At 41.7% G+C, this 57,671-nt stretch carries 48 protein-coding genes and 1 pseudogene (2 of these 49 cut by a window edge); 20 read left to right on the forward strand and 29 right to left on the reverse strand.

The features are described from left to right. The 6 genes from benE to catA all read right to left on the reverse strand — a co-directional run. Nucleotides 1–774, reverse strand: the 5' portion of a protein-coding gene (gene benE / locus FTU36_RS05065; protein WP_180116919.1) for a benzoate/H(+) symporter BenE. Its footprint begins 450 nt before the window's first position; the window shows 774 of its 1,224 coding nt (coding positions 1–774); it begins with the start codon at nucleotides 772–774; its stop codon lies off the left edge, out of view. A 63-nt stretch (nucleotides 775–837) separates the two neighbouring features. Beyond that, nucleotides 838–1,623 (reverse strand): benzoate diol dehydrogenase BenD, encoded by a 786-nt coding sequence (gene benD / locus FTU36_RS05070; protein WP_180027182.1) that lies wholly within the window; start codon nucleotides 1,621–1,623, stop codon nucleotides 838–840. A gap of 14 nt (nucleotides 1,624–1,637) precedes the next feature. After that, complete coding sequence (benC, locus tag FTU36_RS05075; RefSeq protein WP_078190731.1) at nucleotides 1,638–2,654, reverse strand: benzoate 1,2-dioxygenase electron transfer component BenC; 1,017 nt, start codon at nucleotides 2,652–2,654, stop codon at nucleotides 1,638–1,640. Nucleotides 2,655–2,748: 94 nt separating this feature from the next. Continuing rightward, a complete protein-coding gene (gene benB / locus FTU36_RS05080) occupies nucleotides 2,749–3,258 on the reverse strand; it encodes a benzoate 1,2-dioxygenase small subunit (RefSeq protein ID WP_180116920.1) in 510 nt (169 codons plus the stop codon). Then, a complete protein-coding gene (gene benA, locus FTU36_RS05085) occupies nucleotides 3,255–4,652 on the reverse strand; it encodes a benzoate 1,2-dioxygenase large subunit (RefSeq protein WP_180027181.1) in 1,398 nt (465 codons plus the stop codon). The genes benB and benA overlap by 4 nt, the downstream gene beginning before the upstream one ends. Before the next feature lie 85 nt (nucleotides 4,653–4,737). Next, on the reverse strand, nucleotides 4,738–5,658 hold the full coding sequence (gene catA / locus FTU36_RS05090; RefSeq protein ID WP_180041619.1) for a catechol 1,2-dioxygenase: 921 nt from the start codon (nucleotides 5,656–5,658) through the stop codon (nucleotides 4,738–4,740). Between the two features lie 280 nt (nucleotides 5,659–5,938). Between catA and FTU36_RS05095 the strand changes: the two genes are divergently transcribed. The 4 genes from FTU36_RS05095 to FTU36_RS05110 all read left to right on the forward strand — a co-directional run bounded on the left by FTU36_RS05095 (nucleotide 5,939) and on the right by FTU36_RS05110 (nucleotide 12,355). Then, nucleotides 5,939–6,853, forward strand: a complete 915-nt coding sequence (locus tag FTU36_RS05095) for a LysR family transcriptional regulator (protein WP_180116921.1) — start codon at nucleotides 5,939–5,941, stop codon at nucleotides 6,851–6,853. 191 nt (nucleotides 6,854–7,044) lie between these two features. Continuing rightward, nucleotides 7,045–8,418, forward strand: coding sequence for an MFS transporter (locus FTU36_RS05100; RefSeq protein ID WP_180116922.1), 1,374 nt, complete (start codon nucleotides 7,045–7,047; stop codon nucleotides 8,416–8,418). Nucleotides 8,419–8,594: 176 nt separating this feature from the next. Next, the gene (locus FTU36_RS05105) at nucleotides 8,595–9,857 is read left to right on the forward strand and encodes a DcaP family trimeric outer membrane transporter (protein WP_257223057.1); all 1,263 of its coding nucleotides are present in this window, start codon (nucleotides 8,595–8,597) and stop codon (nucleotides 9,855–9,857) included. 368 nt (nucleotides 9,858–10,225) lie between these two features. After that, nucleotides 10,226–12,355 (forward strand): TonB-dependent receptor domain-containing protein, encoded by a 2,130-nt coding sequence (locus FTU36_RS05110; protein WP_180116923.1) that lies wholly within the window; start codon nucleotides 10,226–10,228, stop codon nucleotides 12,353–12,355. 108 nt (nucleotides 12,356–12,463) lie between these two features. On the opposite strand, the gene FTU36_RS05115 is transcribed toward FTU36_RS05110, so the two are convergent. Further along, a complete protein-coding gene (locus tag FTU36_RS05115) occupies nucleotides 12,464–13,900 on the reverse strand; it encodes an amidase (RefSeq protein WP_180116924.1) in 1,437 nt (478 codons plus the stop codon). Between the two features lie 120 nt (nucleotides 13,901–14,020). After that, entirely contained in the window at nucleotides 14,021–15,445 is a 1,425-nt protein-coding gene (locus FTU36_RS05120) for a PLP-dependent aminotransferase family protein (protein WP_180117004.1), read from the reverse strand. 197 nt (nucleotides 15,446–15,642) lie between these two features. Here FTU36_RS05120 and FTU36_RS05125 point away from each other — a divergent pair, with 197 nt between their 5' ends. After that, nucleotides 15,643–16,458, forward strand: coding sequence for a hypothetical protein (locus tag FTU36_RS05125; protein WP_180116925.1), 816 nt, complete (start codon nucleotides 15,643–15,645; stop codon nucleotides 16,456–16,458). A 220-nt stretch (nucleotides 16,459–16,678) separates the two neighbouring features. On the opposite strand, the gene FTU36_RS05130 is transcribed toward FTU36_RS05125, so the two are convergent. Together FTU36_RS05130 and FTU36_RS05135 are read right to left on the reverse strand one after the other, a co-directional pair. Next, complete coding sequence (locus FTU36_RS05130) at nucleotides 16,679–16,837, reverse strand: hypothetical protein (protein ID WP_168379604.1); 159 nt, start codon at nucleotides 16,835–16,837, stop codon at nucleotides 16,679–16,681. A 121-nt stretch (nucleotides 16,838–16,958) separates the two neighbouring features. Beyond that, nucleotides 16,959–17,840: a LysR family transcriptional regulator gene (locus FTU36_RS05135; protein WP_078193328.1), complete on the reverse strand. Its 882-nt coding sequence runs from the start codon at nucleotides 17,838–17,840 to the stop codon at nucleotides 16,959–16,961. Between the two features lie 163 nt (nucleotides 17,841–18,003). On the opposite strand from FTU36_RS05135, the gene FTU36_RS05140 reads away from it, so the two are divergent. From FTU36_RS05140 to FTU36_RS16695, 9 genes and pseudogenes are all read left to right on the forward strand, one after another. Then, entirely contained in the window at nucleotides 18,004–19,521 is a 1,518-nt protein-coding gene (locus FTU36_RS05140; protein ID WP_180116926.1) for a CoA-acylating methylmalonate-semialdehyde dehydrogenase, read from the forward strand. 15 nt (nucleotides 19,522–19,536) lie between these two features. Beyond that, complete coding sequence (gene mmsB, locus FTU36_RS05145) at nucleotides 19,537–20,436, forward strand: 3-hydroxyisobutyrate dehydrogenase (protein ID WP_180116927.1); 900 nt, start codon at nucleotides 19,537–19,539, stop codon at nucleotides 20,434–20,436. Nucleotides 20,437–20,516: 80 nt separating this feature from the next. Next, complete coding sequence (locus FTU36_RS05150; protein ID WP_180116928.1) at nucleotides 20,517–22,172, forward strand: AMP-binding protein; 1,656 nt, start codon at nucleotides 20,517–20,519, stop codon at nucleotides 22,170–22,172. Between the two features lie 120 nt (nucleotides 22,173–22,292). Further along, nucleotides 22,293–23,420: an acyl-CoA dehydrogenase family protein gene (locus FTU36_RS05155; RefSeq protein ID WP_180116929.1), complete on the forward strand. Its 1,128-nt coding sequence runs from the start codon at nucleotides 22,293–22,295 to the stop codon at nucleotides 23,418–23,420. A gap of 81 nt (nucleotides 23,421–23,501) precedes the next feature. Continuing rightward, a complete protein-coding gene (locus FTU36_RS05160; RefSeq protein WP_180109346.1) occupies nucleotides 23,502–24,275 on the forward strand; it encodes an enoyl-CoA hydratase in 774 nt (257 codons plus the stop codon). Nucleotides 24,276–24,298: 23 nt separating this feature from the next. After that, a complete protein-coding gene (locus FTU36_RS05165; RefSeq protein ID WP_180116930.1) occupies nucleotides 24,299–25,324 on the forward strand; it encodes an enoyl-CoA hydratase/isomerase family protein in 1,026 nt (341 codons plus the stop codon). A gap of 203 nt (nucleotides 25,325–25,527) precedes the next feature. Next, the gene (locus FTU36_RS05170; protein WP_180116931.1) at nucleotides 25,528–26,865 is read left to right on the forward strand and encodes an MFS transporter; all 1,338 of its coding nucleotides are present in this window, start codon (nucleotides 25,528–25,530) and stop codon (nucleotides 26,863–26,865) included. Nucleotides 26,866–27,357: 492 nt separating this feature from the next. Next, complete coding sequence (locus FTU36_RS05175; protein ID WP_180008158.1) at nucleotides 27,358–27,594, forward strand: VF530 family DNA-binding protein; 237 nt, start codon at nucleotides 27,358–27,360, stop codon at nucleotides 27,592–27,594. 127 nt (nucleotides 27,595–27,721) lie between these two features. Further along, nucleotides 27,722–27,995, forward strand: a pseudogene (locus tag FTU36_RS16695) (DUF1826 domain-containing protein); the annotation flags it as partial. 84 nt (nucleotides 27,996–28,079) lie between these two features. Here FTU36_RS16695 and FTU36_RS05180 read toward each other — a convergent pair. The 18 genes from FTU36_RS05180 to FTU36_RS05265 all read right to left on the reverse strand — a co-directional run bounded on the left by FTU36_RS05180 (nucleotide 28,080) and on the right by FTU36_RS05265 (nucleotide 52,013). Beyond that, a complete protein-coding gene (locus tag FTU36_RS05180) occupies nucleotides 28,080–31,235 on the reverse strand; it encodes an efflux RND transporter permease subunit (RefSeq protein WP_180116932.1) in 3,156 nt (1,051 codons plus the stop codon). After that, nucleotides 31,225–32,451, reverse strand: a complete 1,227-nt coding sequence (locus FTU36_RS05185) for an efflux RND transporter periplasmic adaptor subunit (protein ID WP_180116933.1) — start codon at nucleotides 32,449–32,451, stop codon at nucleotides 31,225–31,227. The genes FTU36_RS05180 and FTU36_RS05185 overlap by 11 nt, the downstream gene beginning before the upstream one ends. A gap of 13 nt (nucleotides 32,452–32,464) precedes the next feature. Then, on the reverse strand, nucleotides 32,465–33,787 hold the full coding sequence (locus FTU36_RS05190) for a TolC family protein (protein ID WP_180116934.1): 1,323 nt from the start codon (nucleotides 33,785–33,787) through the stop codon (nucleotides 32,465–32,467). 47 nt (nucleotides 33,788–33,834) lie between these two features. After that, nucleotides 33,835–34,263 carry a cation efflux protein, CzcI-like gene (locus FTU36_RS05195; RefSeq protein ID WP_218945786.1) on the reverse strand — a complete coding sequence of 143 codons (429 nt, stop codon included), beginning with the start codon at nucleotides 34,261–34,263 and terminating at the stop codon, nucleotides 33,835–33,837. Nucleotides 34,264–34,460: 197 nt separating this feature from the next. Next, the gene (locus tag FTU36_RS05200) at nucleotides 34,461–35,864 is read right to left on the reverse strand and encodes an amino acid permease (protein WP_180116935.1); all 1,404 of its coding nucleotides are present in this window, start codon (nucleotides 35,862–35,864) and stop codon (nucleotides 34,461–34,463) included. A 213-nt stretch (nucleotides 35,865–36,077) separates the two neighbouring features. Next, a complete protein-coding gene (locus FTU36_RS05205; RefSeq protein WP_180117005.1) occupies nucleotides 36,078–36,716 on the reverse strand; it encodes an ATP-binding cassette domain-containing protein in 639 nt (212 codons plus the stop codon). After that, nucleotides 36,703–37,401 (reverse strand): molybdate ABC transporter permease subunit, encoded by a 699-nt coding sequence (gene modB / locus FTU36_RS05210; protein WP_180114681.1) that lies wholly within the window; start codon nucleotides 37,399–37,401, stop codon nucleotides 36,703–36,705. The genes FTU36_RS05205 and modB overlap by 14 nt, the downstream gene beginning before the upstream one ends. Nucleotides 37,402–37,404: 3 nt before the next feature. After that, nucleotides 37,405–38,166, reverse strand: a complete 762-nt coding sequence (gene modA, locus FTU36_RS05215) for a molybdate ABC transporter substrate-binding protein (RefSeq protein ID WP_180116937.1) — start codon at nucleotides 38,164–38,166, stop codon at nucleotides 37,405–37,407. Between the two features lie 9 nt (nucleotides 38,167–38,175). Then, the gene (locus FTU36_RS05220; RefSeq protein ID WP_180082471.1) at nucleotides 38,176–39,426 is read right to left on the reverse strand and encodes a molybdopterin molybdotransferase MoeA; all 1,251 of its coding nucleotides are present in this window, start codon (nucleotides 39,424–39,426) and stop codon (nucleotides 38,176–38,178) included. Beyond that, entirely contained in the window at nucleotides 39,423–40,346 is a 924-nt protein-coding gene (gene moaCB, locus FTU36_RS05225) for a bifunctional molybdenum cofactor biosynthesis protein MoaC/MoaB (RefSeq protein ID WP_180054741.1), read from the reverse strand. Before moaCB ends, FTU36_RS05220 begins: the two co-directional genes overlap by 4 nt. 60 nt (nucleotides 40,347–40,406) lie before the next feature. Then, entirely contained in the window at nucleotides 40,407–40,970 is a 564-nt protein-coding gene (locus FTU36_RS05230) for a molybdenum cofactor biosynthesis protein MoaE (protein ID WP_180004420.1), read from the reverse strand. A 2-nt stretch (nucleotides 40,971–40,972) separates the two neighbouring features. Then, nucleotides 40,973–41,224: a MoaD/ThiS family protein gene (locus tag FTU36_RS05235; protein ID WP_180116939.1), complete on the reverse strand. Its 252-nt coding sequence runs from the start codon at nucleotides 41,222–41,224 to the stop codon at nucleotides 40,973–40,975. Nucleotides 41,225–41,226: 2 nt separating this feature from the next. Further along, on the reverse strand, nucleotides 41,227–42,264 hold the full coding sequence (gene moaA / locus FTU36_RS05240) for a GTP 3',8-cyclase MoaA (RefSeq protein WP_180088303.1): 1,038 nt from the start codon (nucleotides 42,262–42,264) through the stop codon (nucleotides 41,227–41,229). Between the two features lie 356 nt (nucleotides 42,265–42,620). Further along, nucleotides 42,621–43,244 carry a molybdenum cofactor guanylyltransferase gene (locus tag FTU36_RS05245; RefSeq protein ID WP_373683881.1) on the reverse strand — a complete coding sequence of 208 codons (624 nt, stop codon included), beginning with the start codon at nucleotides 43,242–43,244 and terminating at the stop codon, nucleotides 42,621–42,623. Further along, on the reverse strand, nucleotides 43,244–46,036 hold the full coding sequence (locus tag FTU36_RS05250; RefSeq protein ID WP_180116940.1) for a nitrate reductase: 2,793 nt from the start codon (nucleotides 46,034–46,036) through the stop codon (nucleotides 43,244–43,246). Before FTU36_RS05250 ends, FTU36_RS05245 begins: the two co-directional genes overlap by 1 nt. 291 nt (nucleotides 46,037–46,327) lie before the next feature. Further along, nucleotides 46,328–47,938: a nitrite reductase small subunit NirD gene (gene nirD / locus FTU36_RS05255; RefSeq protein WP_180116942.1), complete on the reverse strand. Its 1,611-nt coding sequence runs from the start codon at nucleotides 47,936–47,938 to the stop codon at nucleotides 46,328–46,330. A gap of 112 nt (nucleotides 47,939–48,050) precedes the next feature. Further along, complete coding sequence (gene nirB / locus FTU36_RS05260) at nucleotides 48,051–50,597, reverse strand: nitrite reductase large subunit NirB (protein WP_218954380.1); 2,547 nt, start codon at nucleotides 50,595–50,597, stop codon at nucleotides 48,051–48,053. Between the two features lie 66 nt (nucleotides 50,598–50,663). Beyond that, complete coding sequence (locus tag FTU36_RS05265) at nucleotides 50,664–52,013, reverse strand: MFS transporter (protein ID WP_180054753.1); 1,350 nt, start codon at nucleotides 52,011–52,013, stop codon at nucleotides 50,664–50,666. 446 nt (nucleotides 52,014–52,459) lie between these two features. On the opposite strand from FTU36_RS05265, the gene FTU36_RS05270 reads away from it, so the two are divergent. Next, nucleotides 52,460–53,047 carry an ANTAR domain-containing protein gene (locus FTU36_RS05270; RefSeq protein ID WP_180116944.1) on the forward strand — a complete coding sequence of 196 codons (588 nt, stop codon included), beginning with the start codon at nucleotides 52,460–52,462 and terminating at the stop codon, nucleotides 53,045–53,047. A gap of 3 nt (nucleotides 53,048–53,050) precedes the next feature. After that, a complete protein-coding gene (locus FTU36_RS05275; protein WP_180116946.1) occupies nucleotides 53,051–54,046 on the forward strand; it encodes an ABC transporter substrate-binding protein in 996 nt (331 codons plus the stop codon). Nucleotides 54,047–54,122: 76 nt separating this feature from the next. Here the strand turns inward: FTU36_RS05275 and catM are convergent, their stop codons facing one another. Further along, a complete protein-coding gene (gene catM, locus FTU36_RS05280) occupies nucleotides 54,123–55,046 on the reverse strand; it encodes a cis,cis-muconate-binding transcription regulator CatM (protein ID WP_078193763.1) in 924 nt (307 codons plus the stop codon). Nucleotides 55,047–55,149: 103 nt separating this feature from the next. Between catM and FTU36_RS05285 the strand changes: the two genes are divergently transcribed. From FTU36_RS05285 to FTU36_RS05300, 4 genes are all read left to right on the forward strand, one after another. After that, the gene (locus tag FTU36_RS05285; RefSeq protein WP_180116948.1) at nucleotides 55,150–56,259 is read left to right on the forward strand and encodes a muconate/chloromuconate family cycloisomerase; all 1,110 of its coding nucleotides are present in this window, start codon (nucleotides 55,150–55,152) and stop codon (nucleotides 56,257–56,259) included. 20 nt (nucleotides 56,260–56,279) lie between these two features. Continuing rightward, nucleotides 56,280–56,570 (forward strand): muconolactone Delta-isomerase, encoded by a 291-nt coding sequence (gene catC, locus FTU36_RS05290; RefSeq protein ID WP_078190886.1) that lies wholly within the window; start codon nucleotides 56,280–56,282, stop codon nucleotides 56,568–56,570. A 154-nt stretch (nucleotides 56,571–56,724) separates the two neighbouring features. Continuing rightward, the gene (locus FTU36_RS05295; RefSeq protein ID WP_180116949.1) at nucleotides 56,725–57,411 is read left to right on the forward strand and encodes a 3-oxoacid CoA-transferase subunit A; all 687 of its coding nucleotides are present in this window, start codon (nucleotides 56,725–56,727) and stop codon (nucleotides 57,409–57,411) included. A gap of 19 nt (nucleotides 57,412–57,430) precedes the next feature. Next, nucleotides 57,431–57,671, forward strand: the 5' portion of a protein-coding gene (locus FTU36_RS05300; RefSeq protein ID WP_180116951.1) for a 3-oxoacid CoA-transferase subunit B. It continues 410 nt past the right edge of the window; only the first 241 of its 651 coding nucleotides appear in the window; the start codon lies at nucleotides 57,431–57,433; its stop codon lies beyond the right edge, outside the window.

A 57,671-nucleotide genomic window follows, 5' to 3' on the forward strand; every position in this document is an offset into this window, starting at 1 on the left:
AATACTGGTCGCAGTGATAATGGGCTTAGCTGGCGTGTCATATCCACTTAGTTTCATGATCGCCATCCCCGGAAGGAATTGACCACTCAGACTGACTAAAATTAAGGGAATCGCCAAATTTAAAGTCGAGTTCCAAGTCCAAACTGGAGCAATAAACTGCGGTATAGCGAGTTGAAAATTCACATCAACAGGATTAATTTTTCCTAATGTAAAACTCAGGATGACACCAGTCAGTAAGACCCAAATCATCGCGTAGCGTGGCGAAAGTCTTTTCGATATGAGAAAGACCAATAACATGCCAAAGACAATGATCGGCATACTATCTGTCGCAGTGAACAGTCCAAGTCCAAACTGAAATAAAATACCTGCCATCATTCCCGCAGCGACATCTTGAGGAATCCATTTTAAGAGTTTGTCAAAATAGCCAGTGATGCCAATCAAGAAAATAACAATAGCGGACGTGATATAAGCTGCTATGGCTTCATTCAGTGAAATATTCGGAAATAGGGTGACTAAAAGGGCTGTACCGGGCGCTGACCACGCGGTAATCACCGGGGTTTTATATTTAATAGAGAGATAAATACCCGCCAGCGCAGCACCAATAGAAATCCCCCAAATCCATGAAATCATCATGGCTGGGGAAACTTGGGCTTTTTGTGCGGCTTGGAAAAAAATAATCAATGGGCCTGAATATGAGATCAGCACGGCTAAAAATCCTGCAACCGTCGCTGAGATCGACCAATCTTCTTTTAATGTTTTTAACAGGGGTGCCATCGCTTTTGCCTCCATGCGACTATGTCAATGAGCCTGTTGAATTTAACCAATGATTTTTAGAGATTAACCTTGATCTCCACCACCAACAGGGACGACTGTTCCTGTCATATAAGATGAATCATCGGATGCCAAAAATAAGATGGCATTCACTTGTTCCTGAATTGTGCCATAGCGTCCTAAGAATGTACGGTCAATGGTTTGATCGACCACGTCTTGCATCCATTGTTTTTCATGATCTGACAATGGATTGGTATTTCTTGGTACTTTTCGTGGTGGGGCTTCTGTGCCACCTGTGGCTACGGCATTGACTCGAATACCATCTTTGGCATGTTCAAAAGCGAGAGCAGCGGTTAAGCCATTAACCCCACCTTTTGACGCTGAATATGGCACACGGTTAATACCACGGGTTGCAATAGAAGATACATTTACAATTGTCCCTTGCTGATTTTGAATCATTTCAGGTAACACGGCTCGGCAGCACCAGAGGGTTGGAAATAATGAACGATTAACTTCCTTAATGATTTCTTCTTCTGAAAATTCTTGGAAGGGCTTCATCCAAATCGCACCGCCAACGTTATTGATTAAAATATCAATTCGGCCATATTTTTCAATGGCTTGAGCAGCAACTGATTGAGCGCCTGCAAATGTTTCAAGATTGGCTTTAACAATAATGGCATCGCCATTGTGGGCTTGAATATCGTTAAGCGTCTCTTCAACAAAATCTGAGAGATCTGCCAATACCACTTGAGCGCCTTCTCGAGCCACTTGTAGTGCGACGCCACGACCGATACCTTGAGCGGCACCGGTAACGATGACAACTTTATTGTTAAATCTGGCTTGTTCTGACATTAAACTATTCTCCCTTAATTCGCTGAGAATTTTTCAAACAAAAAGTTTGCAGGTTTAACGCCTTCGGTATCTAACCAGCCACGTACCGCTTCGACCATCGGTACAGGACCACAGAGGTAAATATCCACATCGCCATTGTTTAACCAATCTTTTTCAACATGACTGGTCACATAGCCTTTACGTTCATGCTGTGACTCAGGGTGAGCGACCACAGTACGGTATTCGAACCACGGGAGTTTGCTTTGTAATTCATCGAGCTTGTCTTTTGCTACGATGTCAAAGTCATTGGTTACGCCAAATACAAGACGAACAGGTTGTTCAGAACCTTTTTCTTCAAGCACTTGTAACATGGACATAAACGGCGCAATACCTGTACCACCTGCAAGCATGACCACAGGGCGGACAACATTACGCAGATAAAAACTACCAAAAGGTCCTTTGAAGGTCATTTTGTCGCCGGCTTTCGCATCGGCACTCAGGAAAGTACTCATTTTGCCTTCAGGGACATTACGAACCACGAAGCCTGTTAAACGATTGCCCGGCTTTGAACTAAACGAATACGAACGAGTTTCTTCAGTCCCCGGAATGCCGACATTGACGTATTGACCTGCCAAGAAGTTAATGTCAGGTTGACCTTCATCCAGTTGAATATCAAAGGTAATCGTAGAATCCGACATATTTTCAACACGAGACAATGTGCCTTGAAACTCATGAATTTCAGTTTTACACACGTCAGATGATGCACTGATTTGGAAAACAGCATCTGAACTTGGACGACATTGGCAAGCTAAAATATAACCTTGCTCAGCTTCTTCGGGGGTTAAAGCATCTTCGATATAAGATTCTTCAGGCATGTCGTAAGTACCCGACTCACAAAATGCACGGCATGTCCCGCATGCGCCATCACGGCAATCTAGAGGGATATTGATTTTTTGACGATAGGCTGCGTCGGATAGGGTTTCACCTTGAGCAACACTAATAAAACGAGTAACGCCATCTTCAAATTGAAGTGCAACATTATGGTTTGACATGGCTGAATATCCTTTTGAAAATCTGGTATAACGTGTCCTTTCAGCCAAATATCCTTCTGGCTGAAAGTAAAACCTTGCTTAGTGAAATAAGCTTTTAGAGGTGATAAATATCAATAACTTGGTTGATATAATCGTTTTTCAGAACAACATATTTGTTGAGGATTTTTGGCTGCTCACCTGAAAAATCAATTTCATAACGTGACATGCCAAAGTAGCTATAGTTGGTTTTGTAGCGGAAACTTAAGGTGTTCCAGTTAAAACGCACCGTCACTTTGTCGCCATCACGTTCAATAATCTCGACATTATTAATGTTATGGCTAGTTCGTGTATCCGGCATCGTGGCAGATGAACGCTCAGTTTTAATGCGGAAGACACGGTCTTCTAAACCTTGGCGGTCTGGATAATAAATCAAAGAAATCTCAGACTGCGGATCTTCCGTTAGGCGGTCATCGTCATCCCAAGCCGGCATCCAAAATGAAGCAGATGGGGCATAGCACGCTAGCCATTCATCCCACTGTTCATCATCTAAAAAACGCGCTTCGCGGTAGAGGAACTGAGATACAGCTTCAATGCTTACGCTGTCTAAATATGCAGTTGCATTCATGCGACATCTCCTTGTTCATTTGCGACTTGTTCTGCCAATTCTTTTTCTTCAGCAATGGCATGTTTCATGGTTTTTAACCAATATTGATGCTGAGCAAGGTAAAGACCTTCATCTTCGGTTTTGATGCCACTTAATAGAGGTTTTAATCCAATTTCATTGGCTGCATCATCCGGTCCATGAATCCAGTGTTTTGAACCACGGCACATGTCGTTCCATTCCAGTTCAATCCCTGCATAACCTGCTTGGCAGGCACGGAATTCTTCTAAATCGTCAGGTGTTGCCATGCCTGAAGCATTAAAGAAGTCTTCATATTGACGAATACGACGTGTACGTGCTTCTGGCTCTTCACCGACAGGGGCGATACAGTAAATGGTGACTTCAGTTTTATTGACAGAAATCGGGCGTAAAACTCGAATTTGTGAACCGAATTGATCCATCAAATAGACGTTTGGATAAAGACATAGGTTACGTGAACGCTCGATCATCCATTTCGACATCGGTGCGCCGAATTTTTCGGTATATTCATCGGCTTTGCTAAAGTTTGGCCGGTCTTCTGGGTTAGCCCATTGTGTCCACAACAACATGTGACCACTGTCAAAACCATAAGAACCACCGCCTTGCTTGCCCCAAGAACCCGCACTCATAGCACGAATATTATCCGCTGCTTGTGCTTCTTTACGGTGCTGTGTGGTGGCTGCATAGTTCCAATGCACGGCTGAAACGTGATAGCCATCTGCGCCATTTTCAGCTGTCAGTTTCCAGTTACCTTCATAGGTATAGGTAGATGAACCACGTAAAACTTCTAAACCATTTTCCGACTGACCTTCGATCATGTCGATAATTTTGGTGGTTTCACCTAAGAATTCTTCAAGGCTTGGCACATCAGGATTTAAGCTGCCAAATAAAAAGCCTTTATAACTTTCAAAGCGTGCGACTTTTTTCAAGTCATGTGAACCATTTTGGTTAAAGCAATCTGAATAACCGGCTTCAGCAGGGTCTTTAACTTTGAGTAATTTACCTGAGTTATTAAAGGTCCAACCATGGAATGGACATGTATACGTCGCTTTGTTGCCTTTTTTATAACGACATAACTGTGCGCCACGATGTGAGCAGGCATTGATCATGGCATTCAGTTCACCATTACGGTTACGTGCAATGATGATCGGCTGGCGACCGATATGAGTCGTGTAATAATCATTGTTATTTGGAATTTGGCTTTCATGTGCCAAATACACCCAGTTACCTTCAAAAATGTATTTCATTTCAAGATCAAATAACGCTTGATCGGTAAATACTGAGCGGTGCAGTTTAAATTCACCAGTGTCAAAATTATCGACAAGAAGTTCATCAATACGATCTAGATGGCTAGTGTTAATTACAGGAATACGTGGCATGTCCATTCTCCGACTGTCCAATGAGGGGATAGTCGCCGAGTTGTCAAACTTGGATGAGACAGCTCGGCTTCCTTTGAGTGAGTAATTAAGCGCTAGCGCGTCGACGATCAACTTCAGTATTTGGTGCTGCAGCTTGTTCTTTGACTAACTCAACATTAAAACTAATGTGTTTAAACGGTTGGTTTTGGCCACGACGCGCAATTTCAGCTTCGTCTGTGATATCAACAGCAGTTGCTACCAGACCATCACGAGTTGCAAAGGCAAAGTCGTCCCAAAGGTATTTATCACCTTCGATGTTGAATTGAGTGGTTAGCTTGCGGTAACCTGGTGCAGAGATAAAATAATGTACATGTGATGGACGGTTACCATGACGGCCTAATTTGTCTAAAACAAATTGAGTTGTACCTTCTGGAGGGCAGCCATAACCAACTGGCATCGTGGTTTGTGCAACATATTTACCGTCTTGGTCAGAAAGAATCGTACGGCGAAGGTTAAAGTCAGATTGTGACTTATCAAAGAAAGAATAGTTACCCAGGCTGTTGGCATGCCAAATTTCAACTTTAGCGCCTTCAATGATGTTGCCTTCGGTATCTGTTACTGTACCTTCAATAAACAGGGTTGGAATTTTATCGGTTTCCGTACCATCATCCATACGAGCAAAGCCAACTGATTCAGGTGCGCCAGCTACATATAAAGGGCCTTCAATGGTACGTGGTGTACCACCTGTAATACCTGCTTTCGCATCAGCTTCATCCGCACGTAAATCAAGATAGTGCTCTAAACCTAAACCAGCGGCTAAAAGACCTAATTCGTTCGCTTGACCCGCATCTGTAAAATACTCTAGACCTTTCCATAGTTCAGTTTGAGTAATATCTAGATCTTCAATCGCTTGGAATAAATCACCCAATAAACGTACCACAACTTGTTGTACACGTTGGTCAACAGGCCCTGTTGCTGTATCTACGTTCATTTGTTTAACCAGAACATCAATCTCTTGACGGTTCATACTATATCTCCTTAAGTATGCATTTAAGTATGGGTGGCTATCACTCGATAAAAGAGGTCTTTGGCTGCCACGTTCCTTGTTTGGTTGTCTAACAATACTTTTTAAGTTGTTTCGTGTAGCAGCTGAAGTTTCTTTCAGGTATGGGCTGCACGATGTTTTTGATCTGTTGGATGGGATTAAATTTGCTTAATCCTGTCTATGTGATATACCTTAAAAGAATAAAATCTTCACGTCGAAGATCAAATTTGCATTTTATTATACTTAATAGGTATTGATAGCCATGGAACTAAGACACTTAAGATACTTTGTCGCGGTGGTTGAAGAGCAGAGTTTTACCAAAGCGGCAGAAAAACTATATATAGCTCAACCACCTTTGAGTCGGCAGATTCAAAATTTGGAACATGAGCTTGGAATTCAGTTATTTGAACGCGGTAGCCGTCCGCTTAAGACTACAGAAGCAGGCCAATTTTTTTATCATCATGCTTTAAAACTTTTGTCTAATGCAGAAGAAATTAAATCAATGACGAAACGAATCGGTTTGACAGAAAGAACAGTGACAATCGGTTTTGTGAGCTCTTTATTGTTTGGTTTACTCTCGAATATTTTGTACTTATTTAAACAACAACATCCACATTTAAAAATAGAAATGGAGGAAATGGCCACCACAGAACAAATCAAAGCATTAAAGGAAGGTCGTATAGATGTCGGCTTTGGGCGTTTGCGTATTTCAGACCCTGCAATTAAACGGGTTTTACTGCGTGAAGAACGCTTAGTAGTTGCCTTACACGCTAGTCATCCTTTGGCACAAAAAAAGGAAGGAGTCTATCTTGCAGATCTGATCGATCAACAATTGATTTTTTACCCAAATCACAATAAACCGAATTTTTCGACCCAAGTGCGTGGCATATTTTCAGAGTATGGTTTGGAACCTAAAAAAGTACGTGAAGTACGTGAATTACAACTGGCCTTGGGCTTTGTTGCAGCGAATGAAGGGGTTTGTATGACCCCAATGAGTGCCCAAAGTGTGCAATTAACACATTTAACATTTGTTCCTATCTTAGATGAAGCTGCGATTAGCCCTGTATTTATGGCTGTGCGTAATATGGATGAAAGCGAAGATATTCGTGGTTTATTTGATAGTGTTTATCAAGTGTATGATTTAGAAGCGATTCCATATGATCGTGCTGTGTTTTGAGTATGCTGTCGCTAGTCGTTCAGATGAACTGCACATATGAAATGATCTATTTAAATAAAGCGGAATCAAGGGATTAATTTGTATTCAACTTTTTAGGTATACAAACATGCCTAATCGGTTTTGGACATTAAGCACCGACTTATTCATTGTGAAAAGCGAATTTTACAAGCTTCACAATTAGGAGGTGGGCTATGCAAAACCAGAAAATTAATATTAATACCTTGGTTGATGAAGCCAAATTTACGCCATTTCATTGGGGTGTTTTAATTTGGTGTCTTTTGATTATTATTTTTGACGGTTATGACTTGGTGATCTATGGCATTGCCTTACCGTTGTTGATGCAAGAGTGGTCATTATCTGCGGTACAAGCCGGCTTACTGGCAAGTACGGCTTTATTTGGCATGATGTTTGGTGCCATGTGTTTTGGCACACTGTCCGATAAAATTGGTCGTAAAAAAACCATTATGATCTGTGTCGGTATTTTTAGTGGTTTTACCTTCTGTGGCGCTTTTGCAAGTACCCCAGTTGAGTTTGGTATTTTACGTTTTCTTGCCGGTCTAGGCATTGGTGGCGTTATGCCGAACGTGGTCGCATTAATGACAGAATACGCGCCAAAACGTATACGAAGCACCTTGGTTGCACTAATGTTTAGTGGATATGCTATTGGTGGTATGGCTTCAGCATTATTGGGTGCTTGGTTAGTGCCTGTATATGGCTGGAAAATCATGTTTTATATTGCAATTATTCCATGTCTAGCACTGCCTTTAATTTGGAAATTCCTCCCTGAGTCATTGATGTATTTAACCTCAAAGCATCAAACAGATACAACTCGAATGATTGTCTCTAAAATTGCCCCTGAACAAGTCCTCACAACAGATACTCAATTTGTACTCAATGAGGTTTCTGAAGAAGACAAAGCTCCGTTAAAAGCATTATTTCAACAAGGCCGTAGTTTCAGTACGTTTATGTTCTGGATTGCATTTTTCATGTGCTTATTGATGGTTTATGCACTTGGAAGTTGGTTACCAAAATTGATGATTCAAGCTGGCTATTCACTTGGTGCAAGTATGATTTTCCTCTTTGCACTGAATATTGGTGGAATGGTAGGTGCTATTGGTGGTGGTGCTTTGGCAGACCGATTCCATATCAAAAAAGTACTGAGCATCATGTTTATGTGTGGCGCGTTGGCTTTAATCTTACTGGGCTTTAACAGTCCGCAAATGGTTCTGTATACCTTAATTGCTGTTGCTGGTGCAGCTACTATTGGTTCGCAAATCCTACTTTATACCTTTGTCGCACAATACTATCCAACTACGGTACGTTCTACAGGTATGGGCTGGGCATCGGGGATTGGACGAATTGGTGCAATCGTTGGACCGGTACTTACTGGTGCGCTGTTAACCATGAATTTGCCGCATCAAATGAACTTCTTGGTGATTGCCATTCCCGGTGTCATAGCTGCATTAGCGATCTTTATGGTGAATTTGCAAGCGTCAGTAGAAGCGTCTACTCAAGGTCAGTCGCCAAAGCTCAATACGCAAGCCATCAAAAATCCAGCGAATTAAGCATTCTTAAATAAATTTAACATTACCCAAAATTTTAAGTTTCCAGGCCCTAATGCACAGCATGAGGGCTAGTGGAAAATTGTGACAAAAAATAAGGAAAGGGCATTGCCCAAATCGAGGTCAGGATGAAAACTCAAAAGCTAAATTTAGTCAAAAAAACCTTTAAAATTAAACCGATGATACTGGCTTGTGCAGCCGTGTTCCCCATGTGGACACATGCGGCAGTCAGCGAAGCTGAAGTTGAGCAGTTGCGTGAAGAAGTCAAAGCGTTAAAAGCCATGATGCAGCAATATGTTCAACAGCAAAACACTTTGTCGAGTGAAATCAAAGACGTAAAACAAGGGTCTGTAGTTGCTGCGCAGAATCAAAAACCGACTCAAACACCGAGCCTGAGTTTAAATACCAAATCGGGCGCTGAGTTTAGCTTGTATGGCAATGTGCGAGCAGATGCATCTTATCAGGCAGAAGGCGGCAGCTTATCTCGCCTGTATAACCAAATGAATAGTGTTCCGATAGAAGGGAATGCTGAAAGTTCAGATCGTTTAAAAGCAACACTTGCTGCCACACGTTTAGGCCTAGACTTTAAAACGCCGACTCAAGTGGGAGATGTAGGCGGTAAAATTGAAGTCGACTTTTTGGGTGCAAATGATGGACTACGTATTCGTCATGCCTATTTAACCTATGGCAATTGGTTGGTGGGGCAAACATGGTCTAACTTTGCTGTACCTGATTATATGCCTGAAACCATTGATGCATTGGGCTATGTCGGTGGTGCTGTTAAACGTACACCGCAAATTCGCTATAGTCACAAATTTAGTCCTGAGACAAATCTCGTGCTCGCAGCTGAAGATTCTAAAGATGACAGCTCAAATATGCGTTTGCCTGCATTAACTGCGCGTTTAAATTATAAAATGATAGATACGCTGACGTTGAGCGCACGTGCGATGGGTGCTGAAAAGAAAACGGATACGGATACAGAAACTGCATGGGGGCTTGGTCTGGGCGCAAAGCTAGATTTGACGGATAAAACAGTGCTCAAAGCGGATTATTACCATGTCAAAGGCGACAGTAGTTTTGTGTCATGGACCAACCAAGGTTTTGTGACCAATGCGGATAAAGACATCATCGCCACCAATGAATTTGACTCGATTACAGTAGGTTTAACTCAACAAATTTCAGCACAATGGCGCGGAACATTGGGCTATGGTTATATGAAAGCAGATAATAATGCAGATTATGTCAACTCATTAGTCGATAAAACCAAGGCCAATAAAAACTTGTGGCAAGCATGGGCAAATGTATTTTACAGCCCTGTTAAGCCGATTAGTTTAGGTCTGGAATATGTCTATGGTGAACGTGAAGCATTTGGTGCTGCACCAAATGGCAGTACTAAGGGTGAAGATAACCGAATCAATGCGGTCGCGATGTACAACTTCTAATGCCGTTACAGAGAATTGTTTAATTTAAATTGCCTTAGAAATTTCAATATCAATTTAACGAGAGCGTGATTGAAAGTATGTTCAGGATTTGACATCTAACTTTCCGAAAATCTTTCAATGCGTACTCTCAATCCATACACGCCCTTGATCTTCACTGATTGAGGGCTTTTATCTTATTTAGAAACTTTTATTTTTGACTAAAAAATATAATTATCTGTTTTATTTCATTTAACAAATCATTTGAATATAAAAATACGAAGAAGGATATTGATAAATATCATGAATTTTGAAATATTTTGATACATACATGATGATAAAACACACTATAATCCTTGCCGTCAATTTCGTTTCACTTAGAAGACGCAATCATGGATGTCCCTCAATTTTCCAAATATAACAACACGTCACTTAAGCTTTTAAGCCTGATGATGCTCACCGCGATGGCACCATATAGTGTTGCAGATAGCAATGTATTACCTGAAATCACCATTAACGTTGAACAAAGTTCAATGGATGATCAAATAAAAAAAGCACTGACTAAAGTAAATGGTGCAACCAATGCGATCGTTGCAGCAGACATTCAAGATGTACCCAAGCGAACAAATGCTGATTTATTTAAAAATCAACCGGGGATATACGCGGCATCTTCAGGAAATGAAGGGGTGAAACTGTCGATACGTGGCTCGGGGATCAATCGTGCACCGGGGGCGCATGCTTCAGGGTTGTATGTGACCTTAGATGATTTGCCATTTACAGGGCCGGGTGGGACACCTTATGAACTGCTTGAGCCGCTGTGGGTAGACCATATAGAGGTTTTACGGGGGGCTAATGGTTTAACACGTGGTGCATTAAGCTTGGGTGGTCTAATTAACTATGATAGCCCAACTGGAAAAAATGCAGCAAAACTGTCAGTGCATCATGAAATGGGTAGCCACGGTTATCAGAAAAGTGAAATCAGCTCAGGACAACAAATCGGCGACTTAGACTATTATCTTTCCTTAACGCAAAGTGATGATGATGGTTTTCAAGATCATTCCTCAAGCCAGAGCAAAGGTTTATCGGCCAATGTGGGATATAAAATAAACCCTAACCTAGATACACGTTTTTATCTGCGTTACCGAGAGACTGAACACCAAACGCCGGGACGTCTAACCCAACAACAGATTGAACAAAATCCAAAACAAGCAGTAGCCCAAAATATCTCGCTGAATAATAATCGTCCGCAGCCGGGAAGTCTTTGGTTGGCGAATAAAACCAATATGACTTTGGACTCGGGCGATCGTTTACAGTTGGGGCTGGCCTATCATCATTATCCGATGGATTTGCAAGAAGGTTTGTATAGTACCGATGTTGACTATGACGATATCATTACCTTATTTAACTACCAATTTGACCGAACGCTATGGGGGCATGAAAGCCAAAATACTTTAGGTTTTCGTAGTACCACGCATTTGCCAGATGGTCAGGTCGTTGAACGCTTGCGTGTAGCGCAAGGCGCCTATGCTGCGGATACAGAAACGCGGCATTATACCTACCAAGGTGGTGACTATGTTTTACATTATGCCAATGCCTTGGCACTACACCCACAGTTTTGGCTCGATAGTCGAGTTGCATTGGCGTACACCCATCGTGAAAGTGAAGTGACATGGCCTGTGCAAAGTCATAAAGAAAATATTCGTGAATGGAATGTCCTGCCATCGCTAGGTTTTCGATATCAAATCCAACCTGAAACACAGCTCTTTGCCAATGTCAGTCGAAGCTTAGAAGCACCACATCCATGGGCTTTAATTTGGGGTTCGGATCAAAAGTTCCCCGACGAAAGTGGCGCAGCGACGGGACGCCAAAGTGCTCCGATTCATTTGAATAGTCAGACAGCGAACACTCTTGAACTAGGTGGGCGTGGTCAACATGCACTAGGTGAGTGGAATATTGCATATTACTATTCGCAGGTTAAAAATGAACTGTTGGCTGTTGAAATCCAACCAGAGCCTAAAAAGATTATTGCCGAATCGAATGCTTCAGACACCATTCATCAAGGGATTGAATTCGGTTTAAACAGTTCACTTTGGCAAAATGATGAATATGGACAAGTTCAACTGAAACAAGCCTATACCTTGAATGATTTTCACTATAAAAATGATGCGGTATTTGGAAAAAATGAGCTTGCAGGTATACCAAAACACATCTATCAGGCTGAACTGAAATACGAACATCCTTTAGGCTTTTATGCTGCGGTTAATACACTTTATGCCGCAAAGGTCGCATCCGACTATGCCAATAGCTTCTACGCAAAAGATTGGCAAATTTGGGGAGCATCATTCGGCTATATGCAACCACAAAAACAGTATTTGGCTTGGTTGGATTTCAGAAATATGGCCAATAAAAAATATGCATCTACCGTGACATCGGGCTATAACGATGCCGGCAAAGATCCTGCTCGTTTAACACCGGGTGAAGGTCGGGCGGTATATGCAGGACTGACGTATCATTTTAATTAAGCATCTTATATTCAAATACAGCGAACAATTGAAAAGCCTTATGCTGCGGATCTGAAAATAAAAAAGGGAGCCAATCAGCTCCCTTTTTTTAACTCTTTGATTAGTTTGTTAAGCAGTTCGAGGCATATCCTGAATACGTCGCCATGGCTGAGCTTCTTCAATTTCATATGCCAGTTCAATTAAGGTTTTTTCATCACCGACATCGGCTGAAATTTGCATACTGATCGGTAGTCCGTCGTTTTGCGTTTCTCCCATAGGAATCGACATACCCGGCGCACCCACCACATTTTGGATAGGTGTAAATGTCACATAGTTCTGTATACGCTCAAATAACTGGTCAAACGGTAATTGAGGTGACAAATAGCCAATTTTAGGTGTGGTATGTGCAAGTACAGGCGATAGCAAAACGTCATAATGCTTAAAGATTTCACGATATTGTTGCTGCATTTTCTTTAATCGATACAGAAACAGCGGGGTTTTATAAAAGTTCTTTTTATACAACTTCGATAAACCAACGGTTAAGTGATCTAACTCTTTTGGATTAAAGTCAGCGCCAAAGATTTTCTTGCCAAAGGTACTCAGTAAAAAGGATAACATCCCCCAATATTCACTAAAATCTTCAACAAAGCTTAAGGAAAAAGGTAATTGAAGTTCTTCAACATGATGGCCTAATTTTTCTAAGAGTGCTGCACTATGCATTAAGGTTGCAGTTGTTTCGCTATCTATTTGCCCTGTAATCGATTGCGGGACTAAACCGATGCGTAATCGACGTTTAGAAGGCCCATAAATCATGCCTATGCGTGGCAGCTTTTTATTGTAATAACTTGATTCCATTCCTGCATAGAAATGAGCAGTATCTCGTATGCTACGGGTTAGGACACCTTCACTGATGATATTAATCGGAAGAGAGCCTGCTGCTTCACTGTCATAAGTACGGCCACGGCTAGGCTTTAATCCAATCAAACCGCAGCATGCAGCAGGGATACGAATCGAACCACCGCCATCATTGGCATGGGCAATCGGCACTACACCGGCTGCAACGAGAGCTGCGGAACCCCCTGAAGATGCACCGCAGGAATAACTTAAATGCCAAGGGTTATAGGTGGCTGATCCATCTTTATATTCGGTGCTGGCATTTAGACCAAATTCAGGGAGCTTGGATTTTCCTAATACGACAAACCCTTGATCTAAGATTTGTTGGCTAATTTGAGGATTACGATCGGCTGGTTTTGAACCGATGGCCTTTGAACCATGGCGTGAGGGCAATCCTTGATAATCTAGATTATCTTTAAAGAAAAAAGGGACACCCGCAAAAAGACCATGTTCAACATATTGATTTTGCTCTAAAGCACGCTGAAAACAGTCCAGTTCAATGGCATTTAGATGCGGGTTCACTTGTTCCGCACGTGCAATGGCCGCTTGTGTTATTTCTTGCACGGAGGCTTCTTTAGATTTGATGAGCTGTGCAATCCCCACAGCATCTAGATCTGTGAGTACATCCGAACTAAAGGCATGTATGCGTTGACTGTGTTTTTGATCTTCCATGAACGAACCTATTTGTTTTTTGAATTTTGGTAAATATTGAATGAATTCATTGTTATCTCAACAACAAATATATGTATTTGAACAATATCTGTTTGAGCATAATAATGACAATAAAAATTGTCAAATATTCGTCTGATCTGAGGAAAGTGCAGAGATTGTACTAAGGAGGGCATCTAAAGCCTGTTGAATCTCATCCTTCCATGCAAAGGAACAATTTAAACGGATATATTGAGTTTTGGCTTCCGCAACATTAAATAAACGGCCTGGAGCAACGCCAATCTGCTGTTGAATTAAGGCTTCATAGACTGCCATACTTTCAACATTTTCCGGTAGTTTTAACCAAAGAAAATAACCACTTGGATGATATTGTAATTTGCATCCAGTCGGTAGGCGGCTTTCTAAATAACGGTAAAACTGTAATTTATGTTGCTGTAGACTTTTTCTTAAGACCCGTAAATGTTTTTCATAATGATAATTTGAAATAAATTCCACCAAGGCATTTTGCAATAAGGTATTAACGGAAATCGTGCTCATGAGTTGTAAGTGTTGAATCGCTTGAGAGTATTTACCGGCGTGTACCCAACCCACTCGAAATGCAGCGCCCAACGTTTTAGAAAAAGATGAGCAATGTAAGACCATATTATTTTGGTCAAAATATTTCATTGAAACGGGCTTCTTAGAGGCATAATGCATTTCCTCATACACATCGTCCTCAATTAAATGCACATGATATTGGTGTAATAACACGGCAATTTTTTGCTTGATTTCATCACTGACTGTGAAGCCCACAGGATTATGCGAATTCAGCATCAGCCAACAGATCTTGACGGGATAAGTTTTTAAAATATGTTCAAACGCGGTTAAATCAAAACCATCTTGTGGATGTTCAGGTAAGGTCACCACTTTAAGGCCTAAGCGCTCTGCAGCTTGCAAGGCGCCATAGAAAATATTTTGCTGTAACACAATATAATCACCCGGTGAGGCAATGGCCTGTAAGGAAAGATTCAGTGCATCCATACAGCCTGAGGTAATCACAATATCCTCTGGATCTGTGGCAATGCCTTGCATGCAATAACGCTGTGCAATCAACTTACGTAGGGCTAAATTACCGGGTGGAAGATTATCAATGGCATCGTAACTTTTGGGATTTCGGGAAATTTGCCCCATGATTTGGGTTAACTTTTTAGAAAAAACAATGTCTTGAGATGGAAAGGCTGAACCCAATGGAATGATTTTTTCATCTTGTATTGATTTTAAATACTTAAAGACCAGAGAGTTAATTTCAACCGGTGTGTTTAAGGACACGATTTGAGTTTGTTCAGCTTCTATTTCGACTAAGCCTTGCGCCACATAGTAGCCAGATTTCTCACGTGCATAGATTAAGCCACGTGATTCCAACTCCTGATAAGCATTCATGACCGTGATTAAACTAAAACCGGACAACTGCACTTGTTCACGTAAAGACGGAAGTTTTTCGTGCGCTTTTAAAGTGCCATTTTCAATCAGTTGACGTAGGTGCTGTGCGAGCTGTTCCGATTTATACATAGTCATCAACAAGACAAAATTCTGTTATAAATATATCAGTAAAATTAATTGTGCATTATATTTTTATAACAGATGAGTCTGTACTGTTATATGTTTTTTCAAATTCACTGTATCTAGTTTTAAGCTTGAATTTTTTATAAGGTGCATTGACCACAACACTTGTGGTGTCAAATGGTATGGAAGTTAGGGAGTTGAGTATGTTTAAAGCCAGTGAATTAGAACTGTTACAACATTTACTGGTGGATGTTCCATTGACAGATTCAACGCTGCATCTGCTGCAACAACAGCATACTAATTTAGAAGCGGTGCTGTTACGTAGTCGAATTTTGCGCCAAGTACAGCAAGTGGGCTATGTCAGTATTTGTCAGGAGCATATGCACGCCAAGGCTGAAAATGCTGCTTTTTTATTTGCACCCTTTATTTTAGCGAATTTGAATCAGAAGGTGATCTACGCTACACCGCAAAGCCCTGAAAATGTTGCGATATTAAATCGTTATTATCAAGCGGAGGCTAAACTTAGCGCATTTAAAGTTGATGATGTTTTATCGGGACTAAATGTCTACATTGAGCTACATAATGAACAACTATCGCCAGCAGAATACTTCTATTTTAGTTTGATCAATAGCTTATGTAATCCGAAAGTTTCCAAAATCATTTGTATTACACATCTACATATCGACTTAGAAAAATTAAATCAGCTTGCTGAATTTTTAGATGTTGAAATCCATGTCTTGGCAGATAAAGTTGAACCGATTGACTTTGATCTAAGTAAAATCAATATGTTAAAGCTGCTATTTAAAGACAAAGATCAGCAATATATCGATTTATGCCAAAAATTTTCGTTTATTAATGCCAAAATTTTACAACGATTAGGTTTATATGAGTTTGACCGTGCGCAAGTCTTGGTAGAAGACATGTTTTATTCAGAACACATCTTTGAAAAAATGTCGGTATACGGTGAATATATTCAAACACATCTACAGCACCAAGTTAAAAAGCACAGTCCTGCATAAGCGTTTCAGATGGGCAAGTAATTTTATAGCTGTAATTTGATCACTTTAAAAATGAAAAAAAGCTTGTAAATCTAGACTTACAAGCTTTTTTTAAATTCAAATTTAAACCAATTTATTTGGCCTAATGATCCGATTAATACTTTATGAACTGATCATGAGCAAACATGAAATGTAAGATATACATGCAATAGCGAGTTGCAATAAGCGAATAGATTATCGCTTAAGGTAGATAAGAATTATCTGCACCAACGACAAACGCTACACCAATACAGAATAAAAGCACATAGATTGAGAACCAAATAATGGCACGTTTAAAGGCCTTATCTGAAATTTCACTGTCTGCATATTTTTGCGGTTTTTTAGGCTCTTGATTGCTCATAAGATGTACTCTAAATCCCTAATGGTTATAGGTGATTATTGGGGTATATCACTTGAAAGCATAGATACAACATTCATCTAAATTTCTATAACAGTTATAGTTTAGAAGCAGCCATCCTGACTTAATCCATTAATAAACTATGATATTGGTCGGTTCTTTTTCTCAAAAAGTCCCAAACCAATTTAATGCGTGGCTCATGTTGTAAATCGACTAAGGTTAGCATCCAAAAGGTATGTACAAAACGAACATCTTGCGCCAAGACCTGTTCTAATTCGGGTTTTTCCTCGGCCAAAAACTTGGGCAATATTGCCAATCCTGCACCCGCACTCACAGCAATTTGTTGAGCCAAAATACTACTACTTCTAAAGTTTGCATTGAGCTGAATAGGTAAACGTTCTAAACAATACAGTTCAGGGCTATAGACCAAATCATCTATATAGTTCACAAAAGTGTGTGATTTTAAATCTTCTAATGTATGAATGGGTTGCGTATTTTTTAAGTATTCTTTACTGCCATAAATCTTTAAACAATAGTCTGCCAGTCGAGTAATGATATAGGGGCCTGATTTTGGTCGATCGATGGAAATAACAATATCTGCTTCACGATGTGAAAGCTTGATCATTTTCGGGACAGGAATAAGGTCGATCGTCAGTAGAGGGTATTTTTTGGACAATTCTGCCAAGAGCTGTGTCAAAAATGCTGTTCCAAATCCTTCGGGTGTGCCAATTCGCACACGACCTTGCATAGGTTGGTTGGGTTTTTCGATTTGTAAAAAAGCCTGTTCCATTTGTTCAACCCGAGGAACCAGTGCCAAACCTTCTAAAGTAAGCTCATAACCTGTGGCTTCACGTTTAAATAATGGCGTGCCTAAAGCCAGTTCTAGCGCATGTATACGTCGAGATACCGTACTGTGCTCAACACCGATAATACGTGCGGTATTGGTTAGGGTTTTCGCACGAGCCAAAACCAAAAAATACTGTAAATGATCCCAATCTACTTTCATTGTTATTGTCATCCCTGTGCATATTTGCACATCAATCGTGCGTGAATCTCTATTGGTAGTCAAAATTTTCTTTGCTAGTTTGAAGTGAATTGGAAAATATAAATATAAGGCTTTTGGATATTTTCTAAGTCAGTACAAAACAATAAATACCTATGGAGAGGTCATGAACACAATGTCAAATATTCAGTCAGCGACGGCTAAATTATTAATTAACGGTAAATTTATAGAGTCAAACACTACAGAGTGGCAAGACATTCTAAATCCTGCAACTCAAGAGGTTTTGGGTCGTGTTCCAATGGCGACTATGGAAGAAGTGGATGCAGCGATTGCTTCAGCGCAAGAGGCTTTTAAAACATGGCGCTTAACGCCTGTTCAAGCACGTATGCGCATTATGCTGAAGCTACAAGATCTCATCCGTAGCAATATGAAAGAGATTGCCCGCGTACTGACTGCTGAGCAAGGAAAGACACTTGCAGATGCTGAAGGTGATATTCAACGTGGTTTAGAAGTCGTTGAGCATGCGTGTTCGGTTGGCACACTTCAAATGGGCGAATATATAGAAGGTGTTGCACGTGGTGTGGATACCTATACCTTGCAGCAACCTTTGGGTGTATGTGCAGGAATTACGCCATTTAACTTTCCTGCGATGATTCCACTGTGGATGTTCCCAATGGCGATTGTCAGTGGAAATACCTTTGTTTTAAAGCCATCTGAACAAGATCCATTATCGACCATGATGCTTGTCGAACTTGCGATTGAAGCCGGTATTCCAGCAGGCGTATTGAACGTAGTGCATGGTGGTAAGGACGTTGTTGATCGTTTATGCACACATCAAGCTATTAAGGCCATTTCATTTGTAGGCTCTACAGCTGTTGGTACACATGTATATAACCTTGCAGGACAGCATGGAAAACGTGTGCAGTCGATGATGGGGGCTAAAAACCATGTGGTGGTGATGCCAGATGCCAATAAAGAACAAACCTTAAATGCTCTCGTTGGTGCAGCATTCGGTGCGGCGGGTCAGCGTTGTATGGCTTTGTCGGTAGCTGTCATGGTTGGTGAAAGTAAAGAATGGGTCAATGAACTGGTTGAAAAAGCCAAAACTCTGAAGGTCAATGCAGGGCATGAACCGAATACCGATATTGGCCCAGTCATTTCACCTCGCTCAAAAGCACGTGTACTGGATTTAATTCAAAGCGGTGTAGAGCAAGGCGCAGAACTGTTACTGGATGGTCGTGATGTTCAAGTCATTGGCTATGAGCAAGGAAACTTTGTCGGAGCAACAATTTTTAATCAAGTTTCAACTGATATGCGTATCTATACCGAAGAGATCTTTGGACCCGTATTAGCCATTATACATGTTGATACGTTAGAGCAGGCGATTGAATTAATTAATGCCAATCCATTTGGCAACGGTGTAGGACTATTTACACAAAGTGGTGCAGTCGCTCGTACATTCCAAAGCGATATCGATATTGGTCAAGTGGGTATCAATATTCCAATTCCTGTACCTGTTCCTTTCTTTAGCTTTACAGGATCGCGTGGTTCAAAACTGGGTGACTTAGGTCCATATGGTAAGCAAGCAGTTCAGTTCTATACACAAACCAAAACCATCACCAGTCGTTGGTTCGAAGATACACAAGAAAAAGGTGAAGTGAATACCACCATTAACCTACGTTAATTTAGGAGTTCAAGGATGAATATTGCCTTTATCGGTTTAGGAAACATGGGCGGAAAAATGGCCCAAAACCTACTCAAAGCAGGTTTTACGGTTTACGGTTTCGACTTAAGCGAAATTGCGATTCAGCATTTTATTGAAGCAGGTGGCATCGTTTGCCACAGCCCACAAGATGCAGCGAAACAAGCAGATGTTGTGATGAGCATGTTGCCTGCTGCCAAGCATGTCAAAGAAGTGTACTTGGGAGAAAATGGTGTATTAGCGGTAATGAAAGCAGGAAGCTTATGTATCGATAGCAGTACCATTGATCCGCAAACCATTAAGGATATAGCCGAAGCCGGTGCTGCACATCAGATAAAAATCTGTGATGCCCCTGTTTCAGGCGGAACTATTGGTGCTCAGGCAGGTACATTAACCTTTATGGTCGGTTCAGATGATCAAACCTTTGAAAGAACCAAAGCTGTACTGTGCCATATGGGTAAAAACATTGTGCATTGTGGTGATGTGGGTGCAGGTCAAATTGCGAAAATTTGCAATAACTTGATTCTTGGTATTTCCATGGCAGCCGTTGCTGAAGGTATGGCACTCGGTGCGCGTCTGGGGATTGATCCTCAAGCCTTAGCGGGTGTGGTGAATAGTTCGAGCGGACGTTGCTGGAGTTCGGATGTATGTAATCCATGGCCGGGTATTTCAGCAAATGCACCTGCGGGACGCGGCTATACCGATGGTTTTGCAACGCAGCTGATGTTGAAAGATCTAGGATTGGCTGTAGAAGCTGCAGGACAAGTCAAACAGCCGATTATTTTAGGCGGACTGGTTCAGCAGATGTATCAACAGCTGTGTTTACAAGGTAATGCACACTTAGATTTTTCAAGCATTGTGCAGCAATACTTACCTAAGGATGCTGAATCGCATTGAACACCAATCTAGCCTAGGGATGGCTAACAATATAAACACTCGTGTCGGAATAACAATAAATTGAGACTGAGGTAGAGAAGATGTCGAATTATCAGGATGTTGCAAAGGCATTTGACTTAAATCATGCTGCCAAAGAAATGTTATCAGGCTCTTTAGAGCAATTAAATGCATGTTATGAATGCTGTGACCGTCATGCGATTGATCAAGATAAGGTAGCACTATATTGGCAAGGCAAAGATGGGCGGAAAGAACAATATACCTTTTCAGAGCTGCAACAGTGGTCGAGCCAATTTGCCAATTTTTTAAAGTCACAGGGTGTGCAAAAAGGTGATCGTGTATCGGGTTTATTACCTCGTACAGTTGAATTACTTGTGGTGATTTTAGGGGCTTGGCGAATAGGTGCTGTATATCAACCGCTATTTACCGCCTTTGGCCCCAAAGCCATTGAACATCGTTTACACCTTGCACAAAGCAAATTGGTGATCAGTGATGTGGGTAATCGCAGTAAATTAGATGAAGTTGCACATTGTCCCCAAATCGTTACTGTTGCAGATCGAGCGGGTCATGGAATTCAACAGGGGGATTTAAACTTTTGGGATGAAGTCAAAGCACAGTCTACAGATTGTGAATTTGTCTTACAGAGCATTAATGATCCATTTCTTTTGATGTTTACTTCAGGTACTACAGGTCCTGCAAAACCTTTAGAAGTCCCGCTCAAAGCCTTAATCGCTTTTGGTCAATATATGAAAAATGCGGTAGGGCTACGTGAAGATGATTCGTTTTGGAATATTGCCGATCCGGGTTGGGCTTATGGTTTGTATTATGGAATCACTGGGCCACTTTTACTTGGACATGCAACACTCTTTTACGAAGGTGGTTTTAGCATTGATAGTTTGTGTCAGATCGTAGATGACTACAAGGTGACGAACCTTGCAGGCGCACCGACAGCGTATCGAATGATGATGGCGGCTGATCCTGAACAAATGGAAAAACTCAAAGGGAAATTCCGAGTCGTGAGTAGTGCTGGAGAGCCGCTTAACCCTGAAGTGTTCCGTTGGTTTAAACAAGTCCTAGATGCACCGATCTTTGACCATTATGGGCAGACTGAAGTCGGTATGGTGGTGTGTAATCATCATGGTTTACAACATGATATTCGCGCAGGTGTAGCAGGTTATGCCAGTCCAGGATATCGCGTGGCGGTTGTTGATGAACAAGGACAAGAGCTGGCTGCAGGTACACCGGGTGTACTGGCTGTCGATATTAGTCAATCACCGATGATGTGGTTTGGTGGCTATAAAGAAAGTCGTAAGTCACCCTTTGTAAAGCACTATTACCTCACGGGTGATACCGCAGAATTACACGCAGATGGCAGTATGAGCTTCGTTGGTCGTAATGATGATGTTATTACAACATCAGGTTATCGTATCGGGCCATTTGATGTAGAAAGCGCTTTACTTGAGCATGATGCAGTGATTGAAGCAGCAGTCATTGGTGTACCTGATCCTGATCGGACAGAAATTGTAAAAGCTTTTGTGATTTTAGCTGAGCATGTCACACCGTCAGAAGAATTAGCAGAGCAGCTGGGGCAATTTGTGAAAAAGCGCTTATCTGCACATGCTTATCCACGACTGGTGGAGTTCGTTCAAGAACTACCGAAAACCCCAAGCGGAAAAATTCAGCGTTTCTTATTAAGAAATCAAGAGATTGCAAAACAATCTACGCAGCATGCAAGTTAAATGACGCAACGATTAACTCTAAATTAATGCCGAACAATCAGGATCAAAATCAAGCTTTCATTCAGTTCTAGTCATTTTCAAACTGGATGAAAGCAATTGATTGATGTACAGGAAGATAAGATGCAATTTACCGAAGAACAATTATTAATTCAGGACATGACACGCAGTTTCGCACAGGAACAAATTAAACCTCAAGCGGCCGAATGGGATAAACACGGTACCTTTCCCAAAGCGGCTTTAGCGCAGATGGGAGAACTGGGTTTATTGGGTATGTTGGTATCAGATGAATGGGGTGGTTCAGATACAGGTAATCTTGCCTATGTTATGGCTTTAGAAGAGATTGCCGCGGCAGATGGGGCAACCTCAACCATTATGAGTGTACATAACTCGGTAGGCTGTGTTCCTATTGCTAAATTTGGCACAGAAGAACAAAAGCAGAAATATTTAGTGCCTTTAGCACAAGGCAAAATGATCGGGGCATTTGCATTAACTGAGCCGCATACAGGTTCAGATGCTGCTGCCATTAAAACTCGTGCAGTTAAAGATGGCAATGAATGGGTGATTAATGGTGCTAAGCAGTTTATTACCTCGGGTCATAATGCAGGGGTCATTATTGTCTTTGCTGTGACTGACCCAAGTGCAGGGAAAAAAGGCCTGAGTGCTTTTATTGTCCCAAGAGAAACACCCGGCTATGAAGTGATTCGTACTGAAGAAAAGCTTGGATTACATGCCTCAGATACCTGCCAAATCGCACTCACAGACGTGCGAGTGCATGAAAGCCTAATGTTAGGAAAAGAAGGTGAAGGTTTGAAAATCGCCTTATCAAATCTAGAAGGCGGTCGTATTGGTATAGCGGCGCAAGCAGTTGGTCTTGCACGTGCAGCATTAGAAGAAGCAACCCGATATGCCAAAGAGCGTATTACTTTTGGTAAACCAATTTTTGAACATCAGGCAGTTGCGTTCCGATTGGCAAGTATGGCAACAGAAATAGAGGCCGCACGCCAATTGGTCTATCACGCGGCACGTTTAAAAGAAGCAGGACAGCCTTGTTTAAATGAAGCGTCTATGGCCAAGCTTTTTTCATCTGAAATGGCTGAACGTGTTTGCTCAGCAGCATTACAAGTCTTTGGAGGTTATGGCTATCTCAAAGATTTCCCGATTGAGCGCATATATCGTGATGCACGTATTTGCCAAATCTATGAAGGCACGAGTGATATCCAACGCTTAGTAATTGCCCGCAGCTTATAACGTTGTCATTAAGACATTTAAACGAAAAGGCTTCAGATATGAAGCCTACTCATAAATATCGAATATATATAGGGATCTCACATGCAATTTGAAACGATTCTGCTCGAAAAGAACAATGGTGTTGGACTCATTATTTTAAATCGTCCTCAGGCCTTAAATGCGTTGAATAGCACAATAATTAAAGACCTTAATTTGGCCTTGGATGATTTAGATCGAGATCCAACCATCGGTTGTATGGTTATTACAGGTTCAGAAAAAGCCTTTGCCGCTGGTGCAGATATTAAGGAAATGGCTGAACTGAGTTTTCCGAATATTTATTTGGATGATTTTTTTCATCTGGCAGATCGAATTGCTCAGCGCCGTAAACCTTTAATCGCAGCTGTCTGTGGTTATGCGTTAGGTGGAGGCTGTGAGTTAGCACTCATGTGCGACTTTATTTACTGTGCCGATAATGCAAAATTCGGTTTACCAGAAGTGACTTTGGGAGTAATTCCAGGAATAGGTGGTACACAGCGCTTAACGCTTGCTATTGGTAAGGCCAAAGCCATGGAAATGTGTCTGACTGCCAGACAAATGGGCGCAGCAGAAGCAGAGCAGAGCGGTTTAGTTGCTCGAGTCTTTCCTAAAGAGGAGTTGGTCGAAAAGACCTTAAAAGCTGCTGAAAAAATAGCCGAAAAATCTGTAGTGGCAACCATGATGATCAAAGAGTCAATTAACCGTGCATTTGAAGTCAGTTTGCAAGAAGGTTTACGCTTTGAACGTAGAACATTCCATTCGATTTTTGCAACTCAAGACCAAAAAGAAGGCATGCAAGCATTTGTTGAAAAGCGCCAAGCCAATTTTAAAAACAATTAAAAATAAAAAAGGATTATATGGATATGAGTACAAATAACTTAATGATTGAAGAACATGGACATTTAGGCCAAATCAGTTTAGATCGCGTGGCAAGTTTAAATGCCTTGTCTTTGGAAATGATTCAAGGGATTCAACAGCAATTAGCACTATGGGCTGATCAAACTAATATTCATGCTGTACTTATTCGCTCAAATAGTCCTAAAGCATTTTGTGCAGGTGGCGATATTCGTTATCTCTATGATAGTTATATGAATGGTAAAGAAGATCATCAAGCTTATTTTCAAGCTGAGTATGAAATGCTGAATACCATTCGTGCGTATGAAAAACCCATTATTGTCATACTTGATGGCTATGTACTTGGCGGTGGATTTGGCTTGGCCCAAGCATGTCATGTGCTTATCAGCAGCGAAAAATCTAGATTTGCCATGCCTGAAACTGCCATTGGATTTTTCCCAGATGTGGCTGCGACACACTTTTTATCACGTTTAGATGATATTGGTGTGTACATGGCAACTACAGGCGATCAAATCAGTGCTAGCGATGCGTTGTATCTAGATTTGATTGACTACCATGTTCCGAGTGAGCAACTTGTTCAATTAGAAGAAGAATTAAGAAATTCCAAGCAACTCAGCAAGGAAAATATTGAACAATTGATTGCGAAATATATTACTCGACCAGCGGAAAGTGAACTTAGTCAAAATGCAGATTTAATTCGTAAGCATTTTGGTTTTGATAGCATTGATGCCATTGAAAATAGTCTTGAAAATGAACAGCATAATGATGCTCAAGTGTGGGCGCTAAAAATACGCAATACCTTGGAACAACGATCTCCAATCGCGAAAAGAATCAGTTTACAACTCCAGCATTTAGGTCGTGGTCTTTCACTGAAGCAATGCATGCAAATTGAACGACATTTACAAGACGTTTGGTTTCAACATGGCGATATTGTCGAAGGTGTGCGCGCATTAATTGTGGATAAAGACAAACAGCCAAAGTGGCAACAGTCTAGTCCGGCTTTAGACAAAATAATGGAGGAAATATCTATTTAATCAGTGATTTAAAAAACTTTAACGGTTCAAACCCTTGGACAATATTCATATTCAATTTCTTATTCAATATGAACAAGTGACTCAACGTAAATTAAACAGATATAAGATCTAAAAATATTGATTTTCAAGAAGAAAATTATCACATAAACCAAGCATCGTGAAAATGCAACATCGAAATATCTTGCAGAATAAGGAAGATAACAATGCAAAATGTACAGGGAAATACAGCTCGACCAGCCAAGTCCTCGCATCGTTTAGCGGGTATTTCCAGCATGGTGGGTACAACCATCGAATGGTATGACTTTTTTATCTATGGTGCTGCCGCAGCACTCATTTTCAATCGACTTTTTTTCCCAAATCTTGATCCCTTAACTGGCGTATTGGCAGCATTTGCTACCTATGCTGTAGGCTTTATTGGTCGACCACTTGGTGGAATTGTTTTTGGCCATTTTGGTGATAAAATCGGTCGTAAATCAATGTTATTGGTCACATTAATGTTGATGGGTATTCCAACGGTGATGATTGGGTTGTTACCGACATTTGAAACCATTGGTTATTGGGCAACGGTCTGTTTAATTATTTTAAGATTTATACAGGGCATGGCCATGGGTGGAGAATGGGGCGGAGCTGTCCTCATGGCGGTAGAACATGCGCCAGCGGGTAAAAAAGGCTTTTGGGGAAGTTTACCGCAAGCCAGTACAGGTGGTGGTTTATTACTCGCTTCGGTGGCTTTAGGGTTAGTCTCAATGTTGCCTGAAGAAGCGTTATTTAGCTGGGGGTGGCGTCTACCATTTTTAGCCAGCATTATTTTACTGGCTGTAGGTTGGTATATTCGCGTAAAAGTGCCTGAGTCTCCAGACTTTGAAAAAGTTAAAGCACAAACCGAATCAATTAAAGTTCCAGCAAAACAAGTGTTTAAAAATCATCCTAAGCAGTTGATTACGATTATTTTATCTCGAGCTGCTGAAAATGCTTGGTTCTATTTAGCATCGACATTTGCATTAGCCTATACAACCACACAGCTGAATATTCCTCGACAAGACATTTTGTTTGCAACAATTTGTGGTGCTGCAGTCATCATGGTTATTACGCCAATTTTTGGGCATTTGTCTGATAAAGTTGGGCAAAAAAATATGTTTAGATTTGGTTTATGCGTACTAGCTTTATATAGCTATCCATTTTTTGCGATGTTAAATACTAAAGATCCAGTATTGGTTTGGACGGCCATTGTGATTGGTATTGGTGTGGTTTTTCCTTTGATGTATGCACCGCAGTCACAGTTATTTTCACGCCAATTTCCAGCAGAAATACGTTATAGCGGTATTTCAATCTCAGTTCAATTTGCAGGCGTGCTAGGTGGCGGTTTAGCACCATTAATCGCGACGAAATTGCTAAGTATTGGTGATGGAAGCCCAAATTTAATTATTGCCTATATTTCAGGCTTTGCAGTGATTGCGATTATTGCATCTTCATTTTTAAAGCCAGATCAAATAGAGCAAAAGACTAAAGTATTTAGTAGTGAGGAAATCAAATCTTCCTAAATCAACAATCAGGAAAACAGTAGACTGATTTAAATATAGAAATACATGTGAACTAGCCATAGCAACAATTGTTATGGCTTTTTTTTGTCTAAGGATTGTGGCAGGACAAATAATATTGTCAGTATTGCGTAGGATCTTGGCGGCACAAAATATGTTTGATGTGTAAGAGCAACAAATCAAGTTTGTTACACAGATGAAAGATTTAAGCACCAATAAATTAAAAAATATTAAATATCAAAGTCTTAATTATACTATTTCGTATAATATATATTATGTTAAATAGAATATCCAAGACTCTGGCCTACACAACGCATCCGTTGCCACAGCTCGACATCGTGAATCTGTAAAATTATCATTCACGATGCCGAATGCCGAAATCAGAATCTTATCAATTGGCGAATCTGACGTTCCTGATGTTTAAATTCAAACCCTCTCATTTTTTCAACTCGCTCAGGTTATAATAATGGTCTCCCAAAATATGATTGATCTAATATGAGCACCTCCAATGACCCTTTACACGGCAAAAAACTTGCTGACATCTTGGATGAATTATTGGATTACTACGGTGGTTTTGAAGGCTTAAGCCGTAAAATTGAAATTAGATGTTTTTGCATAGATCCAAGCGTTAAATCCTCACTGCGATTCTTACGTACTACACCTTGGGCACGTGAAAAAGTAGAAAATTTATATTTGTATGTCTTACGCCAAAAAGCCAAACAAAAAGCGTAACGATTAATACCTAAGCTCGAATAATCTTGTATAGCAGTTTATGTTTTAAGATAAAATAAAACTGTGAATCCTTGTAGCTATTCCTTGCACGCAGTATCTTCGCCTCAGATTTAAATTGATCCCTATTATGAGCAATACTTTTTCCCAGCATCCTCAAATTGGTGTAGTCACTACATTTTCTGAATTGATTCATAGTCATTTCGAAGGTCAAATGAATGCGCTTTGCTGGCAACGCAGCATAAGGCGACTTTAAAGAAATAGTCGAAAAACTCGAACTGATTGAAAATATAACCGAAATTTCTATAGATGATCTGATGAAGTTAACACTTTCATCGCAAGGCCATTTAGCCAGAGAAGTTATTTTAAATGATCTGCAACAATTAACAGAAATTGATAAATCGTAAGTCCATACGATCCATTCTGTCTAATGAATGAACCGTATGGGTTAATGCAATATCGTTTTAATCAAAATTGCTTAGTCTAGATTATTGAGATCGAGCTGTATTAAGCCAGCGGTAAAGCACTGGCAATAGCACCAAGGTCAGCAAGGTGGAAGAAAGAATACCGCCGATCACAACCGTGGCTAAAGGCCGTTGCACTTCCGCACCTGTACCTGTTGCCAAAGCCATTGGTACAAAACCTAAAGAGGCAACACAGGCAGTCATGAGTACTGGGCGTAATCGAAGTACAGCGCCCTGCCATACGGCTTCATGCAATGGATACTTGTCCCCCAGTTCTTTAATGAAGGTCAGCATGACCAGGCCATTCAGCACAGCAACACCTGAGAGTGCAATAAATCCAATCCCTGCAGACATCGAAAGCGGAATATCTCTTAACCAAAGAAACAATACACCGCCCGTTAAGGCAAAGGGTACGCCAGTAAAGACCAGCAGACTTTCTTTCACATTATGAAATACTGCCATTAATAAAATAAAGATGGTCAGTAGTGCTAAAGGAATGACAATTTGCATTCTTGCTTTGGCAGATGCAAGGTTTTCAAATTGACCGCCATATTCAATCCAATAACCGCTTGGTAATGCATATTGTTTCAGCTGAGTCTGCATATCCGCCACAAAAGAACCTAAATCACGGCCTTCAACATTGGCAGTCACTACAATACGGCGTTTACCATTTTCACGGCTGACTTGATTGATCCCATCTACATTAGACACTGTGGCAACATTTGAGAGTACAATACTGCCACCATTTGGCAACTTTAACGGTAGTTGTGAAATCGTGCTTACATTACGGTCTTGATCATTTAAACGAATAACAAAGTCAAAACGGCGATCGCCTTCTAAAATCTCCCCTACACTTTGTCCACCGACACTGGCTGCCACAGTATCCTGTATAGATTTAACGCTTAAACCATATTGCGCAGCCAAAGCCTTATCTATTTCAATATTTAATAAAGGCAAACCTGAGGTTTGTTCAACTTTTACGGCGCTACTCCCCGCAACTTGCTGCATAATTTTGGCAATTTTAGTGGCTTCTGTGTTAAGCACTTGCATATCATCGCCAAATATTTTAACGCCCACATCACTACGCACACCTGAGATCAACTCATTAAAGCGCAGTTCAATAGGTTGGGAAAACTCACTGTTATTACCTGGAATTGTAGCCACATAAGCCACCATACGGCCACGCAGTTCATCCACACTTTCTTTAGGGTTTGGCCATTCATTACGTGGTTTGAGCATAATATAACCATCGGAAATGTTCGGAGGCATTACATCGGTTGCCACTTCTGCTGTACCTGTACGAGCAAATACAGCCTGAATCTCTGGAAATTTTTTCAGCAGCAATTTCTCAGCGTTCTCCTGCATTTTTAATGATTCTTCTAGGCCTGTGCTTGGTGAGCGCATCAACTGAACTGCAAAATCACCCTCACTCAGCTGTGGTGCAAACTCACTGCCAATTTTGGTGCTTAAAAGCCCTGTAATGAGCAGTAAACACAGTGCAAAAGTCATCACTACAGCCTTGTAATGAAAGGCTTTATTTAAAATTTGAAGATACTGCTTTTTCAGCCAATTCATCCAACGGCTTTCTGTTTCTTTAATTTCACCTTTCACCCAAAGCGCTACAGCAGCAGGTACAAATGTAATAGACAGAATGATCGCCGCCACAAGTGCCAATACCACAGTTAATGCCATCGGATGGAACATTTTTGCTTCTACACCACTTAAAGCAAAAATTGGCAAATAAACCACTAAAATAATTAACTGACCGAATATCAGCGGACGGCGCGCCTGACGTGCAGCCAAAAAGACTTCTTTAAAACGTTCATTTTGCGTTAATGGACGCTTTAATGTTTGCTGTGCATGCGCCAAGCGGCGGATACAGTTTTCAACAATGACCACAGCACCATCAACAATAATCCCGAAATCCAGCGCACCTAAGCTCATCAAATTCGCGCTGATATTCTTTTGTGCCATGCCGGTTAAGGTAAACAGCATTGACAGCGGAATAACACAGGCCGTAATGAGTGCTGCACGGATATTGCCTAAAAAGATAAATAAAATGATGATGACTAGAATTGCGCCTTCAACCAAGTTCTTTTGAACGGTTTTAATCGCTTTCTCCACCAATGTGGTACGGTCATACACTGTTTCAATTTTTACCCCTTTGGGTAAGCTGGCTTGAATGTCTTTAATTTTGGAATCTACAGCTTTCGAGACAGTTCGGCTATTTTGTCCCATAGCCATCATGGCAATACCTAAAACCGTTTCTTCTCCGTTATAGGTTGCACCACCTGTGCGCAAATCATGCCCAATGGAGACTTGCGCAATATCACCCACCCGAATTGGACTGCCATTTGGGCTGTCAATCATGGTGTTTTCAATATCTGAAATGGTGTTTAAGGTTCCCGGCACTCGAACTGTTAACTGCTGACCATTTTCCTCAATAAATCCTGCACCACGGTTTTCATTATTTTCTGTAAGCGCTTGCTGTAATTGTTCTAATGACAGGTTCAGCTGTTGCATGCGGTTTAAATCAGGTGAAACCACGTAGGTTTTATTAAAACCACCAATACTGTTGACCTCGGCAACACCTTGTACACGCTGTAATTGCGGACGCACAATCCAGTCCTGAATTTCACGCAAATCCATCGCGCTATATGCCGTACCATCTGCTTTTTTTGCATTGGGTTCTGCTTTCAGCACCCATTGATAAATCTCGCCCAAACCTGTCGAAACTGGCGACATCGTCGGAGAAACCTGAGCTGGCAATGACGACCGAACTTCCTGTACCCGCTGATTAATTTGCTGACGTGCCCAGTAAATATCCGTACCGTCTTTAAAGACAATCGTGACTTGTGACAGGCCATAACGGGAAATAGAACGGGTCAATTCCAAATCTGGAATACCTGCCATCGCATTTTCAATCGGATAAGTAATCCGCTGTTCCACTTCTAGCGCTGTAAAGCCATTGGCCTGCGTATTTATTTGAACTTGGGTATTGGTAATATCTGGTACAGCATCAATCGGCAGTTTTTGATAACTGTAAATCCCGACGGCAATCCATGTACAGACAAACAGCATCACCCAAATTGCATTTTGAATTGAAAACTGAATAATGCGTTCGAATAGACCTGCTGGCTTTGGCAAATTTGTGTTCGTGTTCTCTGAATTAGTGTTCATGGCCAGCCTCATCTTTTTCCAGTTCAGATTTCAGTAAAAAACTGCCTTGGGAAATATACTTTTGCCCTGCCTCAAGACCCGAAATCACTTCTAGCCATTGCCCATCACTGGATGCTTGTCCAAGTTTTAGCGCTTGTGCTTTTAAATGCACTTGGCCTTTTAGCTCAGATTCAACAATAAAAATACTGTCTTTACTCTCTATGCTTTGTACGGCGGACTTTTGCACCCGTAATGCTTTTTTAGTACCTGAATCAGCCAATAGCACGTTGACCATCACATTCGGGCGAAGCTCAGCAGATTGTTGTTTTAATTTGGCACGTACCACCAAGCGTCCCGTTTGCACATCTGCCTTTGACGTCAGGCTTTGTACCTCTGCGCTATAGAGCTGATCTGAGCCATTGATTTTGAAAGAGACGTTTTGACCCGTTTGTAATTGTGCGGAATATTGATGAGTTAAGTTAAATTCTAGCCACAAATCTTTTAGCTGTTCAATGGTGAACAATTGATCTGCCAATTGCACATTTTCACCTACAACAATATCTTTTTGACTGATTACACCTGCAATAGGCGCACGAATGATAAATCGTCCGTTTTGACCGCTATTCGCGCCCAAAGCTTGCAAGCGCGATTGTGTCGACTGTACGCTAATTTGAGCCTGACGATAGGCATTTTCAGCACGCTGAAAGTCCTGTTTGGCAGAAATCCCTTGAGACCATAGCTTTTGCTCACGCTGATAATCTTGGCGAGACAAATCTAAATTGGCTTCTGCCATACGCAAATTAGCTTGCTGATCAATTAATTCAGGCACAGAAAGCACAGCTAAGGTCTGCCCTTTTTGTACGGTTTGACCGAGTGCTACACTCACTTGTTCGACATGACCGCTGAAGTTTGGGGAAATATGTGCCTGTTGATCTGTATTAACGGCCAATTTACCTGGCAATTGAATAATATTTTCGACCAGACCATTTTCTACAGTCGCCATTTTAATACCTTGTTCCACCATTTGTTGAGCGGTGAGTTGCAGTTCACCTTCTTCCGCATGTTCTGCTTCAGCATCATTCTTTTTGGCTTCGCTATTTTCACCTTCAGACTCAGTTTTATCCGCATTGGATTTATTTGTACTTAACCAAATAGCAGTACACAGCATCAACGTTAAGCCAATCAAAACTGCAATCATCAAAGGCTGTGAAATTTTTCCATCTTGTTTAATTTTCATGTGATTAACTGCCTTATTGTGCTGATGCGCTGTTGATGAGGGTTTGGGATGCTTCAATGGCTTTTTTATTTAGTTGGCTATAAGCATCTGAACGGCTGATTTCTTCATAACTAGTGCCAATACTTAGGGCTTCAGCACTGAGTGCGCTCTGCCAAGCCTGCGCCAAAATTTGTATTTGGCTAAGTCGAAGGTCTTGGAGTTGTTTTGTGGTTTGCTGTACATCTGTAATGGCAAATTTCCCTGCCTGAAAACCTTGCAAAGTTCGGTTTTGAACCTTTTCAGCCAAGCCAATCTGACTGCCTGTGGCATCAAACTGCGTACGTAGACCTTTAAGCTGGTGAATGCTGTTGGCGATGTCCAAAACTTGCTGTTTTAACTCGCGCTGTTGCTGATGATTTAATAAAATTTGCTGTTTTTGCGCCATTGGAATGGCATATTGCTGGCGGTTAAAAATATTTAGCGGAATATCCACACCAAGTACCAAGACCGTATCATTGGTATCTGTTGGAGACTTGGTACGTGACATGCCCATATTTAGGGTTGGGTTTGGACGTGTCTGTACTTTTAAATGTTCAATTTGCTGATTTGCCTGCTGAATATTCAAGGCATACAATTTTTGTAACCAGCCTTCCGATAAATTACGCTCAACTAAACTTTGGCTCTGTTCAGGCCACGGTGTAACACTGTTATTCAACGCGATTTGCGAGGTGGTTTCACCCCATAAATTAGAAAGCTGACGCGCCACAGTTTGCTGTTTTAAAAGCGCCTGTTGGTATAGACGCTGTATTTCCAAAGCTTCAATTTGAGCGCGCTCTACATCCACCAAAGCAATACTGCCTGCCTGATAGCGTTTTTGCGCGCTGTCCAAATTAGATTTACTGAGTTTGAGCTGTGTAGCGTAAATCGATTGCTCATTTTGAGCGATGGCTAGCTGTGACCATGCAAACTTCACAATCAACTGACTTTGCGCATTCCAAATTTGCTGTTGCAACTGTATTTGCTGTGCAGAGGTACTCGCGAGTGCTTGATTGATTTTACGCTGACCGAATACATCCATTGGCTGGCTGATTCCGATACTGAGCTCTTGATCTTGATTTTTACCAAAACCATTTTGTTCAATCGATAGGCTTGGGTTCTGCCAGAGCTTGCTTTGACGCAGATTAAAATCAGAGATTTGCTGTTGTTGTTGCCAAATATCTGTTTGTGCTTGGTAATTTTGTACTTTGGCAAATGCCAATTCAAAACTACTAACATTTTGCGCAAAAGTACTTTGTAAGGCCGTCGAAATACCGACAGCTAAGCCTAGACCTATAAACGTCGTAAAATATAAAGACATGATTTTTCCCACTCATTTATTAAAAAAAGTGGCGGGAATGTTTTAGGCTACCCCGCCATTAGCGGGGCATAAACAGGAGGAGGTGTTTGCAGTAATAAATCAGGGGCTTGATAAAGATTCTTCCAAACAAATTTTGGCGAATATTCAAAGCTCTGATGTGCAATAAAAAGAATCGATTGTTGGTTTTGTACAATCAAATGCGTCATAGACGGTAAATGGTCTTGATGATCTTCACCGAGTTGCAGATCGTTAGCGGTATTTTTGACTGGTTTGCTACTGGATTCAGATGCTTGATGCAACGAATGCTGTGGATTGGTTTCACTGCTGACGCATAAGGTATTTTGATGATGACCAAAATGATAGCTTTGAACAACTTGAGTTTGCTCTTCATGCACACAGAAAGCGGCTGCCACGTTCCAAAGGCTTTGGAACATGAACAATCCAACTAAGACTGTTATCCATGTCGCAGAACGCATATTGCATCAATCAAGAAAATTTTAATGATTATAAAGCTTGGAGTTGGTCGAAGGTCAAGTGAATCTTTGAATTTGTTTAAACATGGATTGCCATAGAGATATAACGTAAGGCATTCGCTTTAATCCCCTGACACGGCACATGCTAAAGACAATCCATTGGTTCATGATTACGATTTTTATCGGCGAAACCTTTATTTTTAATTCAGTTCGGAATCATTCTTCAACTTAGCTTTTCTTGTCACAACTAAGCCGCAGAGAACCACCAATGTCGTAACACCTAAAGATAATGAAGTTTCATAACTGTAGGCTGGAGATAAAAACATATAGATCAGCACACTTAAGATCACCAAAATGACTGCCCATGTCAGCCATGGAAATAGCCACATTTTAAACGCAACCTCAGTTCCATTTTTTTCGATTTGTGTTCTCAATTTAAGCTGTGAAAATGCAATCACTAAATAAACCAATAAGGCAATTGAACCTGTTGTAGACAGTAAAAATCCAAATACTTGGCCTGGAAATAAATAGTTGACTGCGCAGCAAATTAAGCCCACTACAGACGATGCAAATACAGCAATAGCAGGTACACCAGAGGCATTAATAGATGTGACCCATTGAGGTGCTTCTTTACGTGTCCCCAATGAAAATAACATCCTTGAAGAACTATAAAGTGCGGCATTCATACAACTTGCAACTGCAATAAATACCACACTATCAATAATCAATTTGGATTGAGGGACATTTAAACTGACCAAGACATATTGGAAAGTGCCTAATTGTTGTAATTGCGGTGAACGCCAATCTACCAGTGCAACCGTTATAAAAATTGAAACCACAAAAAATAAGATGACCCGATACAACACTAAATTGGTTGCGCGTTTAATTTTTTGCTCAGGATCTTTTGATTCTGCTGCAGCGATCGATAGTATTTCTACACCAAAGAATGAAAATGCTGAAATCAATATTGCTGAAAGTACACCACCCAGGCCATTTGGCATAAATCCATCATTTTTGAACAGATTTTCTACACCACTCACGTCAGGTGCTAAGGGCCAAAATCCAAATATTGCGGTGAGTCCAATGGCGATAAAAATCACAATAGCCAAGACTTTTATCAGAGAAAACCAAAATTCAAACTCACCAAAACTTCGAGTACTAAAAAAGTTGGCTAAACTGAGGAGAATAATAAAAATAGTTGCAAAGACAGCGCTGGATATTGATGGAAACCATGCATGCAAAATTTCTGCACCGGCAATTGCTTCAATAGGAATAACTAAAACCCAAAACCACCAATATAACCATCCGATAGTAAAGCCAGCCCATGGCCCTATGGCTTTTCTAGCATAGGTTGAAAATGAGCCGGTGTCAGGTTGAGCTACTGCCATCTCCCCCAACATTCGCATGACTAAAAAAACCAATATACTGGTAATAATATATGCAAGAACAGCGGCTGGCCCGGCTTTTGCGATAGCAGCAGATGACCCAACAAACAGTCCAGCACCAATTACACCACCGATACTGATCATTGTGATATGCCGATTAGATAGCCCTGCACCCAGTTTTGCAGTTGATTTATGTGTGGCTAAGCTATCATCATGCATCGATTAGATTCCCTGTCTGCACGGTCAGTCGTACAAATCATTATTTCCAAGATCATTAGGAATAAAAAAGGGAAAACGCTGTGTTCTCCCTTGTTTTGTAACAATTTAATCTAGAAAATGAGTTTTTCATAGTTCTAATCAAAACTTTAAGATGCATCTTATTGCCATTTTTTCATCTAATTCACTGTTATTACTTATATAATTTATATTTATTTAAAAACTTATTTGACCATTTTCTATATGCAAAATATGGGCTTTTAAATAATCTAACTCATCACCATGATGCGTGACATATATCATCGGCAGCGCCGACTGTTCTTTCACCGTGTTTAAAAATGGCAATATTTGATCTTTCAGCCTGCGGTCCAGTCCTGTCAGCGGTTCATCTAACAGCAGTAAGTCAGGCTGTGACAGCAATGCGCGTCCTATGGAAACGCGCTGCGCCTCACCGCCAGAAAGTTCATGCGCCCGCCGTTTGAGCAGTGGCTGTAACTCAAGCAGATTAGTCACTTGCTCAAATTTAAATTTCGCATTTTCCTGAGCGTCTAAGTTCTCCGCATATTGCAGATTTTGCTGCACATTCATATGCGGGAAAAGCCATGCCTTTTGAAAAATCAGCGCTATATGGCGTTTATGCATCGGCACGCTAATTTGCTGTGCGGCATCAAACAATTCACACTGATTCAGCGAAATAAACCCTTGCTGCGGCTGCAGCAAACCAACCAAATTTTTCAGCAGCGTAGATTTCCCACTACCTGATGGCCCCATAATGCCCAGCAGCTGATCCTGCATCTGCAGCCGAGCCTGCAACTTAAAATCGGTGTATTGAAACTGAAAATCACACTGAAGCATGGTCGGCTCCGAGTTTTCGCTGATAGCGCTGTAAAATATAATAATTGGCAATCAATGCGCCAAAAGCCGCCAGCAATGAAAGGATCACTAAACGCATTGCGGCCTCTTCACCATTTGGCTGCTGTATCAGCGAATAAATGGCGATAGGAATGGTTCGGGTTTCATCTGGAATATTGCCGACAAAGGTAATGGTTGCGCCAAACTCACCTAGACTTCGGCTAAAGCCTAAAATGCTGCCAATTAAAATCCCTGGTAAAGCCAGCGGCAGGCTGATTGAGACAAATACCCGTAAAGGATGTGCGCCTAGTGAGCCTGCAACCTGCTCAAGCTGTTGATTGATCATTTGAAAAGACAAACGGATCGGCTGCACAATCAGCGGAAATGACACAATCATCGATGCTAAAACGGCGCCTTTCCAATTAAAAACCAGCTGAATTCCCCATTCAATTAGCATCTTGCCGATCCAGCCATTTGAACCAAACAGCACCAATAGCAAATATCCTAGAACCACCGGCGGCAGCACCATTGGCATTTGTAAAAGTGCTTCGACCAAAAATTTTAAATGAAACTCATAGCGCGCCAAAACCCATGCCAGCCCTATAGCAAATGGTAAGCAAAATACAGTGGCGCAAATGGCAACCTTAGCCGACAGATACAAGGCGCTCCACTCTTCAGGGCTTAGCATGCTTTAGCCCTTCACACCAAAGCCATAATGCTTAAAAAGCATTTTGCTTTGCGCATGGTCTTTAAGATAACGGTAAAACTTCACGGCCTCAGGTTTAGCTGCGCCTTGCTGTGTTAAAGCCAATGGGTAAATGATGGGTTGATGGGTATGGTTTGGAAAAATCCCGGCTATTTTAACTTTAGAACTGATCATCGCATCGGTACGATAAACAATCCCCGCTTGGCACTCACCTCGTTCGACAAAAGCCAAAGCCGATCGTACATCATCTGTCCCGACAATCCTTCCATTCAAACTTGATAGCCAGCCCAACTTGGTTAGGCTTTGTTTGGCATATTTTCCAGCAGGTACAGACTCCATTTGCCCTGTACATAAGTGACCTTTGAATGCCTTGGCAAAATTAAACTGCGGCACGGCTTTAAATTGCATATTCACCGCTTTAGGCGTAATCAGCACCAAATCATTGCTTAGCATGTTGAATACTTGCTTTGCAGGTATTTTCTGTTTTTGCACCAAATAATTCATCCAGTCCACATCTGCTGAAAAATACAAATCACTTGGCGCACCGGCTTCAATCTGTTTGGCTAAAGCAGATGACGCGCCAAATACCGGTACAATTTTGATGTCTGGATTCTGTGCCTGATATTGCTTTGCAATATCGCTGATAGCATTGCTTAAACTGGCTGCAGCATAAATTTTGACTATTTCCGCCTGAGATGCGCCAGCAATGAAGCTCAGTCCTACTGCTAAAATAAATTTGAATCGCATAGCAAACTCCTAATGCTGAATAAATACGCCTTGAAGAATTTGTCCTGCTTGCACAGACTGCCCTGCAGGAATCCGAACAATGCAATTGGCTTGCATTAAATTGCTCAACATATGCGACTGCTGTTTAGACAGGCTGGTTAGTTGAAGCTTGCCTTGCTTATCAAAGTGCGCCGACATTCTTAAAAACCGCTCACGTGCATCTGCTTTTAGGTCATGTGTCATGACTGCGCTGAACCAGTCCAGCGCAGGTGTTTGACCTTGTAGGGCTTTCAATAATCTATCTGTATAAATTTGCATGCCGACATAGACTGCAGCGGGGTTGCCCGGCAGTCCGAGTAAATAACAGGAACTGCTGTCAGGACGTCGATATTGTGCAAACAGCATCGGTTTGCCGGGTTTTTGTTTCACTTTCCAGAAAATTTGCTGAAAACCGATGTCCAAGGCTGCCGGCCGAACAAAATCATAATCACCGACAGATACGCCGCCAGTCGTTAAAATTAAATCAAAGCTGTCTTTTAAACGGTTGAATAAATCTAAAACCGCCTGTTTTTCATCTGCAATATGAATCACTTCAACTTGGACGTGCTGCGACTGAAACCATACTAAAATCAGCGGCGCATTGGCATCAAATATTTTACCTGCACGATAATCTTCTATATTTTGTGCAACTTCATCACCTGTAATGACCACCGCAACTTTAGGGTAAGCGTAGACCTCACAATGAGAAATACCTGCCATACTCAGTGCTGCAATTGCGCCCACAGAAAGTTTTTGGCCTTTTCTTGCCAATATTTGACCCTCTGAGAATTCCTCACCTGCATCACGAATATCCGCATGCTTATTTAAAACTGAAGTCAATTCAATTTGCTGTGCATCCGCTTTCACAATTTCTTGCCGTGCTACTGTAGTCGTGCCTTCAGGAATCGGCGCGCCAGTAAATATACGGACAGCTTGGCCTGCTTTTAAAATAGTTTCAGCCGTTTGCCCTGCGCGGATTTCTCCAATGAGCTCAAATTGCGTACCTGCTTTAATTTCACCCGCCGCGCAAATGGCATAGCCGTCTACAGCGCTTTGAGCAAATAAGGGCAGCTGAATTTGTGAATGCACATCTGCCGCCAAATAACGGCCTAAAGCGTGTTGAAGTTCCAAAGTTTCATGCGCCAAACTTTGCGTATGTGTCTGAATCAGCGCAAGAGCCTCGTCAACTGAAATCAGTCCAGCCTCAGCACCGCAGCCTGTATGTAATACAGCTTGGTTCATTGATAGCCTCCTGCATGCGGAATATTCTTCTGCACATCAAATAGATGTACCAAGGCAGGTAAAATGGCAATAAGTGATTCTTTTGCGCCTTGTCTGCTGCCCGGCAATGTAATGACAAGGCTGTTATCTATATAGCCCGCAACACCACGGCTAAGCGCAGCATAAGGCGTGCGTTTTTGACCAAAACTGCGTGAAGCCTCCATCAAACCCGGAATTTCACGTTTTAACAGCGGCTGTATCGTTTCTACAGTTAAATCTTTTGGCCCTAAACCCGTACCGCCAACCGTCAATATCAGCGGGTATTGATTTTTTTGCTGCTCAATCAAGGCAAGCAGTTGTTCAGGACTGTCTGGTATCACTTGATAGCTGATATTGCTGAAGTTTGCTTCTTCCAATATTTCGAGGACATTTTGCCCAGCGGTATCCGGTTTTTTACCAGCTGCAACTGTATCTGAAAGCACAATAATTGATGCCGATAAGCTTTCTTTAAGCACACGAGTAAAATGTGATTTACCGCCTTTTTTCTTTTGCAGTTTTACCTGATCTAGGCACAAATTCTCTGGTTCACAGTGCGGTTTAAGCATGTCATACAGCGTTAAACCCGCAAGGCTGACAGCAGTTAAAGCTTCCATTTCCACACCCGTTGGGCCAATGGTTTCAACCACTGCGCTAATTTCAACATGCGCCTCAAACAATTCATATTCAACATCTGCACGGTAGATTGGCAGCGGATGACACAGCGGAATCAGTTCATCGGTACGTTTAGCCCCTAAAATACCCGCAATACGTGCAGTTTTCAGCGCATCGCCTTTTTCTGTATTGCCATTACGCAGCAGTTCAATGCAATGTGGCGGTGCATGCAGTATTCCAGTTGCAATGGCTGTACGGTAACTTTCCGCTTTCATGCCCACATTTTTCATTGCTTTATCCTTATTTTGTTCATTTTCAGCTGTAATATTGAAAATATTGAATTTTGGGTTTTATAAATGCCATTGGTAAATATTGGCGTTCAAATGCATGGTCTGGCTATTTTGATGTGAATGTTCGCATGACTCGCTATGAACATGAGCATGCTTCGTTTCGTGATCTGCCACTTCAGGCGCGTGATCCTTACGAATACAGCAGCCCTCTACATATTGACTGCTGCCATCCATATAAAACTCTTCTTTCCAAACAGGCACTTCATGCTTTACACGTTCAACCGCTTCTTCGCAGGCTGCAAAAGCTTCACGGCGGTGCGGTGCATAAGCCATAGCAATAATTGCAGTATCACCAATATCTAAACTGCCAATACGATGCACAACCCGTACATATGACACGTCGTATTTGGCTTGAATTTCCTGTTCAATTTGTCGGATCATTTTCTCAGCCACAGGCGCATAAGCTGTATATTTCAGGGCTTTTACCGCTTTGCCTTCATGGTGATTACGAACCGCGCCAATAAATACACCTATACCGCCGCATTCAGGAAATGCCTCAATGCTGTCAAAATCAGCTTGGCTGAATACTGTATCTTGTATGCGTGAAATATGCTTGAGCTCCATATTCAGCCTCCCGCCACAGGTGACAGCAGCACAACGGTACTGTCCTGCATCAATGCGGTTTGTCTTGGCACAATGTCTTCCCCAATGGCACAGGCGCAGCGCTCAAGCATGCTGAATGATTCTGGAAATTGATTTGCAACTTGCTGCAAAACCTCTGCAATTGACTGCTGTGCCAAGCAAGTCAGACTTAAATTCGCTGGCAGCAGGCGTTCAATAGCGCCAAAAGATTCTATTTTGATGGTGATCTGAGTCATCTTTAACCTCCAATCATATGCATGCTGATTTTTCTAGATGGGCTGGATTGGGTAGTTATGGCATGAAAGCCTTGTTCCTTCTGCCAAATGTAACCGCCTAATTTTTGCTGCAAAGCCATTGCATCGAGCGGCATTAACTCTGTTGTTTTACTGCTTTTCAGCTGCTGAATTTCATGGCTGAGATTTAAACCTTTTCGGGCAAACAGGCAGTTAAAAAACTCGCCTTGCGCATTCAGTCTCAAACGGTCGCAGCTGCCGCAAAAAGAATTGCTGATGGTTGAAATAATGCCTATAGGCAAGCCGTTGATTAAGTATGATCTGGCTGGTGACGCGCCTTGACCTTGCAGTGTTTGCACTTCAAAAGCAGTCTTTAGTTTATCCAGTATGTCTTGTTCAGTAACGACCGCAGCTTTAGACCAGTTTTGATCGCCATCCAACGGCATAAACTCGATAAACCGCAGTTCGAAACCTTTTTGCAGCGCCCATGCTGTTAATGGAATGATTTGCTGTTCATTTAGACCTTTGATTAACACAGAATTAATTTTGATTTCAAAGCCCGCTTGCTGAGCTGCTTCAATCCCGTCTAATACAGGCTGTAATTGTTTTTGTGTCAGCTGGAAAAATTGCGCTTCATCCAAACTGTCTAAGCTGATATTTATGCCGTCTAGTCCTGCTTGTTTTAGGGCGTGTGCATATTGCTTCAGGTAATGCGCATTGGTGGTCATGGAAATACGTTTAAGGCCTAGCTTTCTCAACTGCTGCAGCTGTTGAATAAAATGCACAACGCCTTGACGCATGAGAGGTTCGCCGCCCGTGATCCGGATCTGATCAATCCCGCGCAGCACCATAAACTCACAAAAATTGTAAAGTGATTCAAAACTAAGAAGATTATGTTTTTTCATCCATTCAGGATGTTCAGGCATACAATAGACACATTTAAAATTACAGCGGTCTGTCACTGAAATGCGCAATTTGCGTTTTTCACGGCCAAACTGATCCTTAAAAATGGTCGCTGGCTGTAATTGTGTCATGCTGTTCATGTTTATCTTCCATGGTGCTGTCATTTGCCCTGTCTTAGCTCAGTACAAATTTTGCGCCCTCTTTTCTTGCAGTAAAAATTGCAATAAGTGTTCCAACTTTGCGCTTTTTTGAATATTTATTTCAGAGGATTTGGTTTGTTTTTTTGACACACAAAATCAATAACTTATAAATAACTAATAGCAATTAAAAATATAAATTGCCGTTAAGCCCATTATCTAAGGTATAAAAGCAGTCTGTTTTATCTCTAGATATCATGCTCAAAAGCTTCATATTGGCTGTAGATTTTCTCTCTGGGTTCAAAAACAGCACATTAGGCTCATTATTTGAAATGAAAGCTCCGCAAAAGGTACAGCTTTTAGAGAAAATTCAGCTGACGGTGCTGCTGCAGCTCATCTAGAGAGTTAATGCTGTGAAAAAAGAGTGCATTATTTTGAAAACGTGCAACTTGCATGTGCATTTTACTAAAACACCCCTTCAAACTGCGCTGTTTTTGATCAAGATGCACCTGCAGCATTGTGAGACTGCTTCGTTTCAGCAAACAAAATGGATACAGCGCTTTGCCATTAATTTCCACTACAGCTACTTCACACAAGGGATCCCGCTGCATGGCCTGATGCAATCTCGAAAGCACTTTCTTCGGGATATAGGTCACATCGCACGGGACAAACAAAACATAATCAGACTCAACATGTGACCACGCGCTTTTCATCCCTATCAATGGCCCTAAAAATCCGGCTTCATCATCTTGATAAAAGCGGATCGAGGGAATGAGCCGTTTATAAATCGAATGGTCACGATGGCTGTTGATCCAGACATTTTCAACCCGTGATTTCAACTGCTGATGGATCTTAATCAGCTGAATTTCATTATCAAATTTTTGCAGCACTTTATTCATTCCGTTCATTCTGCGGGCCTGACCACCCGCCAAAATAACCAAGTCTGTTTCTGGATAGCCTACTGATTTGGTGATTTTCTTCATCATTCTGCGTACTCCGTCTGACAGGCTTTAATCAAACCCCGTATTTCTGCTAAGCACGAACCGCAATTACCGCCGGCTTTTAAACATGCTGTGACTTGTTTTTCATGGCTAATATTCTTTTCTTTAATGGTTTCGATAATGGTATTTTTGCCGACTTTAAAGCAGCTGCACACCAGCGGACCTGCACTGTTGGTCATATTCATTGGCTGACCTGCCAGCAGCGCTTTGCGGTGCATTGCGCTCAGCCGTTCACGCTTAAACATGCCTGCAATCCAATCACGATCAGGCAGCAATGCTCTAGGCGCAATATACAAGCTTGCAATCAGATGACCGTCTTGCAGAACCACAGAATGGCTTAAATGTGCCGTTTGATCCTCTAAATTCAGCCATTCAAATGATTCGTCAGTAAATGGCAGCAAGTTTTTCAGCTGCTGCGCTATAGTGCTGAATTTTTGACGGTTTGCAAGTTCATAGCGAGTAGCTTTTGCTGTGGTGACTTTAGTCCACCAAATCGTATTTTGAATGGTAGATTGCACAATGTGTTCAAAGCCCTGACGCACGTACAGCACGCCTTGCCACTGTGTATAAAACGGCTGTACAAATACAGGTGTATGTTTAAATTCAGGCTCACCAGATAGTGCATCGACCACAGGATTCACCACTTTGCCTATACGCGCATCCGATGCGACTTGGTCATTCCAATGAATTGGCGCAAAGATTTGACCGCGTCGAATTTTACTGCTGACCTGTGCACGTAAAATACATAAGCCCCACTGTGATTTCACCTCAACCAGTTCACCATCTTTAACACCAAATTTCAGTGCATCTTGCGGGTGTATTTCACAAAATGGCTCAGCGATATGCGTACTCAAATTTGCAGATAAACCTGTACGGCTCATGGTGTGCCATTGGTCACGGATACGGCCAGTATTTAAAATCAGCGGATATTCGCTGCAAACCTTATTTAGAGGATCAACAGCGGTTGTCGCGACAAATTTGGCTTTTGCATCGGCATGACTGAATTGGCCTGCTGCAAACAAACGGCTGACTGCATCAGCGCACTGATCTAACCGCCAAACTGGCCATTGCACAGGCTTTAATTCATCATAATCTTGTGCAGATAACTTACTTAAACCCTGCAAGTTAAAGTAGCGGAAAGACTCAGTGGTATCACGTTGATCTAAAGGCGCATTTTGATAAGCAGATAATTTTGCATGTTCAATAAATATGTCATAGCTGCTGCTGTAGTCAAAACCGCTATAACCCATCTTTTTCGCAACTTGTGCAATAGACCACCAGTCTGCTCTGGATTCACCCGGCGCATCTAAAAATGCAGTTTGACGTGAAATACGGCGTTCAGAATTGGTCACGGTTCCGTCTTTTTCACCCCAGCCCAATGCAGGTAAAAGCACATCTGCATATATTGCTGTGTCTGTGTCTTTGCAAATATCCGACACCACTACAAACTCGCATTGCTCTAAGGCACGTTTGACTTGATCTGCATCTGGTAAGCTAACTACAGGATTAGTAGCCATAATCCAGATGACTTTTATTTTGCCGCTTTCAACCGCCTGAAACAGATCAACCGCTTTTAATCCCGCTTTATTGGCAATAAATGGACTTTGCCAAAACGCTTGTACTAATGCCTGATGCGCTGTGTTATCGACATCTAAGTGCGCAGCCAGCATATTGGCTAAGCCGCCAACCTCGCGGCCACCCATTGCATTGGGCTGACCTGTCATAGAAAAAGGCGCTGCACCTAATTTTCCGATTTTGCCAGTCAGCAAATGGCAGTTAATAATACTGTTGGCTTTGTCTACACCGCGCGAAGACTGATTAACCCCCATAGAAAATAGGCTCATGACCTTTTCTGTTTTGGCAAATTTTTCAAAGAAAATATTTAATTTTTCTAATGAAATACCTGTGCGTTCTGCAACAGCTTCAATAGATGCTTCTGATTCACTTTGTTGCAAAGCCTGAGCTAAACCTTGTGTATGACTCGCTATAAATTCAAGATCGCTATAATTATTTTTAACTAAGTACTGAAGTAAGCCGTTAAACAATGCAACGTCTTGGCCAGGTAAAATTGGCAAGTGCAAATCTGCAGCTTCACATGTACTGGTAAAACGCGGATCTATCACGACAACAAATAAATCACGTTCTTCTTTGGCTTTCATTATGCGCTGATACAGCACTGGATGGCACCAAGCAGTATTAGAACCCACCAAAACAACCATGTCAGTGTGTTCAAAGTCTTCATAGCTTGCTGGTACAAGATCTTCACCAAATGCACGCTTATGTGCCGCCACAGCCGATGACATGCAAAGCCGTGAATTGGTGTCAATATTTGCCGTACCTAAATAGCCTTTGACAAATTTGTTAACGGCATAGTAATCCTCCGTCAGCAGTTGGCCCGACACATAAAAAGCGATGCTTTCACGTCCGTAAAGATCTATACATTGCTGAAATTTTTCGGCAATCAGTGCTGTTGCTGTGTTCCAATCTGTAGCCTGACGAGTATGAAATGGTGATGTTTGACGCCCAAGCATCGGCTGTAAAACACGTGTTTCTAATCCCATCGTATCGGCTAAGTTACTGCCTTTAATGCACAGCTTGCCATAGTTTGATGGATGGTTCGCATCGCCAGTCACGCTCACTTTTTGCCCTAAAGCTGTCTGTTCAACTGTTGCGCTCACGCCGCAGCCGACACCGCAATATGGACAAGTGGTTTGCGTTGTTTTAATTTTATTTTCTGTGGAGCTATGCAGTTCCACGATCGGGATGCTATTCACTTCTGCTGGCTCCTTTTCCAAACTTTTTTAAACACTTAACACGCTCGAATCGGTGTCTTTTCATTTACGTTTATATTTAAAGGTCAACATTCGGTTCGACCTACTTTTCTTTCGGGAAAAGTAGGCAAAACCATTGTCATCCGCTGAACTCGTCCACTACCGGCTTCTAACAGATGTATTGCAAATACATGACTATTCATCTGCAATCCTGCCTTAAACAACAGCGGATGACGTTATCGCGTATCCAATGACGATTTAAATCTTGTATCTTTTTTTATCAGGGCGATTCCGTTACCCTGCTTTCTTTAATGCAAAATCCTTACCAAACAGCAATTTGTTTCGGATACTTGAAATTGGAGTTTGATCTGAAATCAATTCTGCATACCACGCACCGTCTTCTGTATCACCAAACAGCACAGCGCCAATCACTCTATCTTTTTGAATAATAATGCGTTTATAAATTTGACGCTTTTCATCATTCAAAATGATGTCTTCAAAATCATCCTGCGGTTCAAAGTTTCCTGCTGAAAATACGTCACAGCCGCTGACTTTTAACTGCGTCGGAACCGTAGGCGCTTTGAAGGTTAAGCTGCCATGTTCAGCCAAATGTGATGCACAAATGAAAGCCTGTCCCCAAAGCGGTTCAACCAGACCAAAGGTTTGACTGCGGTGTTCAATACATTCCCCAACGGCATATATACTTGGGTCAAAGGTTTGCATGGTGTCATTCACCATCACACCGCGTCCGCATCGAAGCCCTGCACTTTGTGCCAATGCAATATTTGGACGAATACCAACTGCAAACACGACAAGATCTGCAGCTAATACCGTGCCATCCTGCAAACGTAATTGCGTCACATGACTATCTTGCCCAATTAACTCTTGGGTATTCGCTGCAGTCAAAATCCGAATGCCTTTTTGCTCAATCGCTGATTTCAGCATCAGGCTGGCTTTTTCATCCAGCTGACGGTCCATAATACGATCCATCAAATGCAATACCGTAACATTCATGCCACGCTGTTTCAGACCATAAGCTGCTTCTAGCCCTAATAAACCGCCGCCAATCACCACTGCATTTTTCTTCGTTTTGCAGTAGTCCAGCATTTTGTTGACATCATAAATATCACGGAAGCTTAAAACGCCTTTGAAGTCAGTTCCCGGTATTGGTGGAATAAACGGCTTAGAACCTGTTGCTAAAATCAGACGGTCATAATCGATGACCAAGCCTTTTTCTGTGTATACCTGCTTGCGCGGACGGTCTATGCGTACCGCCGCATCACCTGCTACAAAACGGATATTTTTGTCTTTATACCAAGCATGTGAATGCAGCATGATATCTTCAATGGTTTTATCACCTGAAAGCACAGGTGAAAGCATAATTCGGTTGTAATTACCCCAAGGTTCTTCACCAATGACCGTAATTTCATAACGCTCTGGCGCCATATCCAGCAGATCTTCTAAGCAACGCATACCTGCTAAGCCATTGCCGACCAAAACAAGTTTCATCAACTCAGACGATGGCGCGTTATTGGTAATATAGGTTTTTTGAGCAGTTGGACTAATCAGCACACGGCCATTTTCAATTTTGCTTGGAAAAACCAAGAGTTTTTGGTCTTTATCTTCTAAGCAGCGTCCAGTAGCAAGGCTGAAATGCTGTTTATAAATGGGTGATGCCACAACACGCTCACCCTGCAAGTCACCAATAATACCGCGGGACATAACATAGGCTTGACTAAACGGATCTTGATTGCTCAGTGCATAAACCCGCTTTTCTTCACCGACACGGAATATCGCAATTTGCTGATTTTCAATCAGTGCGCCCACACCTGTATTTGGCGTAATATCTTCTAATGCACAAACATCAAACCAGTCTAAATCATTCATTTCTTTTAAAATTGTCATATTTTTGATCCTTTTTAAACTTCTTTTAGTTCACCATCTTTCGTTTCCGCTTTAGCGAGAAAGCGAATGAGGATGTAAACCAAATAAAAGAAGTTTTAAATTCGTTATTCTCTTAAGCTTCAACCACTGGAATGCGTGACGAATCGCGTTCAGCTTCTGTTTTCGGTCTGATTTGACCGCGAACAGATGCAAACTGAATATGCGGATCATTTTGCTGTTCTGCTTTTGCATTCACGAAAGTCACAAAGCGTTTACGTACTTCAGGATCTTCTACAGCGGTACGCCATTCATCTTGATATGTACCCACAACATGGCTCATACGGCGTTCAAGTTCAGCCGCTACGCCAAGCGAATCATTCACAACGACATCTTTCAGGTAATCTAAACCACCTTCCATGTTGTCGCGCCATACAGAAGTACGCTGCAAACGGTCTGCTGTTTGAATGTAGAACATAAAGAAACGGTCAATGTATTTGATCAATGTTTGCGTATCTAAGTCTGATGCCAAAAGCTCTGCGTGACGCGGCTTCATACCGCCGTTACCGCATACATAAAGGTTCCAGCCTTTTTCTGTCGCAATCACGCCTACATCTTTACTTTGCGCCTCAGCACATTCACGGGTACAGCCCGACACAGCCATTTTCAGTTTGTGCGGTGAGCGAAGGCCTTTGTAGCGGTTCTCTAAAAAAATCGCCAAGCCGACTGAATCGTCCACGCCATAACGGCACCAAGTACTGCCGACACAAGATTTCACCGTACGCAGTGATTTGCCGTAGGCATGGCCAGACTCAAAACCAGCAGCAATCAATTTTTCCCAGATTTCAGGCAGTTGATGCACTTGTGCACCAAACATATCAACACGCTGACCGCCTGTAAGTTTGGTATATAGACCATATTCTTTAGCAATTTGACCCACGGCAATTAATCCGTCCGGAGTAACTTCACCGCCAGCCATACGCGGTACTACTGAATATGAACCATCTTTTTGGATATTGCCGAGGTAGTAGTCATTACTGTCTTGCAGGCCCGCATGGCTTGGTTTAAGTACAAAGTCATTCCAGCATGACGCTAGGATATTGGCTGCCGTCGGTTTACAGATGTCACAGCCTAAACCATGGCCATGCTGTTGAATCAGATCATCAAAGGTTTTGATTTCGTTCACACGTACCAAGTGATAGAGCTCTTGGCGTGAATATGCAAAGTGTTCACATAAATGGTTATTTACAGTTACACCTTGACGCTGAAGCTCCGATTTGAGGACTTGAGTGACTAATGGTGCACAGCCGCCGCAAGCTGTTGCAGCTTTGGTGCATTTTTTCAATGCGCCTAAAGAAGTCGATCCGTCTGCAATGGCTGAGCAAATGTCTGCTTTAGAGACGTTGTTACATGAACAAATCGTTGCGCTGTCTGGCAGCAGATCGACACCGCTGCCGCCCGATTTACCTGCAGATTGTGCATAGCCCGGCATGATGAGGCTTTCTGGGCTTTCTGGAACTTCTAAGCCATTCAGCATCATCTGCAGCAGGTCATTGTATTCTTTAGCACAGCCCACCAATACCGCGCCAAGCAGCTTCGTTTTCTCTGCATTCACGACTATTTTTTTATAAACCTGAGCTGCTTCATCTGCATAGAAATAGCTTAAGGAATTTGGCGTCATTGCATGCGCATCACCTACAGATGCAACATCAACCCCCATCAGTTTCAACTTGGTGCTCATATCTGCACCAGCGAAAAGCGTGCAGTTTTGTTCCATTACATGCTTTGCTGCAATACGCGCCATGTCATAGCCCGGCGCAACCAGGCCATAAATTTTATTTTGCCAAAGCGCACATTCACCAATGGCATAAATGTCAGGGTTTGAAGTTTGGCAATAGTCATTAATCGCAATTCCGCCACGCTCACCAATGGCTAGACCGCTTTGGCGCGCTAATTCATCGCGCGGGCGGATACCTGCAGAGAATAAGATGATATCGGTTTCCAGTTCAGAACCATCACCAAACTTCATCACGTGCTTCGCATTTGCACCATCTTCGATGCAAGATGTCGCTTTTTGCGTATGGACTTTAACACCTAGATTTTCAATTTTAGAGCGTAAAACTTTACCGCCTAGATCATCAATCTGAACTGCCATTAAGCGTGGTGCAAATTCAACAACATGGGTTTCTAAGTTTAAATCACGCAGCGCTTTTGCTGCTTCCAGACCCAATAAACCGCCGCCGATCACCACACCTGTTTTAGCATTCAAGCTTGCGGCACGGATGGCATCCAAGTCTTCAATGGTACGGTACACAAAGCAGTTTTCACGCTCATTGCCTGGAATTGGCGGCACAAATGCATATGAACCTGTTGCGAGCACCAGCTTGTCAAAAGAAAGAATATCACCGTGATTGGTCGTGACCGTTTTATTACGCTGATCAATTTCAACCGCTTTGGTGCTCAGGCGTAAATCTATACCGTATGCATCAGCAAAGTCGCTGCGGCACAGGGTTAAATCTTTAGCCGATTTACCGCTGAAATATTCAGTTAAATGCACACGGTCATAGGCTAAACGCGGCTCTTCAGCCAAAATGGTTAATTCAACATCATCACCTGCGTGTTCCAGTACAGATTCGATAAATTTATGGCCAACCATGCCATGTCCAATCATGATGATTTTCATATTCTTTCTCCGCAAGATTTTTTTATTTGCCCCTAAATCGCGATGTTTAGAGGCAACTTTTCAGTATTAGTTTTGAGCTTCAGCTAAATTTCGTTCATTTACAGCTTGTTCAAATAGGCGCTGTTCTTTTTCTTTATGCTCTACAGAGAAGCGGATCATCAGTACACAGCTTGCAGCGATAACCACTAGACCGCCCAACACCATAAGCGTGGTTTGAATATCCAGCATGCCTTTAAGCAAGAAGCCTGCAGCCACTGCACCTACGTTACCGCCTGCACCGATAATGCCTGCCACGCCGCCTAAAGCATCACGGTCAATGAATGGCACCAAGGCATAGGTTGCGCCGCACGCCATGTGAGTGAAGAGTGCAAAGACTGTCATTGCAAGAATGGCGAAGATTGGCGTGCTCATTTGCGAGAACAGAATTAAAAACAGCCCTTCGAGCAGAATCATGGCGAATAACACTTTGGTACGGCCATCTAAGCCTTTTTTAGTCGCGACTTTGTCCGAAACAATGCCGCCTAGCGCGCGGGCAAACAGTGCAAGCAAACCAAAAATACCTGCTGCCATACCTGCTTCTTTTAATCCAAAGCTGAAGTGGTCGACGTAGTACATTGCTACAATGTTGTGAATAAAGATTTCAATACCGAAGCAAGCTGCGTAAGCGCCAAATAGAATCCATACACGGTAATTGCGTGCTGCATGCATTAGAATTGCCAAGCCGCCCTTTTTGTCACTGCCAACACTGATGCCTTGTTCGCGAAGTTCTTTAAAGTTGCCTTGCGGACAGTCTTGTGTGAACTTCCAGTAAAGCGCACCAACAATCAGCATCATCACACCGGGTACAATCAGCGCAATACGCCAGCCCATCGCTTGCTCTACACCAAACATAACGAGTGCGCCAAGCAGTAAAGGCATAAGGGCTTGAGTTGCACCGCCGCCTGCATTGCCCCAGCCTGCTGTTGCAGCATTGGCTGTACCCACCACATTAGGCGCAAACATAATGCTTGTATGGTATTGCGTGATGACGAAGCTTGCGCCAATCGCGCCGATCAGCAAGCGGAAGAAAAGAAAGGATTCATAGCTGCTCGCAGATGCAACCCCAAAGACTGGAATACTGCCGATGATTAATAAAGCTGTATAGGTTTTACGCGGGCCATATTTATCACATAAAGGGCCGACAATCAGGCGGACTAAAATCGTGATCGCAACAGCGGCAATATTAATATTGGCAATTTGATCTTTCGTGAGGTGAAATTCGCCAGCAATCACTGGCATCAACGGTGCACAGGCAAACCATGCAAAGAAGCAAACAAAGAATGCGAGCCAACTCATGTGGAAGGCCCGCATTGCTGCTGAAGAAAAATTAAATAGACTTATTTTTGTGGCTTTTTTGGCATTTAAATTTGAAGACATAACCTTCTCCTGACTGAACTGAACGCATGAATTACTCGGTTATGTCGCTAACACATAACAGAGTCGATCAGAACGGACGTCGTTGGCCGTCTAACAAATTTTTAGAGTCTTCTTTGACTCAATAAGTATTAAGCACGATACGTGCCAAGTTTTTATTTCAATCGTAAATTTCATCTCTATATTTAAGCATTGAGCGCCGATCTATCCGAAAATAAGCGAATTAAGGTAAATAGATAGTCAATATGCCTATAGAGATGCGGCTGAATGTTCAAACGTGGTTCAGCCCTGCACAAGATCAGTGCACGGAAATGGTTCAATTTTAAAATGTGCATATAACCAAGCTAAAATTTAGAAGCAGATTTATATTTTGTATTGTCTTAAAATTTGGCATTTAAATTGCTTAGAAAACTCAATACGTATTTGTTTGGCTCTGTCTGAGTGTTTGCATGCCAAAACTAAAAATAGCCCTAATTGATGATGATCAAGAACGCGCTGAATTTATTCAAGCCTCATTAATTCAACATGACTTTGATGTGGTCGCTAGTTTCATGATTGATCATTTAAATATGTCATATCTGCAAAATATTCAGGCAGATGTGATTTTATTGGATATGGATCATCCACATCGCGATGTCATTGAAAGCTGTGTCAGCCAATTTGACTTACCGACTGTTCTGTTCACTAAAAATTCGAGTCTTGAAATCATCCGAAGCGCGATTGATGCGGGTGTCACGGCATATATTGTCGATGGTATTGACCCTGCACGTTTGAATAGCATTTTAGAAATTTCGATTGAACAATATAAAAAGCATAAAAAACTGCTGAATGATTTGGCTGAAACCAAGTGCAAACTGGCCGATCGAAAAGATATTGAAAAAGCCAAAGTGCTTTTAATACAAATGCATGGTTTAACCGAAGATCAAGCATTTAATTTGCTGAGAAAAAATGCCATGAGTCACCGTATGACGATGAGTGAAATGGCGCGCCGACTGCTTGATGCGCAAGCGCTGTTACAGTCTCAATTTAAGGAATAAACCATGCAAAAGCTTGAAAAAACTGATATTCAATTGGGCTATATTCCTTTACTTGACTGTGTTGCTTTGCTCTGGGCAGAACATCAAGGTTATTTTGCGGAACAAGGGTTGAACGTCATGCTGACTCAAGAACCATCTTGGGCAAGTTTACGCGACCGTCTAGCTTTTGGTTTTTTAGATGTAGCACACTGTTTATCGGCCATGCTGCCTGCGTCTGTGACGGGCAAAGACCATCTCGGCATTCCCTTACAAACCTCTCTTACACTCAGTACTAACTGCGCTTATATTAGTTTGAGTCAAAAGCTGTGCTATGAATTAAATATCCATGCTTTAGATCTACCAATTAATTCAGCAGAGAAAATCGTATCTGCGATAAAACAGAATCAAACGATTCAGTTGGCGCATGTTTTTCAGCATTCGATTCATCATTATATTCTAAGAGAATGGCTGGCACTTGCAGACACAGAAATTGCTCAAACGCAAACGTTTTCAACTTTACCACCGCCTTATATGGTCGAAGCAATATCAACGCAACGAATTGATGTATTTTGTGTCGGAGAGCCGTGGAATACGCAAGCTGAAATACAAGGCTATAGTCGTATTATCGTCAATAGCCAAGATATTATTGATCATATTCCAGATAAAGTTTTGGCTTTTACCCATGATTGGGCAGAAAAACATCCTAATACCTTAAACGCAATCAATCTTGCCATCCAAAAAGCCCAAAACGATCTGCTTCAACAAACGCATTTTTCTGAAATATTTTCTTTGTTAAAGCAATATCACATCATCCGTTTTGATTGTTCTGAGCAGATTCACGTCGAGGCTTTTCATCGGATCAAAAGCATCATTCAAAATTTTGGCAAGACCCAAGCGCCACAAACTTCAGACTTTGAATGGATGATTCAAAAAATGCAGCAATACGATCAATTAAATATTGAAGATGAAAAGGTTTTTGAAATAGCACAATCTTGTATTTATCAGGATGCTTTGGGCTAAATTTGTTGATGTTCCATAAGACTCTATCATTGAACAGCGGATCTTATGCAGCATTGATCATGAAACCTTAATTTAGTTATGCATCTGCATCGATGGCGCGTAAGTCGATATTTTCTTCAACGAAGACTTCACGAATGCAATCCAGTATCTTTGGAATGTAATTACTATGATCCATATTGCGTACCGACAAAGAGATTGGACTATAGGCTTCCAAATCTAAGATTGGGATGTACATCAAATTTTTCATGCCAATATCACTGGCACTTTCAGGAATCAAGGAAATGCCCTCTCCCGACGCCACTAAGCCCAAAGCCATATGAATTTCACGCACTTCGGTTAAATGTTTAGGTACAAGTCCTAATTCGGTAAATATCGATTGAATGAGCGTGGAAAAATTCGGTTTCGGTGTCGTTGGATAGGCAAAAATGGGTTCATCTAAAATTTGAGAAAGATAAATGCCTTTGTCTTTAAATTCAGCCAAATGATGATTTTTATGAATAGCTAAACGTAGCGCTTCTTTTCTTAATAAAATACGTTTAATGGACGGATCAGTTAATCGAAGTCGTCCAAAACCAATATCAATTCGACCGGTTTTTAAGGCTTCAATCTGGTCGCGTGTGCCACATTCTATGAGTTCAACATGAATATCTGGGTTACGTTGTCGAAATAAATAAATAATTTGCGGCAATAATGCGTATAAAAGCGAACTGACATAACCAATGCGGACAGTTTTATCGACGGCATTAATTCGCTGTGCCATGGTTGTGGCCTGAGCGGTATGCGTCAATATCTGTACAGCATGCTCATAAAAGAACATACCAGCTTCTGTGGTTTTCACGGGTCTAGAACCACGCTCAAACAAGGTAATGCCCAGTTCTTCTTCAAGCTTTTGAATTTGGCGGCTCAAAGGCGGCTGAGCAATACATAATTTTTCTGCTGCCTTGGTAATACTTTGCTCTTCAACCACGGTGACAAAGTAACGTAAGTGCCTTAATTCCATTTATATACCTTTTAAGTATCTAAAAATACCAAAATCGCTCTAGTTAAAGATATTACATTAAATTAGGGTATATAAATAGTTGGATAGATAAGAAATACGCAAGATGTATAAGTCGATTGAAACCCTGCTCGTGGAAATCCCAACAATCCGTCCGCACAAGATGGCTGTTGCAACCATGCAAACGCAAACCCTTGTTTTGATTAAAATCACCACCGAAGATGGTTATATCGGTTGGGGTGAAGCGACGACGATTGGTGGTCTAGGCTATGGTGAAGAAAGCCCTGAAAGCATTCGTACCAATATTGAAACTTATTTTAGTCCTTTACTGAAAACTCTCACTGGTTTGAATGTTGCTCAAACCATGCAAGCTATTAAACGTAGTATTAACGGCAATCGCTTTGCTAAATGTGCCATTCAAACGGCGCTACTCGATATTTTGGCGCAGCGTTTAAATCTGCCCTTAAGTGAAGTATTGGGCGGCCGTTTACGTGACAGCTTGCCTGTTCTTTGGGTACTTGCATCTGGCAATACGGAAAAAGACATTGCCGAAGCACAAAAGATGATTGCGGCAAAACGACACAATATTTTCAAACTCAAAATAGGTTCACGCCCCGTTGAAGCTGATGTTGAGCATGTTTTAGCCATTAAAAAAGCGTTAGGTTCGGACATTTCTATCCGTGTGGATGTTAACCGTGCATGGTCTGAATTAGATGCCATTAAAGGCATTCAATTATTACAAGATGGTGGTGTTGACCTGATTGAGCAGCCTTGTGCAATTGATAACATTGACGCAATGCGCCGTTTAACTCGTCGTTTTGATATTGCCATTATGGCAGATGAATCATTGATGGGTCCGCAAACGGCATATCAACTTGCGCGGCACAATTCTGCCTCTGTTTTTGCAGTTAAAGTTGCACAGTCTGGCGGTTTAATCGAAGGCTGTGAGGTTTCAAAAATCGCCAAACTTGCGGGTATCGATTTATATGGTGGAACCATGCTTGAAGGCCCTGTGGGCACTATTGCATCGGCACATGCATTTTCTACATTTGACAATTTAGCTTATGGCACAGAGCTTTTTGGTCCATTGCTGTTAACTGAAGAAATTTTAAAAAACCCACTTCAATATCAAGATTTCGAACTCAAGATTCCGACCACAGCAGGTTTAGGGATTGAAATTGATGAAAACAAAATTGATGACTTACGTCGTAAATAATATTTAGCTAGGAGTGAGAAATGCTTTTCCAAGTACGCATGGATGTCAATATTCCATTAGATATGCCAGTCGAAAAAGCCAATGAAATTAAAGCTGTAGAAAAAGCTTATTCACAAGATCTACAACGTCAAGGCAAATGGCGTCATATCTGGCGCATCACTGGTCAATATTCAAATATCAGTATTTTTGATGTTGAAAGCAATGAAGAGTTACACAACATTTTACAAGGATTGCCCCTTTACCCGTATATGAATATTGAAGTTATGGCTTTAAATCGTCATCCCTCTTCTGTTCGTAGTGATGATAGCTGATGCGATTGGATTCCAATTGTGTAGCACATGATTTGAGTCCATTGATCTGCATTTTTAAGTTTGTAAATATTTGAAATAAAAGATTATCTGCCTTACATGACTGAAGTGGTTAGTCAGGTAAATAGTTTTATCGTTCTTGATGAAGGATCGTAGCATGATTGATAAAAGTACCGCTTCCTTAACAGAAGCACTTTCTCAAATTAAGGATGGATCAACCATTATGATCGGCGGCTTCGGTACGGCTGGTCAGCCTGCTGAACTGATTGATGGATTGATAGAACTTGGCATCAAAGATCTCATCATCGTCAACAACAATGCAGGGAATGGTGACTATGGATTGGCTAAATTACTCAAAGCCGGTGCTGTTCGTAAGATGATTTGTTCTTTCCCTCGCCAATCCGACTCTTGGGTGTTCGATGAGCTATACCGTGCAGGAAAAATAGAACTTGAGCTTGTACCACAAGGTAATTTGGCTTGCCGTATCCAGGCGGCAGGCATGGGTTTGGGTCCAATTTATACACCAACAGGTTTTGGTACGTTGTTGGCAGAAGGCAAACCTACACTCAATTATGAAGGCAAAGATTTTGTCCTCGAAAATCCAATTAAAGCCGATTTTGCTTTAATCAAAGCGCATCAGGGCGACCACTGGGGGAACTTGGTTTACAACAAATCAGCGCGTAACTTTGGCCCCATTATGGCCATGGCGGCAGATGTGACAATTGCTCAAGTTTCTGAAGTTGTTGAACTTGGTGCATTGGACCCAGAGCACATTATTACCCCTGGCATTTTTGTACAACATGTTGTGGCTGTTCAACCTGCACAGCTTGAGCAATCTGCATAAATCACGTGAGGAAAGAACCATGAGCTATACCAAATTAACCCGTGATCAAATTGCAGAACGTGTTGCACAAGATATTCCAGATGGCGCTTATGTCAATTTAGGCATTGGCTTGCCCACTAAAATTTCAAATTATTTACCAACAGACAAAGATGTTTTTCTACATTCAGAAAATGGCCTTTTGGCTTTTGGTCCTCCTCCGGCTAAAGGCGAAGAAGACCCTGAATTAATTAATGCAGGAAAAGAGTTTGTCACTATGCAAA

The organism is Acinetobacter sp. YH12096 (assembly GCF_013419215.1).
Taxonomy (GTDB): domain Bacteria; phylum Pseudomonadota; class Gammaproteobacteria; order Pseudomonadales; family Moraxellaceae; genus Acinetobacter; species Acinetobacter amyesii.

Coding starts and splice junctions, on each gene's coding strand:
- FTU36_RS05180 (WP_180116932.1), bottom strand. CDS start 31,235: ATGAACACTAATTCAGAGAACACGAACACAAATTTGCCAAAGCCAGCA.
- moaA (WP_180088303.1), bottom strand. CDS start 42,264: ATGAACAGCATGACACAATTACAGCCAGCGACCATTTTTAAGGATCAG.
- FTU36_RS05110 (WP_180116923.1), top strand. CDS start 10,226: ATGGATGTCCCTCAATTTTCCAAATATAACAACACGTCACTTAAGCTT.
- moaCB (WP_180054741.1), bottom strand. CDS start 40,346: ATGAAAAATGTGGGCATGAAAGCGGAAAGTTACCGTACAGCCATTGCA.
- FTU36_RS05140 (WP_180116926.1), top strand. CDS start 18,004: ATGAACACAATGTCAAATATTCAGTCAGCGACGGCTAAATTATTAATT.
- benD (WP_180027182.1), bottom strand. CDS start 1,623: ATGTCAGAACAAGCCAGATTTAACAATAAAGTTGTCATCGTTACCGGT.
- FTU36_RS05265 (WP_180054753.1), bottom strand. CDS start 52,013: ATGTCTTCAAATTTAAATGCCAAAAAAGCCACAAAAATAAGTCTATTT.
- FTU36_RS05185 (WP_180116933.1), bottom strand. CDS start 32,451: ATGAAAATTAAACAAGATGGAAAAATTTCACAGCCTTTGATGATTGCA.
- FTU36_RS05195 (WP_218945786.1), bottom strand. CDS start 34,263: ATGCGTTCTGCGACATGGATAACAGTCTTAGTTGGATTGTTCATGTTC.
- FTU36_RS05175 (WP_180008158.1), top strand. CDS start 27,358: ATGAGCACCTCCAATGACCCTTTACACGGCAAAAAACTTGCTGACATC.
- FTU36_RS05230 (WP_180004420.1), bottom strand. CDS start 40,970: ATGGAGCTCAAGCATATTTCACGCATACAAGATACAGTATTCAGCCAA.
- modB (WP_180114681.1), bottom strand. CDS start 37,401: ATGCTAAGCCCTGAAGAGTGGAGCGCCTTGTATCTGTCGGCTAAGGTT.
- catC (WP_078190886.1), top strand. CDS start 56,280: ATGCTTTTCCAAGTACGCATGGATGTCAATATTCCATTAGATATGCCA.
- catA (WP_180041619.1), bottom strand. CDS start 5,658: ATGAACCGTCAAGAGATTGATGTTCTGGTTAAACAAATGAACGTAGAT.
- FTU36_RS05095 (WP_180116921.1), top strand. CDS start 5,939: ATGGAACTAAGACACTTAAGATACTTTGTCGCGGTGGTTGAAGAGCAG.
- FTU36_RS05270 (WP_180116944.1), top strand. CDS start 52,460: ATGCCAAAACTAAAAATAGCCCTAATTGATGATGATCAAGAACGCGCT.
- benC (WP_078190731.1), bottom strand. CDS start 2,654: ATGTCAAACCATAATGTTGCACTTCAATTTGAAGATGGCGTTACTCGT.
- catM (WP_078193763.1), bottom strand. CDS start 55,046: ATGGAATTAAGGCACTTACGTTACTTTGTCACCGTGGTTGAAGAGCAA.
- benB (WP_180116920.1), bottom strand. CDS start 3,258: ATGAATGCAACTGCATATTTAGACAGCGTAAGCATTGAAGCTGTATCT.
- benA (WP_180027181.1), bottom strand. CDS start 4,652: ATGCCACGTATTCCTGTAATTAACACTAGCCATCTAGATCGTATTGAT.
- FTU36_RS05245 (WP_373683881.1), bottom strand. CDS start 43,244: ATGAAGAAAATCACCAAATCAGTAGGCTATCCAGAAACAGACTTGGTT.
- FTU36_RS05135 (WP_078193328.1), bottom strand. CDS start 17,840: ATGAAAGTAGATTGGGATCATTTACAGTATTTTTTGGTTTTGGCTCGT.
- FTU36_RS05100 (WP_180116922.1), top strand. CDS start 7,045: ATGCAAAACCAGAAAATTAATATTAATACCTTGGTTGATGAAGCCAAA.
- FTU36_RS05190 (WP_180116934.1), bottom strand. CDS start 33,787: ATGTCTTTATATTTTACGACGTTTATAGGTCTAGGCTTAGCTGTCGGT.
- FTU36_RS05150 (WP_180116928.1), top strand. CDS start 20,517: ATGTCGAATTATCAGGATGTTGCAAAGGCATTTGACTTAAATCATGCT.
- FTU36_RS05235 (WP_180116939.1), bottom strand. CDS start 41,224: ATGACTCAGATCACCATCAAAATAGAATCTTTTGGCGCTATTGAACGC.
- FTU36_RS05295 (WP_180116949.1), top strand. CDS start 56,725: ATGATTGATAAAAGTACCGCTTCCTTAACAGAAGCACTTTCTCAAATT.
- nirB (WP_218954380.1), bottom strand. CDS start 50,597: ATGAAAATCATCATGATTGGACATGGCATGGTTGGCCATAAATTTATC.
- nirD (WP_180116942.1), bottom strand. CDS start 47,938: ATGACAATTTTAAAAGAAATGAATGATTTAGACTGGTTTGATGTTTGT.
- FTU36_RS05170 (WP_180116931.1), top strand. CDS start 25,528: ATGCAAAATGTACAGGGAAATACAGCTCGACCAGCCAAGTCCTCGCAT.
- FTU36_RS05105 (WP_257223057.1), top strand. CDS start 8,595: ATGATACTGGCTTGTGCAGCCGTGTTCCCCATGTGGACACATGCGGCA.
- FTU36_RS05130 (WP_168379604.1), bottom strand. CDS start 16,837: ATGAGCAATCAAGAGCCTAAAAAACCGCAAAAATATGCAGACAGTGAA.
- FTU36_RS05165 (WP_180116930.1), top strand. CDS start 24,299: ATGAGTACAAATAACTTAATGATTGAAGAACATGGACATTTAGGCCAA.
- FTU36_RS05220 (WP_180082471.1), bottom strand. CDS start 39,426: ATGAACCAAGCTGTATTACATACAGGCTGCGGTGCTGAGGCTGGACTG.
- FTU36_RS05125 (WP_180116925.1), top strand. CDS start 15,643: ATGTTTAAAGCCAGTGAATTAGAACTGTTACAACATTTACTGGTGGAT.
- FTU36_RS05120 (WP_180117004.1), bottom strand. CDS start 15,445: ATGTATAAATCGGAACAGCTCGCACAGCACCTACGTCAACTGATTGAA.
- FTU36_RS05160 (WP_180109346.1), top strand. CDS start 23,502: ATGCAATTTGAAACGATTCTGCTCGAAAAGAACAATGGTGTTGGACTC.
- FTU36_RS05200 (WP_180116935.1), bottom strand. CDS start 35,864: ATGCATGATGATAGCTTAGCCACACATAAATCAACTGCAAAACTGGGT.
- FTU36_RS05115 (WP_180116924.1), bottom strand. CDS start 13,900: ATGGAAGATCAAAAACACAGTCAACGCATACATGCCTTTAGTTCGGAT.
- FTU36_RS05285 (WP_180116948.1), top strand. CDS start 55,150: ATGTATAAGTCGATTGAAACCCTGCTCGTGGAAATCCCAACAATCCGT.
- FTU36_RS05275 (WP_180116946.1), top strand. CDS start 53,051: ATGCAAAAGCTTGAAAAAACTGATATTCAATTGGGCTATATTCCTTTA.
- FTU36_RS05205 (WP_180117005.1), bottom strand. CDS start 36,716: ATGCTTCAGTGTGATTTTCAGTTTCAATACACCGATTTTAAGTTGCAG.
- modA (WP_180116937.1), bottom strand. CDS start 38,166: ATGCGATTCAAATTTATTTTAGCAGTAGGACTGAGCTTCATTGCTGGC.
- FTU36_RS05155 (WP_180116929.1), top strand. CDS start 22,293: ATGCAATTTACCGAAGAACAATTATTAATTCAGGACATGACACGCAGT.
- mmsB (WP_180116927.1), top strand. CDS start 19,537: ATGAATATTGCCTTTATCGGTTTAGGAAACATGGGCGGAAAAATGGCC.